Annotated in this window: 47 protein-coding genes and 1 other RNA gene (2 of these 48 running past the window's edge); 28 read left to right on the forward strand and 20 right to left on the reverse strand. The window is 43.0% G+C overall.

Annotated elements, in window-relative coordinates; all coding sequences use genetic code 11:
• From B158_RS0104810 to B158_RS0104820, 3 genes are all read left to right on the forward strand, one after another.
• Positions 1–506, forward strand: the 3' portion of a protein-coding gene (locus B158_RS0104810; protein ID WP_018624228.1) for a recombinase family protein. 49 nt of this gene lie to the left of the window's left edge; only the last 506 of its 555 coding nucleotides appear in the window; its start codon lies beyond the left edge, outside the window; its stop codon occupies positions 504–506.
• Positions 507–933: 427 nt separating this feature from the next.
• Positions 934–1,986 (forward strand): adenine-specific methyltransferase EcoRI family protein, encoded by a 1,053-nt coding sequence (locus B158_RS0104815; RefSeq protein WP_018624229.1) that lies wholly within the window; start codon positions 934–936, stop codon positions 1,984–1,986.
• The gene (locus B158_RS0104820; protein ID WP_018624230.1) at positions 1,983–3,068 is read left to right on the forward strand and encodes a GmrSD restriction endonuclease domain-containing protein; all 1,086 of its coding nucleotides are present in this window, start codon (positions 1,983–1,985) and stop codon (positions 3,066–3,068) included. The genes B158_RS0104815 and B158_RS0104820 overlap by 4 nt, the downstream gene beginning before the upstream one ends.
• Before the next feature lie 192 nt (positions 3,069–3,260).
• Here the strand turns inward: B158_RS0104820 and B158_RS0104825 are convergent, their stop codons facing one another.
• Both B158_RS0104825 and ssrA read right to left on the reverse strand, forming a co-directional pair.
• Positions 3,261–5,045, reverse strand: coding sequence for a DUF6538 domain-containing protein (locus B158_RS0104825; RefSeq protein WP_018624231.1), 1,785 nt, complete (start codon positions 5,043–5,045; stop codon positions 3,261–3,263).
• An 88-nt stretch (positions 5,046–5,133) separates the two neighbouring features.
• Positions 5,134–5,481, reverse strand: a transfer-messenger RNA (tmRNA) gene (ssrA, locus tag B158_RS13305).
• Between the two features lie 136 nt (positions 5,482–5,617).
• Here ssrA and B158_RS0104835 point away from each other — a divergent pair.
• From B158_RS0104835 to B158_RS0104845, 3 genes are read left to right on the forward strand one after another with little or no spacing between them, the layout of a single operon-like run.
• Positions 5,618–6,421 carry a PP2C family protein-serine/threonine phosphatase gene (locus B158_RS0104835; protein WP_018624233.1) on the forward strand — a complete coding sequence of 268 codons (804 nt, stop codon included), beginning with the start codon at positions 5,618–5,620 and terminating at the stop codon, positions 6,419–6,421.
• 12 nt (positions 6,422–6,433) lie between these two features.
• Positions 6,434–6,982 (forward strand): FHA domain-containing protein, encoded by a 549-nt coding sequence (locus B158_RS0104840; RefSeq protein ID WP_018624234.1) that lies wholly within the window; start codon positions 6,434–6,436, stop codon positions 6,980–6,982.
• A gap of 6 nt (positions 6,983–6,988) precedes the next feature.
• A complete protein-coding gene (locus B158_RS0104845; RefSeq protein ID WP_018624235.1) occupies positions 6,989–8,692 on the forward strand; it encodes a serine/threonine protein kinase in 1,704 nt (567 codons plus the stop codon).
• Positions 8,693–8,804: 112 nt separating this feature from the next.
• Here B158_RS0104845 and B158_RS0104850 read toward each other — a convergent pair whose 3' ends face one another.
• Both B158_RS0104850 and smpB read right to left on the reverse strand, forming a co-directional pair.
• On the reverse strand, positions 8,805–9,749 hold the full coding sequence (locus tag B158_RS0104850) for a LysM peptidoglycan-binding domain-containing protein (RefSeq protein ID WP_018624236.1): 945 nt from the start codon (positions 9,747–9,749) through the stop codon (positions 8,805–8,807).
• Between the two features lie 187 nt (positions 9,750–9,936).
• Entirely contained in the window at positions 9,937–10,410 is a 474-nt protein-coding gene (smpB, locus tag B158_RS0104855) for an SsrA-binding protein SmpB (protein ID WP_018624237.1), read from the reverse strand.
• 139 nt (positions 10,411–10,549) lie between these two features.
• Here smpB and B158_RS0104860 point away from each other — a divergent pair, with 139 nt between their 5' ends.
• The 3 genes from B158_RS0104860 to waaA are packed head-to-tail and all read left to right on the forward strand — an operon-like array spanning position 10,550 to position 12,551.
• A complete protein-coding gene (locus B158_RS0104860) occupies positions 10,550–10,984 on the forward strand; it encodes a type II toxin-antitoxin system RatA family toxin (protein WP_018624238.1) in 435 nt (144 codons plus the stop codon).
• Entirely contained in the window at positions 10,981–11,274 is a 294-nt protein-coding gene (locus tag B158_RS0104865) for an RnfH family protein (protein WP_018624239.1), read from the forward strand. Before B158_RS0104860 ends, B158_RS0104865 begins: the two co-directional genes overlap by 4 nt.
• A 29-nt stretch (positions 11,275–11,303) precedes the next feature.
• Positions 11,304–12,551 carry a lipid IV(A) 3-deoxy-D-manno-octulosonic acid transferase gene (waaA, locus tag B158_RS0104870; RefSeq protein WP_026309250.1) on the forward strand — a complete coding sequence of 416 codons (1,248 nt, stop codon included), beginning with the start codon at positions 11,304–11,306 and terminating at the stop codon, positions 12,549–12,551.
• A 37-nt stretch (positions 12,552–12,588) separates the two neighbouring features.
• Here waaA and B158_RS0104875 read toward each other — a convergent pair whose 3' ends face one another.
• Together B158_RS0104875 and B158_RS0104880 are read right to left on the reverse strand one after the other, a co-directional pair.
• Complete coding sequence (locus B158_RS0104875) at positions 12,589–13,962, reverse strand: TolC family outer membrane protein (RefSeq protein WP_018624241.1); 1,374 nt, start codon at positions 13,960–13,962, stop codon at positions 12,589–12,591.
• 55 nt (positions 13,963–14,017) lie between these two features.
• On the reverse strand, positions 14,018–14,686 hold the full coding sequence (locus tag B158_RS0104880; RefSeq protein ID WP_018624242.1) for a protein-L-isoaspartate O-methyltransferase family protein: 669 nt from the start codon (positions 14,684–14,686) through the stop codon (positions 14,018–14,020).
• Positions 14,687–14,882: 196 nt separating this feature from the next.
• Between B158_RS0104880 and B158_RS0104885 the strand changes: the two genes are divergently transcribed.
• From B158_RS0104885 to parC, 5 genes are all read left to right on the forward strand, one after another.
• A complete protein-coding gene (locus B158_RS0104885; RefSeq protein WP_018624243.1) occupies positions 14,883–15,494 on the forward strand; it encodes an NUDIX domain-containing protein in 612 nt (203 codons plus the stop codon).
• Positions 15,495–15,526: 32 nt separating this feature from the next.
• Positions 15,527–16,003 carry a DUF1249 domain-containing protein gene (locus B158_RS0104890; protein WP_018624244.1) on the forward strand — a complete coding sequence of 159 codons (477 nt, stop codon included), beginning with the start codon at positions 15,527–15,529 and terminating at the stop codon, positions 16,001–16,003.
• Positions 16,004–16,085: 82 nt separating this feature from the next.
• The gene (gene cpdA, locus B158_RS12890) at positions 16,086–16,868 is read left to right on the forward strand and encodes a 3',5'-cyclic-AMP phosphodiesterase (protein ID WP_071989664.1); all 783 of its coding nucleotides are present in this window, start codon (positions 16,086–16,088) and stop codon (positions 16,866–16,868) included.
• Positions 16,869–17,017: 149 nt separating this feature from the next.
• Positions 17,018–18,907, forward strand: a complete 1,890-nt coding sequence (gene parE, locus B158_RS0104900) for a DNA topoisomerase IV subunit B (protein ID WP_018624246.1) — start codon at positions 17,018–17,020, stop codon at positions 18,905–18,907.
• A 27-nt stretch (positions 18,908–18,934) separates the two neighbouring features.
• Positions 18,935–21,175 carry a DNA topoisomerase IV subunit A gene (parC, locus tag B158_RS0104905; protein ID WP_018624247.1) on the forward strand — a complete coding sequence of 747 codons (2,241 nt, stop codon included), beginning with the start codon at positions 18,935–18,937 and terminating at the stop codon, positions 21,173–21,175.
• A gap of 74 nt (positions 21,176–21,249) precedes the next feature.
• Here the strand turns inward: parC and B158_RS0104910 are convergent, their stop codons facing one another.
• A complete protein-coding gene (locus B158_RS0104910; RefSeq protein ID WP_018624248.1) occupies positions 21,250–22,206 on the reverse strand; it encodes a hypothetical protein in 957 nt (318 codons plus the stop codon).
• A 255-nt stretch (positions 22,207–22,461) separates the two neighbouring features.
• On the opposite strand from B158_RS0104910, the gene serB reads away from it, so the two are divergent.
• The gene (gene serB / locus B158_RS0104915) at positions 22,462–23,364 is read left to right on the forward strand and encodes a phosphoserine phosphatase SerB (protein WP_018624249.1); all 903 of its coding nucleotides are present in this window, start codon (positions 22,462–22,464) and stop codon (positions 23,362–23,364) included.
• A 6-nt stretch (positions 23,365–23,370) separates the two neighbouring features.
• Here the strand turns inward: serB and B158_RS0104920 are convergent, their stop codons facing one another.
• The 3 genes from B158_RS0104920 to epmB all read right to left on the reverse strand — a co-directional run bounded on the left by B158_RS0104920 (position 23,371) and on the right by epmB (position 28,507).
• Entirely contained in the window at positions 23,371–25,440 is a 2,070-nt protein-coding gene (locus B158_RS0104920; protein ID WP_018624250.1) for an EAL domain-containing protein, read from the reverse strand.
• 135 nt (positions 25,441–25,575) lie between these two features.
• Positions 25,576–27,348: a hypothetical protein gene (locus tag B158_RS0104925; RefSeq protein ID WP_033413843.1), complete on the reverse strand. Its 1,773-nt coding sequence runs from the start codon at positions 27,346–27,348 to the stop codon at positions 25,576–25,578.
• A gap of 127 nt (positions 27,349–27,475) precedes the next feature.
• Positions 27,476–28,507 (reverse strand): EF-P beta-lysylation protein EpmB, encoded by a 1,032-nt coding sequence (gene epmB, locus B158_RS0104930; protein ID WP_018624252.1) that lies wholly within the window; start codon positions 28,505–28,507, stop codon positions 27,476–27,478.
• 27 nt (positions 28,508–28,534) lie between these two features.
• Here epmB and efp point away from each other — a divergent pair, with 27 nt between their 5' ends.
• Both efp and epmA read left to right on the forward strand, forming a co-directional pair.
• Complete coding sequence (gene efp, locus B158_RS0104935; protein WP_018624253.1) at positions 28,535–29,098, forward strand: elongation factor P; 564 nt, start codon at positions 28,535–28,537, stop codon at positions 29,096–29,098.
• A 572-nt stretch (positions 29,099–29,670) separates the two neighbouring features.
• On the forward strand, positions 29,671–30,621 hold the full coding sequence (epmA, locus tag B158_RS0104940; protein WP_018624254.1) for an elongation factor P--(R)-beta-lysine ligase: 951 nt from the start codon (positions 29,671–29,673) through the stop codon (positions 30,619–30,621).
• A gap of 7 nt (positions 30,622–30,628) precedes the next feature.
• Here the strand turns inward: epmA and B158_RS0104945 are convergent, their stop codons facing one another.
• The 3 genes from B158_RS0104945 to B158_RS0104955 form a co-directional block, all read right to left on the reverse strand.
• Positions 30,629–30,988: a hypothetical protein gene (locus B158_RS0104945; RefSeq protein WP_018624255.1), complete on the reverse strand. Its 360-nt coding sequence runs from the start codon at positions 30,986–30,988 to the stop codon at positions 30,629–30,631.
• A gap of 210 nt (positions 30,989–31,198) precedes the next feature.
• Complete coding sequence (nudC, locus tag B158_RS0104950; RefSeq protein ID WP_018624256.1) at positions 31,199–32,101, reverse strand: NAD(+) diphosphatase; 903 nt, start codon at positions 32,099–32,101, stop codon at positions 31,199–31,201.
• 24 nt (positions 32,102–32,125) lie between these two features.
• Positions 32,126–33,082 (reverse strand): YeiH family protein, encoded by a 957-nt coding sequence (locus B158_RS0104955; protein WP_071989665.1) that lies wholly within the window; start codon positions 33,080–33,082, stop codon positions 32,126–32,128.
• 288 nt (positions 33,083–33,370) lie between these two features.
• Between B158_RS0104955 and B158_RS0104960 the strand changes: the two genes are divergently transcribed.
• The 10 genes from B158_RS0104960 to B158_RS0105005 all read left to right on the forward strand — a co-directional run bounded on the left by B158_RS0104960 (position 33,371) and on the right by B158_RS0105005 (position 48,308).
• A complete protein-coding gene (locus tag B158_RS0104960) occupies positions 33,371–33,745 on the forward strand; it encodes a GntR family transcriptional regulator (RefSeq protein ID WP_018624258.1) in 375 nt (124 codons plus the stop codon).
• A complete protein-coding gene (locus B158_RS0104965; RefSeq protein ID WP_018624259.1) occupies positions 33,738–34,595 on the forward strand; it encodes an ABC transporter ATP-binding protein in 858 nt (285 codons plus the stop codon). Before B158_RS0104960 ends, B158_RS0104965 begins: the two co-directional genes overlap by 8 nt.
• Positions 34,592–35,548: a hypothetical protein gene (locus tag B158_RS0104970; RefSeq protein WP_018624260.1), complete on the forward strand. Its 957-nt coding sequence runs from the start codon at positions 34,592–34,594 to the stop codon at positions 35,546–35,548. The genes B158_RS0104965 and B158_RS0104970 overlap by 4 nt, the downstream gene beginning before the upstream one ends.
• Before the next feature lie 30 nt (positions 35,549–35,578).
• Positions 35,579–35,758: a hypothetical protein gene (locus tag B158_RS0104975; RefSeq protein WP_018624261.1), complete on the forward strand. Its 180-nt coding sequence runs from the start codon at positions 35,579–35,581 to the stop codon at positions 35,756–35,758.
• A gap of 354 nt (positions 35,759–36,112) precedes the next feature.
• On the forward strand, positions 36,113–38,026 hold the full coding sequence (locus tag B158_RS0104980) for a DUF1302 domain-containing protein (RefSeq protein WP_018624262.1): 1,914 nt from the start codon (positions 36,113–36,115) through the stop codon (positions 38,024–38,026).
• A gap of 19 nt (positions 38,027–38,045) precedes the next feature.
• The gene (locus tag B158_RS0104985) at positions 38,046–39,428 is read left to right on the forward strand and encodes a DUF1329 domain-containing protein (protein ID WP_018624263.1); all 1,383 of its coding nucleotides are present in this window, start codon (positions 38,046–38,048) and stop codon (positions 39,426–39,428) included.
• 74 nt (positions 39,429–39,502) lie between these two features.
• Positions 39,503–40,510 carry a WD40/YVTN/BNR-like repeat-containing protein gene (locus tag B158_RS0104990; protein WP_018624264.1) on the forward strand — a complete coding sequence of 336 codons (1,008 nt, stop codon included), beginning with the start codon at positions 39,503–39,505 and terminating at the stop codon, positions 40,508–40,510.
• 32 nt (positions 40,511–40,542) lie between these two features.
• Positions 40,543–42,891, forward strand: coding sequence for an efflux RND transporter permease subunit (locus B158_RS0104995; RefSeq protein WP_018624265.1), 2,349 nt, complete (start codon positions 40,543–40,545; stop codon positions 42,889–42,891).
• A gap of 153 nt (positions 42,892–43,044) precedes the next feature.
• Entirely contained in the window at positions 43,045–47,883 is a 4,839-nt protein-coding gene (locus tag B158_RS0105000; RefSeq protein ID WP_018624266.1) for an NAD-glutamate dehydrogenase, read from the forward strand.
• A 182-nt stretch (positions 47,884–48,065) separates the two neighbouring features.
• Positions 48,066–48,308: a hypothetical protein gene (locus tag B158_RS0105005; protein WP_018624267.1), complete on the forward strand. Its 243-nt coding sequence runs from the start codon at positions 48,066–48,068 to the stop codon at positions 48,306–48,308.
• A gap of 29 nt (positions 48,309–48,337) precedes the next feature.
• Here B158_RS0105005 and B158_RS0105010 read toward each other — a convergent pair whose 3' ends face one another.
• From B158_RS0105010 to B158_RS0105040, 7 genes are all read right to left on the reverse strand, one after another.
• Positions 48,338–49,096 (reverse strand): SDR family NAD(P)-dependent oxidoreductase, encoded by a 759-nt coding sequence (locus tag B158_RS0105010; protein WP_026309252.1) that lies wholly within the window; start codon positions 49,094–49,096, stop codon positions 48,338–48,340.
• A 108-nt stretch (positions 49,097–49,204) separates the two neighbouring features.
• Positions 49,205–50,935 carry a BatD family protein gene (locus tag B158_RS0105015; RefSeq protein WP_228127064.1) on the reverse strand — a complete coding sequence of 577 codons (1,731 nt, stop codon included), beginning with the start codon at positions 50,933–50,935 and terminating at the stop codon, positions 49,205–49,207.
• Positions 50,936–50,961: 26 nt separating this feature from the next.
• Positions 50,962–52,695, reverse strand: a complete 1,734-nt coding sequence (locus B158_RS0105020; RefSeq protein ID WP_018624270.1) for a VWA domain-containing protein — start codon at positions 52,693–52,695, stop codon at positions 50,962–50,964.
• On the reverse strand, positions 52,688–53,728 hold the full coding sequence (locus tag B158_RS0105025; protein WP_018624271.1) for a vWA domain-containing protein: 1,041 nt from the start codon (positions 53,726–53,728) through the stop codon (positions 52,688–52,690). The genes B158_RS0105020 and B158_RS0105025 overlap by 8 nt, the downstream gene beginning before the upstream one ends.
• On the reverse strand, positions 53,721–54,263 hold the full coding sequence (locus B158_RS0105030) for a DUF4381 domain-containing protein (RefSeq protein WP_018624272.1): 543 nt from the start codon (positions 54,261–54,263) through the stop codon (positions 53,721–53,723). Before B158_RS0105030 ends, B158_RS0105025 begins: the two co-directional genes overlap by 8 nt.
• Before the next feature lie 2 nt (positions 54,264–54,265).
• Positions 54,266–55,258, reverse strand: a complete 993-nt coding sequence (locus B158_RS0105035) for a DUF58 domain-containing protein (protein ID WP_018624273.1) — start codon at positions 55,256–55,258, stop codon at positions 54,266–54,268.
• A gap of 14 nt (positions 55,259–55,272) precedes the next feature.
• Positions 55,273–56,232, reverse strand: coding sequence for an AAA family ATPase (locus B158_RS0105040; protein ID WP_018624274.1), 960 nt, complete (start codon positions 56,230–56,232; stop codon positions 55,273–55,275).
• Between the two features lie 248 nt (positions 56,233–56,480).
• Between B158_RS0105040 and fadI the strand changes: the two genes are divergently transcribed.
• A protein-coding gene (gene fadI / locus B158_RS0105045) for an acetyl-CoA C-acyltransferase FadI (protein ID WP_018624275.1) crosses the window boundary here: on the forward strand, positions 56,481–57,671 show its 5' portion. It continues 129 nt past the right edge of the window; the window shows 1,191 of its 1,320 coding nt (coding positions 1–1,191); it begins with the start codon at positions 56,481–56,483; its stop codon lies off the right edge, out of view.

Below are 57,671 nucleotides of genomic sequence, written 5' to 3' on the forward strand. Positions count from 1 at the left end.
CACAAATTAATAAATTAACTGATTATGGGTGTAATAAAGTCTTTAGTGAAAAAATATCTGGTAAATCAACTGAGCAAAGGAAGGAACTGCAAAAAGCACTAGAATTTGTCAGAGAAGGGGATTCCTTGGTTGTTACCCGATTAGATAGATTGGCTAGGTCAGTAGTGGATCTTGGTCAGATAGCTGAACTTTTGCAATCCAAAGGAGTGAACTTGGTGGTGACTGACCAGTCAATTGATACGACATCTGCTTCAGGTAAATTGATGTTTTATATGATCTCAGCCTTTGCAGAGTTTGAGAGAGACTTAATTAACGAGAGATGTGCCGAAGGCAGAGAAAAAGCACTTGCCAACGGGGTTAAATTTGGCCGTAAGAGCAAATTAACACCTAAACAAGTAGATACCCTTAAAAGTGAGTTCAGCTCCTGGGAAGGCTCAAAAACAGATTTGGCTGAGAAGTATGGTATTTCAAGAGCAAGCTTATATCGGTTAGTTCAGGAAGACTAGGGTATCAATATGTACCGAGTTCAATATAAAACTCATAACGCAAGTCAGGCATGGATGACAAAAGGAAATTATAGCAGTGAAAGCGAAGCACTTGGTAGTGCATCACGTATTGCAGGGAGGTACTTCATGGTTCGAGTTATAAACACTATTGGTTTTGTAATATGGAGTGGATGATAGGCTGTGAGTAAATATTTGTATTTAGATGCAAACGTTATTATTATCAGTTCATATATAAATTAATTCTGTATTAAAAGTTATCATTATAGTTAAATTCAGAATTTGACTGCTCACCCATAATTAAATGACTTGGATTAAAAGTGTTAACGTTTTAGACGATTAACAATCCAACTCATTAAGAAAACAAAATATTTTATAACTGACGGTATGTGATTTCGCAGAAATAGTTATATTAAGGGATATTGTTAAAATGGCAAAACGCGCGCAAAATAAAAAATTAGCTGAAGCAAAGAAAAATAAAAAAGATGAGTTTTATACTCAACTATCAGATATTGAACGTGAACTTAAACATTACAGAAAACACTTTAAAGGAAAAGTGGTTTATTGCAATTGTGATGACCCTAGAATAAGTAATTTTTTCCACTATTTTTCATACAACTTTGAAAAGCTAGGACTGAAAAAGCTAATAACAACCTGTTATAAAAGTCAAAACATGGATTTATTCAGCAGAAATGAGTCAGAAAAAGCGATTATGCTTGAATACAATGGTGATAAAAATAGGAATAACATACCAGATGTTGATGAGATTGGGGTTCATCAACTAAAAGGAGATGGAGACTTTAGAAGTGAGGAGTGTATAAAAATACTCAAGCAAGCAGATATTGTTGTTACAAACCCTCCTTTCTCATTATTTAGAGAATATGTATCTCAGCTTATCGAGCATGACAAAAAATTTATAATTGTTGGACATCAAAATGCAATTAAATACAAAGAAATTTTCCCACTTATAAGAGATAACAGGTTATGGCTAGGTTTTGGTTTTAAAGGTGGGGCAGCGCATTTCATTAATAAGCATTATGAAGATTACGCTACTGCAACAGACCGAAAAGAAGGAATGATAAGAGTATCTGGAGTGCACTGGTTTACTAATTTAGATATTAATAAACGGCATGAGGATTTGATTCTTTATAAGAAATACACCCCCAAAGAGTACCCCAAATATGAAAACTTTGACGCTATTAACGTAGATAAAACTAAAGAAATTCCTTATGATTATGCTGGCATGATGGGTGTTCCGATTACATTCATGGATAAGTATAACCCAGACCAATTTGAGATTATTGGAGTTGGAATTGCGAATGCTGGGTTGGAAATAGGAGTTTTGCCATATAAACCAGAGCATAAGAAGTATAGGAAGGAAGTCCAAAAGCGTGGAGCGGTTGACGGTGATTTATATATGATAGTAAACGGAGAAGTAACCGTTCCTTATACCCGAATAATTATTAAGAACAAAAAAATATGAAGATCGAGCTCAAAGAAATTACTGTCCGTGAACTAACTGAAGGATTCGAGGATAACGAAGAAGCTGGTGTTGTTGGTTACGGTGGAAAACTAGATATCCGGCCTCCATACCAACGAGAGTTCATCTATAAAGATAAACAACGCGATGCGGTAATTCATACATTAACAAGAGACTTTCCTTTAAATGTTATGTATTGGGCAGTTCGAGAGGATGGTGGGTATGAAGTTATTGATGGTCAGCAGAGAACATTATCAATATGCCAATATGTTAATGGTGATTTTGCATATATGTTCAAATATTTTCACAATCTTAAGGATGATGAAAAAGAGCAAATTCTTAATTATAAGTTAATGGTTTATATATGTAGTGGCACTGATAGTGAAAAGCTGGACTGGTTTAAAACAATTAACATTGCAGGAGAAAAACTCACAGAACAAGAACTAAGGAACGCTGTATACTCTGGAACTTGGGTAACAGATGCAAAAAGATACTTCAGTAAAAATGGGTGTCCAGCTTTTCAAATTGGAAGTGACTACTTGGTAGGGACCCCAATTAGACAGGACTATCTAGAAACAGCTATAAAATGGATATCTAAAGGTAATATTGAGGTGTATATGTCTAAACACCAGCATGACCCGAATGCTTTGGCGTTATGGCAATACTTTCAAAATGTAATAACTTGGGTTCAGGGAACCTTTACTAAAAAGCGAACAAAGTTCATGAAGGGTGTAGATTGGGGGGAGCTATACAATAAATTCAAAGATGAAGTCTACGATACAAAGAAATTAGAAAATGAAGTTGCAATGCTTATCGCCGATGATGATGTTGAGAAGAAGAAAGGTATATATCCATATGTATTAACGAGAGATGAAAAGCACTTGGGCATAAGAGCTTTTTCGGACTCAATGAAACAAAAAGTATATGAAAAGCAGAAAGGCATCTGTACCAGCTGTAAAGAACATTTCGAGATATCAGAAATGGAAGGCGATCATATAACACCTTGGCATGAAGGTGGGAAAACAATTGAAAGTAATTGCCAAATGCTTTGTAAAGATTGTAACAGGAGAAAATCGGGTAAGTAATAAATCATGAGTTTCTTTTGTATTACATATAAAATTTAATGTAGTAATGATTTTGTAGTCGCCAGAAAACTAAGGACGATTTATTCTTTGTGGTTTAATTATATCAGAACCGCCATTCCTGTAATTGGCTATGTTATAAGCAAATTACTTGAGAATAAACTATTTAAACCGTACTTCAGGTTGCTAGCTAATTTACTTTGACTTTCTTACAACAACATTTGCAGTCATTGATTTAATTATTTTTAAATCTAGTCCAAAATCAATCGCATCTAAAATTGTATTTAGCTGTTCTGGATTTATATCATTTCCATACCTATTCTCGGACTCGGTTTCTCCTCTTTGGTGTCCAACATAAGTTGTTCTAAATAGAGTTTGAACTTTTGGGTCACTCTTTAATTTATCAATAACAGAGTGTCTAAAACTATAAAGCGATTTTTTATCAGTCTTAATACATAGCTTTACTGCTAGTGAGTTATTGAACCAGTCAGCGGGGTTTCTTGAATACCCATGACCGTTGCTTTTATTTAGGTAAAAGAATAGTCTGCTGGAGTCTGAGACTTCTGGCACTTTCTTAACATTTTCTACAAAGTCAATAAATCCAACTTCTAATAAATGAGGATGAATAGGTATTACCCTCTTCGCTGAGTTATTTTTAAGAGATTTTGTAGCACTTTCTGCAAATGAAATTGTTTTTATATCTGTGCTTAAATCTATGTCATCTATAGTTAGTTGATAAATTTCCTCTGGCCTTGCTCCTGTGTACAGAAGTAATAAATATCCCCATAATTTTGCAAACTTGTATTTTTGCTTGTTGAACATACTTACAGCTAAATCTGAATTGAATAATTTGTTGATATCTTGATCAGTAAATGGAGTCTTTTCTTCTAGCGTGTTTATTTTCTTAGTTCTGTATAGCTTTCTTACGGGATTCCCGCTTATTACTTGTTTGTCTATGTAATATTGAAAAAATGAAGAAATTCGTTCTGCATGCTTTTTCTTTGTTGTCAGAGAAATAACTTCATGGCTCTTATCATTTTTTTGCTTTTTTATTATTTGCTCTAAGGTTAAGTTTTTGAATTCTTTATTTTTATTCCTATTTTTTGGTATTAGATCTAAATATTTTACAAACTTTCTTATATCTGGATTGTATGAAATTTCTTCAATGTATTTGTTTCCGATTATTTCTATAAAGAGATTAATACTTTCTTCATATTGCTTTATCGTTCTTTCTTTTAGATGCGATGAGTTGGTTATATAGTCATTTAGCGCATCTGATAATTTAAGTCCATTTGAATTGGAATTATTTTGTCTATATGTGGGTTTGATGTTTAATGAATCTGCTTTGTCCTTTTCTATAAACAAACTAAAAGGTGAAAGTGATAAACTTGAAGTTGGTGAAAAACAATCATTTTCTGCATCTAGTAGTTTAAAATGAGATATCTTTAAACTATCATTTCGACTTTCCAGATAAGCGTGAATATCTTCTTTCGCTATTTGTATGTAGCCTCCCTGTAAATCTACTTTGCCACTCCTGTCTTCATCAAGAGTGACTCTTTCAACAACTCCTCCTGTAGGTTTCTTTTCATAAGTAACAGAATAGAGCATGGCTTCAATTGGAGGTATTGAGCAATAAAATTCACCATTGTCGTCGTATATTTTTTGGAGTGCGTGTCTCAGTGTTTTGTAATCTTGCAACGATATAAGTTTGTCTATTGAGATTAGCTCAATAGCTTTTTTCTCTGATTTAATTATGAGGGTGCTGTTTTGTTTGTTCAAAAATTCATCTATATCTGATAATCCATTGATTCTTTGAAAGCTGCTCCACAGCTTAAATGCTTGTACCTTTGCTTCTTGATAACTCTTGGTTCCTAATGAAAACCTTATTTCCTTCTGTTTCCATTTATATCTTGTTGGAACAGCTATTCTAAAATAATAAACCCCAGAAGAGGTTCTGTATGTATGTGGTATTTTCCTCATTTATGTCACACCTATGTGGCAGACTATAATATTAAGGAAAAAATAAAAACCGATAAATTTAATAAAAAACAATCGGTTATCAAAAATTTGGTGGAGACGGCGGGAATTGAACCCGCGTCCGCGAATCCTCTGCTCGAGGGTCTACATGCTTAGGTCCATCTTTAATTTAATCTTTGACGTGCCGATGGGCAGGCATTCAAAGACGGTCTCGAGGAAAGTTTAACAGTTGGCTGCCGAGCACAGTTACCTGCGAGTCCCTGTATTGACTGTCTAGCTCCTACCAAGGACGCTCAGAGTAGACAGTTAGCCTTAAGCGGCTAAAGCGTAGTTGTCTTCGTTTGCAACTATTAAGTTTCAGCTTTGATTTTACGAGATTCGCTGACATCTCGGCATGCACCTGGAGGTTCGTAATCCACGTCGAATCCAAATCGTCCCCAGATTCTTTTCCATTATAGTGCAATATTGGGCCAAGTACATTAATATCAAGGGTATAGCTCAAGATATTTTGTGGCTTGGTTAACATTCATTTTTTGAGCAAACAGCTACACTCCATTGGAATAACAGGAGGGGCAATGAGTAGTTTACAAACGTCCAAGATACAGTTTGCCATGCTGTCGCATAAGGGGATGTCGCGGCAGAATAACGATGACAAGGTTTTTGCATCATCTGATTTGGGGTTATGGGTTTTGTCAGATGGTGTCGGTGGTCTGAAGCAAGGCGAACAGGCAAGTCAATACGCAATCGACGAGATTTCAAAGTCGATTTCAAAAGGTTTTAACCTTCACAATGCAGTACATTCTGCGCACTCTGTAATCAAGGCTCATAATCGCCATGAACAGGAAGATCGCGGAGCGACTGTGGTTGCTGTTCATTCCAATGGTGCCGATTATGAGATTGCCTGGGTGGGCGATAGTCGTGCGTATTTATGGAATCAGGAAACGGGTGAGTTGACTCAGCTGACTGAAGACCATACTTTGGTTCAGAAGTTGGTCAACGCTGGCTTACTTGAGCAGACTGAGGTAAAAAACCATCCAAAACGTCATGTTATCACCCAGTGCTTGGGGATTGAGAATGAAACTCCCTTGAGCATTGGCTCGCTGAAAAGAGAATGGGACTACGGTGAATCCCTGCTACTGGCCAGCGACGGACTATACGAAGAGCTTTCCAGGCAAGAAATCATTGCAGCTTTGAAGCTTCCTCGTGATAATCAGGCAAAGGTTGAGTATCTGGTCGAATTGGCATGTAAGAATGGGGGTAGCGATAATATTTCTTTAATGCTCATTTCTTCACCAGTAACTGAGCCTAAACCGCAGAAACAAGAAACTCCGGTTGAGAAGTTTATAAAAAAAATCAAAACAATCCTTAAACTAGGTTAATGTGAGGTAGGTATGTCTTCTGAGAAAGTTCCTTCACAGCAAAAGTCAGAATATCGTGAAGATAAAGCGGGACCACAAGGAACACTGGTCTTCGATTCGAGTCAAGTTGAAAGGATGATCAAAGAGGAAATTCAAAAGTTGGAAGATGATGGAAGTAAAGTTCCAGCCCTGCTTGCAACGACTAAGCCACATGCTGGGCAGGCATTTTTACTGGAGTATGGTAAAAATGTCATCGGACGGGGTAAAGGTAACAGCGTGACTCTTTATGACCCTGCGGCATCTTCAACGCATGCCCAAATCACCTTCTCTGAAGGGCAGTGGCGTATCTTAAATTTGTTGTCTTCTAACGGCACTATTGTCAATGGTGAGAAAGTTTCTGAGCGTATTTTATCATTTGGTGACAGAATTCAAATTGGTCATACTGAGTTTTTATTCACCTTGGTCGACAGTAGTGAAGCTCAGCCACAGGAAGAAAAAGAAGAAATGAACTGGATGTTAATTGGTTCATTAGGTGTGGCGGCATTAATTCTGTTGGGAGTTCTTGCCTGGTTATTTCTCTAATTCTCAATGTCACAGGATAACGAACTGCGCATTGGGCGCTATAAACTTGTCAAAGAAATTGGCCGTGGAGCTATGTCTGTTGTGTATCAGGCAGAAGATCCGGAGATTGGTCGATCGCTCGCGATAAAACTTTTAAAACACGAACTGGTTGAAAAAGAGGAATATCGCGAGCTTTTCTTGCGTGAAGCCAAAGCAGCAGGGCGTCTAGGTCATCCAGGTATTGTCACTATTTATGATGTAGGTATTTGGCAAGAGCGGCCATTTATTGCCATGGAGTTGTTAGAAGGGGAAAATCTTGATGATTACCTTCAAAAAAATGGCACCCTGAGCCTGGAGCAGGCCGCGGATCTTGCTAAACAGCTAACTCTAGCACTTGATTATGCCCATCAAAATGGAGTCATTCACCGCGATTTAAAACCGGATAACATTTTGGTTCTTGATGGTGGTCGTCGTTTTAAAATTACTGACTTCGGTATTGCTCACGTTGAGCATCTCTTTCTTGAAGATGAAGGCGGTAAAACCAATGAAAAAATCATGGGCACACCAGCCTACATGTCGCCTGAACAGATTACAGGCCACGGCGTTGATTTCAAAACTGACCTATATTCGCTTGGAGTAATTCTTTATCAGGTGACTAAAGGCGAATTACCCTTTCAGGCCCCCAATTACGCGGCAATGATGCAGGCTGTCCTGCACATGAATCCTCAGCCCATTAATATCGTTTCTGAACAGGGGTTCATGTGGCAGAGTATTATTTTCCGGCTACTACAGAAAAACCCTGATCACCGCTATGACTCCAGCGATGAGCTTCTTACAGAAATTGAAACCTTGGCAAAAGAGCTGGCACAGAACAAGGAAGGGTTGGCTGGGATACGTTTCGTTTCCATGCGTGCAAGATGGGCAATTAGTTTATCTGCCGTGGTTTTGGTGGTAATGATTCTGGGGATGGTCTGGGTTTATAACAAACAGAATAAGCTAATGAACCAACTGGTTTTCGACTACGGGAATTCAATGGTGCAGATTATTTCTTCTGAAACCGCAGAATTACTATTGCTTGATGAAGATGTTGCGCTACAGGCGATTACCGTTGATATTGCCGATAACTCACAGATTCAGCATTTATCGATAAGAAATAGTCAGGGTATTGTTCAGAGTAGCAGTCAGCCGGAACAGATAAATAAGCCATTTGTATTACCGCAGGCAAGTGAGTTACAGCAGTATAATAACAATGCGAATATTTATTCGAATTTAACCGATTATAATCAGGAAGTTGTGTTATTTGATTCTCCAATAACTTATCAGGACAAGCAGATTGGTCATGCATTTATCGCGATCAGTCGTAGTAATCTAAAAAGTGCTACTCAATCATCCCTGTTAGCAATGATTATCTGGATGTTCTTGATAATGCTAGCAGTATTTTCCGGGGTTTACTGGCTGGCAAACCGATTTATTCAGAGAGTTAACCAAACGCGACATGTAATACGTGAACTGAGAAATCATGGTCAGGCTGATATCCTTAAGGTAGATACACACGATGAAGTCGGGCGTTTACAACAGGAAGTGAATGACCTTTCTCAGAAGTTGGCTGGTTTGACGCAAACTCAGTATATAAGTACAAACCCAGATCCTAGTTTAATGGAGACCATTACAGATATGGATAAAACGCTTATTATTTCTCAGGATGAGACAGAGAGTCGCGAGGAAAAGTAATTCAGGAGCCACACTGATAATATTCATGTTCTTACAAACAAAAAGGCTATCTTACGATATTAAGATAGCCTTTTTCTGATTAGGGCTGCTAGAAATTTTAGTAAACAACACTCTAGAATGATTCGAGTTTTTCCTTAAGCGCTTTTACTCGATCTTTATAAACCAGAGCCAGGTCATCGGAAGGATTAATGGCTAGAATGCGATCCCAGTAAACTAGAGCATCATCTAGCTTTTGGTTGCGGTAAAGCCTAAGTGCCTGTTGGTGATAATGTTCGCTAACTTTATTGCGCGCCCCTGTAAATAGTGCGTTGGACTCAAGTTCGGTTCCTGAAACCTGCCAGGCGCTTAATAAGATATTGTAAGACTTATCAAATTCCTGGTCATCGGCCAACTGTTTAGCTTCAACCAAATCCTGCTCTACATTCAACGCTGCCAGATTGGATTGTAGGATTTGCTGACTCGATTCTGATAGGCGCTCATCATCGATTAACAACTGTAGTAATTCCTCAGCTTCTCCTACAGAACCCTGCTGGCGGAACTGCCTTACTTGATTTTGCGCTGCAATGATCAGTTTTTCCTGCAATTGATTATTATCTGCTAGGTCTTCTTGCACTCGGGCATACTCTATTGCCTCGTAATAGCGTTGCTCAGAGAGCAGGGTGTCCATTTCTGAAGTGGACTCAGTTGACTGTTCAATCGATTGCTGTTTTTGGGTCTGCGCTTGCTGAGAGCTTCTGGGTTTTACCAGAATTAACCCCTTGCTAGGGAGTTGGAGTTGTTGACCAACATAGATTGGGGCTTGTGGCTCAATGTTATTTAATTCAGCTATTTCCAGATATCTCTGTGCGTTGCCCAACATATTTTTTGCAATAGAGCCCAGGGTATCTCCTGAACGGACAGTATACTGAATCGTGTCTGATTGGACTGTTTTGCCTGAAATATAGGAGCGAGTGCCATCGCTGACATCAATAATTTCGACGGGTTCTTCGCTTCGGTCTTCGACAAATGAGCAACCGGATAGCGCTAACGCTAGAAATAGTGTGCTGTAAGCTTTCAAGAGATAATACCTTTTCCTTAAATTGGCAGTGCTAATATTGATATTATAAAGCCTTATAAATCAAGACCCTACAGAAAAAATTGAATTATAACAATCGCTTTATCATGACAGTGTGGTTTATACCACACTTGGCAAGAACATCACTTTACACTGTTTCGAACTGAGTATGTACAGCAAATATTTAGGCTTAATGACGTTTCATGATACGTTCTTTGGCCTTATTCCACTCCCGTTCTTTCTCTGTTGCCCGTTTGTCATGCATTTTTTTACCTTTAGCCAGACCGATTTCCAGTTTTACTCGGTGTTGTTTCCAGTACATGGCCAAGGCGACTACTGTGTAACCCTGTTGCTCAACACCGCGGAAGAGCTGAGCTATCTCGCGATTATGTAAAAGTAGCTTTCGAGTGCGGGTCGGATCGGCTACTACGTGGGTCGAAGCAGAAATAAGTGGGGTGATGTGGCAGCCAAAAAGAAAGGCTTCACCATCTTTGAGCAACACGTAACTCTCGGCTAGGTTTACCTTACCTGCACGTATGCTTTTCACTTCCCAGCCTTGTAATACGAGACCTGCTTCGAAAGTTTCTTCTATAAAGTAGTCATGACGTGCGCGCTTGTTGAGCGCAATGGTATTGCCTGACGGCTTACCTTTTTTCTTAGCCAAGGTATTTCCTGTGTGGAATTATTTCAAAGTTAGACCGCAATTATAGGTGCCTGAGTGCTATTGCTCAATAGTTGGTATTTAAGGCGCCTGCAGTGTTACAATTGCGGCACTTTAAAATCTGAATAACTAGCTTTTTGCAATGAAAATCATTCGGCGACAAGCGCTTTTACCCTTTTCGGCAAAACAGATGTTCGACTTAGTGGATGATATTGAGAAATACCCTGAGTTTTTGCCAAGCTGCAACGATGCCAGAATTCTTGAAAGAACGGATAAAACCGTAACTGCGACCTTATCTGTGGCAAAAGGTGGTTTTGCTAAAGAGTTTACGACGCGGAACACCAATCAGCCTTATGAAAAAATTGCTATGGAGCTGGTCATGGGACCTTTTAAACATTTAACGGGTCAATGGACGTTTGATGCATTGAGTGAATCAGCCTGCAAGATAGAGTTAGTTGTAAAGTTTGAGTTTTCCAATCCACTGACAAACCTTGCTTTTGGGGCTGTTTTTAACCAGATGGCAGAGTCATTTGTCGACGCTTTCTCAAAAAGAGCTAGACAGGTGTATGCCTCATGAGCAGTCAGCACAAAATTCAGGTGGAAGTCTGTTATGCTTTACCGGAAAAGCAGACATTGCTTTCACTTGAGGTAGAGCCTTCTCTAACCATTGAGAGCATCATTAAACAATCAGGTATTTTGGAGCTATACCCCGAAATCGATCTTGCAGAGAATAGGGTGGGTATCTTTAGTAAACTTGCTAAACTGAGCGATACTTTGCATGATGGCGATAGAATTGAGATTTATCGCCCTCTGATAGCCGATCCAAAAGAAGTTCGAAAACAGAGAGCTCAAAAAAATAAAACATAAAAACCCCGGTCAACGAGGAAGACTAAAAATTGTTACGTTATCTTTACACACTCTTATATATATTGGCTGCACCTTTGTTATGTGTGCGATGGGTTTATAAAAGCTTTAAACCACCGCAATACCGGGAACCTCTTAGGGAGCGTTTTGGGATCGTCAGTAAAGAATCAAGTGAAAGCATCTGGTTCCATGCTGTCTCAATGGGGGAGTCTAATGCAGCTATCGCTATTATTAAGAGTTTGTTAGACAAGTTCCCGGATTTAAATATTATTGTCACCACCACGACACCAACCGGTGCTAGACAAATCCATAATGGGCTAGGTGACAAAGTTAAACATCATTATTCGCCCTGTGATTTACCCGGCACTATAAAACGCTTTATCCGTCGTGCGCGACCAAAGTTACTGGTAATCATGGAAACTGAGCTTTGGCCAAATTGGCTGCATCATTTAAAATCCAGCCAAATACCAGTTATCTTGGCCAATGGTCGCCTTTCAGAGCGTTCTGCACAGAAATATGAAAAGATTTGTTCGCTTTCCAAAGAAATGATGGATGCATTCGTCAAGGTGTTAGCCGTTAACAATCAAGATGCTGAAAGGTTCCAGAGGATCGGTCTAACAAGTGATAAGGCGATTGTAACTGGTAATATTAAATTTGATATCAATATTCCGCAATTTAGCGATCATGAATATTATCCTGTCTGGAAGGGAAGAACAGTCTGGATCGCAGCCAGTACGCATAAGGGAGAAGATGAGTTGGTTCTTAAAGCACACCAGCTTATTTGCGAACAAGTGCCTGAAGCATGTTTGATTCTGGTTCCGCGTCATCCTGAGCGCTTTGAATCTGTAGCGCGATTAATTTCAGACTCAGGACTTAGCATGGCCCGCCGTTCACAGCCTGATAGTTGGGATGAAGGCGCTCAAGTGTTACTGGGTGATACCATGGGTGAAATGATGAAAGCATTTAATATTTCGGATATTACCTGGGTTGGCGGAAGCTTTGCCGAAATCGGAGGACATAACCCCATTGAGCCAGCTGTTCTTGCAAAGCCAGTGTTGACCGGCCCTTATATTTTCAACTTCAATGAAATCTTTGGTGAACTAATTGCTGCCGGTGGAGCTCAGATGGTTCAAAATGAGTCTGAGCTTGCAGATAAGATTGTAGAACTCATGAAAACACCAGAGCTAGCTCACGGCATGGGACAAAAAGCTTTACAGGTGATTGAGAGAAATCGTGGGGCTTTAGATAAAACTGTCAGTGTCATTGAGCAATATCTTTAAGCTCGAAATCTCAATAACACTGACTGTAAAGTTCTAGTTAAAACTGCTCCAGAAGATTATTAACTGCTTCAATGTCCTTTTCAGTTAGGGTTCCGGCAGCGGCTTTTAACTGTAGACTGCTAATCAGGTAATCATATTTAGCTCTAATCATGTTGCGTTGTGCAGAATATGCGCTACGAGTTGCAATCAATACATCTACAATATTACGCGTACCTGCCTGGTATCCTTCCTGAGTAGACTCTAAAGAGTTGATGCTCGATTCATAAGCTCTTTTATTTGCTTCAAAGGACTTGATGGAAGTCTGTAGATTGGTATAGGCCATACGAGCATTTTTTTGTACTAACCTATCACTCTGATCCAGCTCGTGAGTGGTTCGTAAATAATTTTGCTTGGATTGCTCTGTTTCGGCAGATGTTCTAAACCCTGAAAACAATGGAATAGTGACAGTGATGCCTGCCTGATAACCATCCTGCATATTCAAGGTGTTCTGATCGATATTCTGAATGGGGAAGAATCGGTCTGTTTCAGTTTCCTGATCAGAGTAGGTAACGTTTAGATCTGCAGTGGGGTAATGTCCACTTTTATTGCGCTTCACCTCTTCGCGAGCAACTCTCACATCAAATTGTTTAGCTTTGAGGCTTAGGTTGGCTTCCCGCGCAGCACGCATCCAATCATCAATATTTGCTGGAGTTGGTGGTGTCAAAGTAACTTCGTTTCCTGCAGCTTCAAGTTCGGAATAATATTGACCTGTAATTTCTCGAAGCGCCTCTACAGCATTAGTGTATTCATTTTCAGCAACCAATTCGCTTACCTGTGCTTGGTCAAAATTGGCCTGTGCATCAAGGAAGTCTGTAGCAGATGAAAGCCCTGACTCGAATTGTTCACGTGTTAAATCAAGTTGCTGTTGTAGGGCTTCTTTCTCCGAACGTGTGGCTTCCAATACTTCCTTACGACTGAGTGTCTGGAAATAAGCTTGAGCAGTTCGAGTCATCAAGTCCTGCAAGCTTGCAGCATGGCTCAACTCTGCAGCCCGAACCCTTAATTCAGCCTGTTCCAGAGCCACCCAGCGACTCCAGTCAAAAAGTGATTGACTTAATTGAACCCGATAAGTTGTTGAGTCAACTTCATTACTAAACGGATCTGAAGGGCTGCCATCCAGGCCTTGGCCCGAATAGTCATAGTCGCTCATGCCTTTTGTTGCAGAAGCGCTGACTTGAGGTAATAAACTGGAGCGGCTTATGCGAACACCTTGCTCAGTTGCTCTCAAATTAGCCTCACTAATTTTATACTGTGGATCATTTTTTAATGCATCTTGGTAGACCTCTAAAAGGTCCGTGTTTGCCTGAGAGGAAAATCCACTCAAAGAAAGAACTGCAAGTGTGACTAGTTTAATCGTTGTTGTTGGTTTCATACCATATTCCAATGTGGTTATTTCTAAGCGTGTATTTTACAGTGGCTATAAAGCTCTAAAATTCAAATTGTTCAGCACGTTTTGCGTTGATTAAGTAAGGCAAAACGGTTTCATATAAAACTTCTTCATGCCATTCATCATCACCTGTTCGAGTAATTAGCTTGGCTTTCATTGCTGGCTCCTGACCAACAATACAGAACAGGCGACCACCAATTGGCAAATGACGCTTGTAAGCTTTAGGAAGTTTATAAAAGCTACCTGTGATTGCGATGACATCGTAAGGTTTGTAGTGAGGCCAGCCAGATGCCGCATCACCTTCTTCAAACTCAATGTTATCGAGACCTAATTGCTGAGTTCGCTCTTTGGCCTGCTCAATAAATTCGCCGATAATATCGACGCTATATACTTTGTATGCCAGCTGAGCCAGCAATGCTGTGCAGTATCCGGTTCCAGTCCCAATTTCCAGCACAACATCGCTCGGCTGGATACGAAGAGCCTGCAGCATACGGGCTTCTTCGCGTGGAGGCATCATGCACTGGCTATGACCAATAGGAATCTGTGTGTCTGCATAAGCCAGTGATCGGTATTCATCTGGTACAAATCTGTCGCGGGGCAATCCCGAAATCAGATCCAGTAATTGATTATCCAGCACATTCCATGGGCGGATTTGCTGTTCAACCATGTTATGACGAGCCTGTTCCAAATCAAGCAATTGCTGTTCCATGGATACCTCTCTTGGTTGGCTAAAGCATAGTAATTATTGGTATTTCAAACAATACAGTAAGTGTAACAGATTATGAAGTGTTAACATCCTGTGAGGCCTATGGCAGGATAGTCTTTATTATCTGTTAGAGCTTAACTTTATAACCGCTACTAGAGGCTATAGTTAAGCAAGTGTAACGTGAATAAAAGGTGACTCTTTGAAGAAGCAATTTGGCACTGATGATGTGGAAATTATCAGTCATGAAGCCTTGTATGAAGGTTTCTTTAGAATGGAGAAATACCGCTACAGGCATAAGCAATATCAAGGTGGCTGGAGCCCTGTTGTAGAGCGTGAAATCTTCGAGAGAGGCAATGCTGTTGGCGTTTTACTTTATGACCCCAAACTTGATCGCTTTGTGATGATAGAGCAATGTCGACCGGGTGCGCTCAAAGATAAGCACTCACCATGGCTACTGGAAATTGTCGCAGGAATGGTGGAAGAGGGCGAAGACCCTCATGAGGTTGCATATCGTGAAGCACTAGAGGAGTCACATTGCAAAATTTATAAGCTTATAGAAATGCTTGGTTATTGGGTTAGTCCAGGCGGCACCACTGAATACATCGATCTGTTTCTCGGTTTGGTTGATAGCTCAAACTTGGTAGAATATGCCGGTTTGGATGATGAGCATGAAGATATCAAGGTGTTAGCGCTCTCGAGTCAGGAAATGTTGCAACTTTTGGCTAATGGCGGTATTAGTAATGCTATGGCATTAATTGCCTTCCAATGGTTTTTATTGAATGAGCAGCAACTGGAGCTTGCTAGAAGCTAGTAGCAGGGATAGTTTTTTACAGATGGGTACTTATGCCTACAGCAAGAAAGTATATTCCAGATTTGAAAGAGTTTATGGCTCTGTGCGCCAGCAATTATCTGAAGTTGAATAAACTGATAGGTAGTGCAGGTAAAACACTGAGCCATGAATCTGATGCCATTTTGTTAAGTGTTGATAAACAGCCTGATGTGGTTATAACCATTGAACAGCTGAGTCGATATACCATCACCTATCGTCTAAGGCAGTACTGTGACAGCAAGGCTCCCTACGCATCAGCCGTCAATCGTGAGTTTCTGGTTCGTATGTATCATGACGCACAGATGGCGGAAGTTCTCTCGGGTCTTAATGAGGGGATGCTGCCACCAGTTTATCAATATCCCAATTCTGAAATGAAACAGCCGGACGAAAAGCTTCAACTGAACCGGTTTCTCGGTGAATGGCTTAACTTTTGTCTACAATTTGGTCAATCTCACACTGCGAATACGACCCACTTAGCGTTTTTGCAATAGCAGATAAGCGATAATAACACTATCAGAATAGGAGATTGATTTGACTTACGACTGCAAACGCCTATTTATTGGGCGACCTGAAATGACTGTTTTGCACCTTTCAGACCCGCATTTGTTCGCTGATGAAAAGGGTAGTTTGTTGGGTGTTAATACGCAGGAAAGCTTTTGTGCCGTATTGGATGATGTGCGTGCAAAAGGCGTTGATCCTGATGTTATTATTGTCACAGGGGATATTTCGCAGGACTATTCAGAAGCCTCCTATCAATTCTTTGCTGAGCAGATGGCTCAATTCGGTAAACCCGTTTTTACTCTTGCCGGTAACCATGACGAAGTGGAGCATTTGAGCCGCTGTCTATCGACAGCTCCTTTATTTAATCATAAGCAGATACTGACTGAACATTGGCAGATATTAATGCTCAACAGTCATATTGAAGGTGAAGTCCATGGCCGGATCAGTGAATCGGAACTTAACTGGTTAGAAGGCTGCCTTCAAGACAACTCAGACTTACCGACTATGCTCTATATGCATCATCACCCAGTACCAGTTGGCTGTGATTGGCTGGATGAAATAGGTATCAGCAATAAAGATGATTTGCTTGAACTAGTCACCCAGCATCCACAGGTCAAACTATGTGGCTTTGGACATGTGCATCAGTTTTCTGAGCATAAAATTGATAATGCCACTTATTGCTCAGTGCCATCGACCTGCGTTCAGTTTAAGCGCCATTCTGCAGATTTTGCTGCCAGTTCAGAAACCCCTGGGTATGCAGTTTACCAATGCAGGGCAGATGGCTCGATAGATAAACAGAATTATCGAGTTGATCATTATTTGCCCAAGGTCAATTTTGCTATTTCTGGCTATTAATTCTGCGCCTTAATTTGAGCAGTAATAAACTACTCAAGCCCATTCAATAATTTTACTTGCACTTGCTGATCGGCCTTTATAGGATAAGAGCCGAATAACAAGATATTGAGTCATTTTGGCTCTCCTAACACAAAATCAATAATTTACTTATGGCGAATAACCAATATACAGCTGAATCCATTGAGGTTCTCAGCGGTCTTGATCCAGTTAAAAAACGTCCCGGTATGTATACCGATACCAGTCGTCCGAATCACCTTGGGCAAGAGGTCATCGATAACAGTGTGGACGAGGCATTAGCCGGGCACGCAAAAACAATTAAAGTAATATTACACAAAGATGGAGCCCTCGAAGTAGAAGACGATGGTCGTGGTATGCCTGTGGATATCCACCCAGAAGAAGGTATACCAGGTGTCGAGCTTATCATGAGTAAGTTGCATGCTGGCGGTAAATTCTCCAATAAAAACTATCAGTTTTCAGGTGGCTTACACGGTGTTGGTATTTCAGTGGTTAACGCCTTATCCAAGCGTGTTGAAGTCACCGTAAAGCGTGACGGTAACCAATACTTCATGGCTTTTGAAGACGGTTTCAAGGTTAAAGATCTGGAAGTCGTTGGTGAGGTTGGTAAGCGTAATACCGGAACCAGTGTTAAGTTTTGGCCCGATAGCAAATATTTCGATAGTGAAAAGTTTTCTGTCTCGCGTCTCAAACACCTGCTCAAAGCAAAAGCAATTTTGTGTCCTGGTCTTAAAGTGGTTTTTGACAATAAGGCTGGGGGAGAGCAGGACGAATGGCTGTATGAAGATGGCCTGACCGCTTACCTTCTTGAGCAGGCTGGTGGCTTTGAGAAGTTACCAGATGAGCCATTTACCGGCTCTTTGCAGGGAGAGGCCGAAGCAGTTGATTGGGCGTTCATGTGGCTTCCTGAAGGTGGTGAGTGTTTAGCTGAAAGCTATGTAAACCTGATTCCTACGCCACAAGGTGGTACTCACGTTAACGGTTTGCGCAATGGCCTATTGGAAGCAATGCGCGAGTTTTGCGAGTTCAGAAATTTATTGCCGCGCGGCGTCAAGCTCAGCGCGGAAGATGTGTGGGATAGAATCAGCTACGTCCTCTCGGTAAAGCTTGATGACCCTCAATTCTCAGGCCAGACAAAAGAGCGTCTGTCATCACGGCAGTGTGCGACCTTTGTAGCTGGTGTAGTAAAAGATGCCTTCAGTCTTTGGCTCAATCAGAACCCAGTAATTGGTGATGCGCTTGCAGAACGCGCTATCAGTAATGCCCATAAGCGTATGCGTGCCAGCAAGAAAGTAGTACGCAAAAAAGTGACGCAGGGCCCTGCCTTGCCCGGTAAATTAGCTGACTGTGCCGGTACAGATTCTGCTAGCAGTGAACTGTTTCTGGTTGAGGGTGATTCTGCGGGTGGTTCAGCCAAGCAGGCTCGCGATAAAGAATATCAGGCCATCATGCCGTTGCGAGGAAAAATCCTTAACACCTGGGAGGTTGACTCCAACCAGATTTTGGCCTCACAGGAAGTGCATGACATTTCAGTCGCTATTGGCCTTGACCCAAATTCGGATGACTTAAGCAAACTGCGTTACGGCAAAATCTGTATTTTGGCAGATGCGGATTCGGATGGTTTGCACATCGCAACCCTTTTGTGCGCTTTGTTCGTTCGTCACTTCAGACCGCTGGTCCGTGCCGGCCATGTATTTGTAGCAATGCCTCCTCTATATCGTATTGATGTGGGTAAAGAAGTGTTTTACGCACTCGATGAAGACGAAAAGCAGGGGTTGTTGGATCGCATTAAGGCTGAGAACAAGCGTGGCAAAATTCAGGTACAGCGCTTTAAAGGTCTGGGTGAAATGAATCCCAAACAATTGCGTGAAACCACTATGGCTCGTGAAACTCGCCGACTGGTTCAGCTAACCTTGGGTGGTGACGGCGAGGCTGAGCAAATAATGGATATGTTGTTGTCGAAAAAACGTGCTTCTGACCGTAAAGAATGGTTAGAGCTAAAAGGCAATAAAGCAGAAATATAAAACGAGAAGTGAACTGTCGTGGAAGAAATGAATTACGAAGGTATTGAGAAAAAGTCGCTGGCGGAATTTACCGAACAGGCTTATTTGAACTACTCCATGTATGTGATCATGGATCGTGCATTGCCGCATATTGGTGATGGCCTGAAGCCGGTACAACGCCGAATTGTCTATGCAATGAGTGAGCTAGGCCTGAAAGCTACTGCAAAGTATAAGAAATCAGCACGTACCGTTGGTGACGTATTGGGTAAGTTTCACCCACATGGCGACTCAGCCTGTTATGAAGCCATGGTGTTGATGGCACAGCCGTTTTCCTATCGCTATCCACTGGTAGACGGGCAAGGTAACTGGGGGGCGCCAGATGATCCTAAGTCATTTGCTGCCATGCGTTATACCGAATCTCGTCTTGCAGCCTATTCGGAAGTTCTATTAAGTGAATTAGGCCAGGGCACAGTAAACTGGATTCCAAACTTTGATGGCACTATGGATGAGCCTGAAGTTCTGCCTGCGCGTATTCCTAACTTATTACTTAATGGTACCACTGGTATTGCCGTTGGTATGGCAACTGATATACCGCCACACAATCTCTCTGAAGTTGGCAAAGCCTGTATTCATCTGCTGGAAAATCCCAAGTCCGACGTTGAGGATTTGTTGGAGTTTATTCAAGGGCCCGATTTCCCGACAGATGCCGAAATCATCACTCCTAGAAGTGAAATTCTTGAGGTTTATGAAAAAGGTCGTGGTTCGATCCGTATGCGCGCTCGCTTCGAAAAAGAGGAGGGTGATATTGTTATCACGGCACTGCCGCATCAGGTTTCAGGTGCTAAGGTGCTTGAACAGATTGCAGCTCAGATGCAGGCTAAGAAATTACCTATGGTCAGTGATTTAAGGGATGAGTCCGATCATGAAAACCCTACACGACTGGTTATTGAGCCGCGTTCAAACCGAGTTGATGTTGAAGAGTTAATGCGACACTTGTTCGCTACAACTGATTTAGAGCGGACCTATCGCGTCAACATGAATATGATTGGCATAGATGGTCGTCCACAGGTTAAAAATTTACGAGTCATGCTCAAGGAATGGCTCGAATTCAGGCATGAAACTGTACGTCGCCGCCTACAGCATCGTCTGGATAAGGTGATGGACCGTCTGCATATCTTGGATGGCTTGTTGATTGCTTATTTAAATATTGACGAGGTGATCCATATCATCCGTACTGAAGATAAGCCAAAGCTGAAATTAATGGAGCGTTTTGATTTATCGGATCGCCAGGCAGAAGCGATTCTTGAGTTAAAGTTACGCCACTTGGCTAAGCTCGAAGAAATGAAGATTAAGGGCGAGCAGGCGGAACTGGAAGATGAAGCTGACTGGTTGCAGTTAACGCTCGGCTCTAAGCAACGCATGAAGACCTTGATCAAGAAAGAAATTGAGGAAGTGGTTGAGCAGTTTGGTGATGAACGTCGCTCACCCATTGTTGAACGTAAAGAAGCTAAAGCTTTATCGGAAACGGAATTATTACCAACAGAGCCAGTGACCGTAATTTTGTCCGAGAAAGGCTGGGTGCGCTGCGCTAAAGGCCATGATGTCGATGCCGTTGGCATGAATTATCGGTCAGGAGATAAGTATCTGGATTCGGCAAGGGGGAAAAGTAATCAATATGCCGTTTTCCTCGACTCTACAGGACGAACCTTCTCATTACTGGCCAATACCTTACCTTCAGCGCGAGGACTCGGTGAACCGGTAACCGGTCGCGTTAATCCAATAGCTGGCGCTGAATTTATGGCCACCCTGATGGGTGAGGATGATGATAAGTTCCTGTTTGCAACTGATGCCGGTTATGGCTTTGTTGCTAAGTTCAGTGACTTGGTGACCAAGACCCGAAATGGTAAAGCTTTCCTAAGCCTTCCTTCAGGCTCTAAAGTGGTTAAGCCGTCTTCTGTTCAGGATCCCGAGAAGCAATTCTGCGTGGCGGTATCCAATGAAGGACGCATGTTGGTATTCCCATTGGCTGATTTGCCTGAGCTGGCAAAGGGTAAGGGTAATAAAATCATCAGTATCCCGACGGCCAGACTGAAGCTTCGAGAAGAGTTTATGGTTGCGGTTACTGCTATTAATGAAGATGACAGTCTGGTAATCCATTCTGGGAAACGCCATCTAACATTAAAAGCAAAGGATCTGGAACACTATCGAGGTGAGCGTGGTCGACGAGGTCATAAGTTACCAAGAGGATTCCAGCGAGTTGATAGAATTGAAGTCGAGACTAAGGATTAAGGTTTCTGGACAAGACTGTCGATTATCTTCAGCAAGTAAAAAAAGGCCATCTTCGGATGGCCTTTTGTTTGGAACTACTCTCCTACCAGGAAGCGAGCCTGGCGCTCAATACCGCTACGCTGGGAGGCTTCGATCTCTGGTAATTGGGTGAGTTTAACCTCTCCAACTGATTCTATTTCAAGCGCAATTTTATTATCACTCTCAACCAGTACGGCTTGTTGCATGTCCGACTCTAGCCAGATTCCAGGTTCAATGATCTCAAAAAATGTCTGATAGACCTCACGCTCAAACTCCAGGTTATGTACCAGAATCGTTGGCTCAAGTTTTAATTGTTGCATGGCATTGACCAACACCTGTAGCTGAGTTATTAAATTGGGTTCAATGGAATCTGAATCTTTACCAAGAATCAGCAATGACTGTTTAAAACTTAAAAAGTAGATACCATTCTTGGGTAACCACCTATTAAATACTTTGAGTAATTGATGGACATTATGCTCATTAAGGCGTTGCCAATTCGCTTTAATGACCAGTAAGTTCACTCTTGAGTCAGAATTGTGTTTCTTGCCATTACTGTGTTTCAGTAATTGGCGAAGTAATTGATTCTGGCTTGGAGAATCTTTGCCATTACTAGAACTTTCATCCTTTGCTGGGCGCATCTTCCATCTGGAGCGGATTTGTTTAAACGATATGACAAATAATAACAGTCCCCAGCTGAAACCGCTTATAACCCATATCATTACAGGCTCAGCTAGCATCTGTGACATCAGGGAGGCTTGTGCATTTGGGCTGAAGTAGAGAGTTAAATACCCGTTTTTCTTTCCTTGAAAATAGATATCTGCAACCATTGAGCGCAGGTCTGCAGGTAGCTCATCAGCTTCCAGCCTGGTCATTTCAGTGCCGTCACGCTGATAAATGACTACCTTAAATACGCTGTCATTTTCATAGAGGCCTTTAGCTACAGCTTCTATTGAGTCATTATCCTGCGCATAGATAAAACTTCCAAGCTGGCTTGCTGAGGCGGTTGTCAGCATCTGAGTATAGCTATCAATATAGCTTCGCTGCTGCTCCTGCTGCTGTTTGGTCAGCCACAGCTGTAGCAGACTGCTAGCGAATGCAAGAACAAGAGCAGAGTAAATGAGCGCTTTTGTGTTAGCGCTTTTGATGAATGACGATTTAATACTGATATCCCTTTTCTATAAATTAAAATGGGCTTTTATTTGGGCTTAATATACCATAGTTTGTTCTTATGAATAGAATCGCACAATAGCGCAGCTAACTTAATAACCATGGTCGATTACTTTTTATATCTATTTAATCAACAGAACACTGAATCTAAACTTAACCTTTCACTTCTGCCACCCTTGACTGACTTTTATCAGAAAGAGTCTAAGCCAGGTTCAGATATCGAGCTTTTCTCTTTCAAATCCGACAATGTACAACCTTTGAAATCAGCTCTTTATGAGCAAAGTCTTGTGCAGGGGTTTGATTACTGCCTACTTCCAACACAAACGACATATGGACCATTCAAATTGGTGGTATTCGATATGGATTCAACCCTGATTCCTATTGAAGTAATAGATCAATTAGCAGTTGAGGCTGGTGCTGGACAAGAGGTAGCAAAAATTACTGAAGCTGCCATGCGAGGTGAGCTCGACTTTAATCAAAGTCTTGAGCGAAGAGTAAAACAGCTGAAAGGCTTGTCTATGGACTCCATTCAAGTGGTTAAAGAGCAGTTGATATTCAATACCGGGGTTGAAGTTTTTTGCCAGTTTATTGTGCAACAAGGTGGAGAGATTGCAATTGCATCTGGTGGGTTTATGCCTTTTGCAGAAGAGTTAGCAACGAGACTTCCTTTTACCCGGGTTAGAGCCAATTGCTTACTGGACGATGGGAAGCTTTTGACTGGGGAAGTGCAGCATCCGATTGTTAATGCAGAGGTTAAAGCAGCCAGTTTAAAAAAATGGGCTATTGATGCAGGGCTGTCCGAGCAACAGTGTATTGCTGTTGGAGATGGCGCTAATGATTTGAAAATGTTGCAGCAGGCTGGTATTGGTGTTGCATTTAAAGCAAAGCCGACTTTGGGAAAGTCGGCTGATTGTGTTCTAAACTTCGGTTATCTGGATTCCCTGCTCGAACTACTACCACTGATTGAGCAGTGTCACAGCTCGAGCCGGGTCAAGCAGAATTAGGCGACTTTAGAAGTCGTTATCCGCAAAGTCATAATTTAGCTTAGACATAGGTTTCGATATGTAGTTACCCGTTACAAAATCGACACCCAGTGGCCAAATTTGAGCTAATGACGAGGCTTCTTCCAGGTTAGTGATAATAGCCTTGGCTTCCACACTATGCGCGGCTTGGATTAAAGGTACGATCTTGTCGGTTCCCTGCTGCTTAAGAACTTCAATCATTTGGCCATCAAAGGCTACATAGTTAGGGCGAATTGATTGAATCAATTCAAGTTCATCTGCCTGTACACCTGATAAACAGAACCTAATACCATCTTTGTTGAAAATATCTCGTAATTCGATGGCTTTTTTTAGGTAAGTAGCTGCAAAGTGACTTTTCAGAGTCAATATTAGACTGTTGCTGTCTATACCAGCCTTTGCGATGCTTTGGCGAACCCAGCGACTGGCATCTTCGCGCAGCAGTGTATTAGGGTGAAGAGTCAGGAATAGCTTGGTTTGCTTACCTTCAGCCTTTTCTTTAGCAAGCATTTTTAAGCTGTGAGTAAAGGTGATTTTGTCGATATCGGCATCGATACCAACCTTTTCAAAAATCGGGAATATATTTTTCCCTAAGCCCCATTTCCCATCCTGCATTTTGTAGCGGAAGTAGCAGATGTACTGTTGATCCGGACTGCCCTGTAAGCTCATCATGGGCTGGTAGAAGAGGGTCATATGACCTTCATCTCTAGCCTGAACAAACTCATCGTAAAGTACTTTTTCTTCTTCAGTTAATAAACTATCAATCGATGGGTTGAATAGCTCAAAACCATTACCACCAGCATCCTGAACCTTGTGGCTTACTGCTGTCGCATGCAATACCAACTTATCAGGATCAAGATCATTATCGTGACAGGTAACACCGCCGATACTAAAGCTGATGTGTAGGGTTTGCTCTGACACTTCAAACAGGTGCGAGCCAATTTCCGCGAGAAGCTTTTTAGGTAATTCGCTTGGAGTAAGGCCTTTTTCTGACAGTATGACACCAAAGCTACTATCGCTAATTCTTGCTACAACAGAGCTATTGCTGATATGTGACTTCATCCAGTCGGCAATATCTTTCAGCAGGTCATCGCAGGCAGCAATCCCGTATTCAGAGCGGTATTTCGAGAACTTATCGATTTCGACCAGGTAGAGAACTGTGTTTGTTTTTGTGTCCCGTGACTTTTCGGTAATAGTTTTCAGCCTGCTCATGAAGGCTGGACGATTGAAAATACCGGTAACCTGATCAATCTCGCTGACTTCTTTAAGTTTTTTCAGTAATTCAGTTTGGTCGCTGACTTCACGCACGACTAGCTGAACACAATGCTCGTCATCGTAAATTGCGGAAGAGACAATAAATTCGGCTTCGAAGATCTCTCCATTCGCATTCTTGCCTTTAAGAACTTGCTTAACTTCTTCGCCACTCTTAGCCTGATCTTTTAGAAGAGATTTGATTTTGTCGGTATCATCAGAGTCAATCAAATCCATGATGGTCATAACAATAATGTCATCTTCTTCATAACCGAAGCGATCAAGGTATGTTGGGTTGGTATAAATATGCATCCCATCATGGATATAGGCAATTGCATCTTTTGAGCTTTCAAGCAGTAACTGATTCCGTTTAGAGGTCTCTGAAACCATCTTAGTTGACTCAGCAACTTTTACTTCGGCATTGACTAATAATTGCTCACGTTTTATCAACAATGTCAGCAAATCTTTGGCACTACTTGGGATGCAGTCTTTAACGCCTTTTGCAATTGCGTCAAAACGCTGCTCTTCAGAGTAATTACTGCTCAGGAGAATTGCTGGCACTGATTGCTTCTGGGTTTTCAACAAAGTAAGAGCTTGCTGAATGGGCAGGTTATCAAGCTCGTCAATGAATATAGCTTGTTGCCACTGTTTGTCGTCAATGGCAGCCTTGAGCTGCTCACTGTTGGCAACAACCTGGTGGCGAATAGGAAGCCCCTGATTTTTCAAATGGCTTGCAAGCTGCTCACTCTCATTGGCTGAGCTAGAGAAAATCAGGGTGTTTATTGGTGAATTATTGCTCTGTTTTTTCATCACAAATCGAGTTACCTTGAGGATCCCTTATGGTATCCGCTTTTTTTAGAAAATGATTTAACTGCCCCACAAATTTAACATTAACCTGGATTGTTTCCCAAGTCCCATGGAAATCTATTTTGGGATGTTTGTTAGCTAAAGTTTTTGTCGATAATGAAACTGAATAAAATTATCTGTTTCAATTACTTTGCGTGTTAGTTCTACCTTATACTCTTCTTCAGGAGTCATAATAGCGACTGTCTGGCCTGAGCGATAGCCAAGAGGTGGCAATATCAGGCTTGAATCAATACCTGCGTTAGGCATTTCAGGTAGCAGTAATCCGTTATGATGGTATGCCGGTTTTGCGTAATCCCAGTCAAGGGTTGCTCGAACAGGCATTGCTTCCGGAGAAATCAGCTCTACTCCAATCAGGAACACATCATGGCCCTGCCAGCGATTCCAGCGGATAAGGCCAAGGTTATACATTTCCTTGCCGTTTTTGAAATTCTTTACCGTCACCAGCTCATTAGTTTCTGCATATTGTGATGGTGCTTTTTCAAATGCCACACAGAATCCTGCCGGACTGACATCTTTGACGACACCGTTGATCCACTCAAATTTGGCTCGTGTCTTTAATTCTTTATATGGGTGATCTTCTTTTTCTAGCTTGCGCTGATCAAATGTACGAGGCTTATAAATTGAGGCGAAGGCATCTTCAGTAGTGCGTTTGTCTTGAATATCCATGCCCCTTGGACGAGATTGTTTCCAGACGAAACCGTGCTGGCTTTCTTCCTGCTGAAGTTGCAGAGACTCAACCTGAAAGGCCTTGGTTTTTTTCGTTGTTCCATAGAAACGGTCGTGCAGTGCCTTGCCGTCTTTTTCAACTAGAAAATGATGAGAGCCCGCTAAACCAACTGCGACCTGCGTGCTTTCGTTTGAATTGATACGAATGAAATTCCGTGTTTTTACCGTATTCCAACTTTCTAGAACCTGTGCTTTTAAGTCTTCGTCCAGCGATATTTCTGCGGTTTTTTTGAATCTGGACAGGAAGCCGCTTCTTTTTTCCATCATGCTGTTTTCAAGCATGGCAATGGCCTGAGTTAAATCAATGCCAAATTTTTGCTGTGATTCATTCTCGATGGCGTTTGCTGGCTGTGGAGGGATTTCCGTTTCCGGTAAATAGGCAAACAGTGTATTGCTGTTGGTACCTGGTACAAGTTCAATGTAGTTTGCCAAAACCTTTAATGACTCATAAACCGCACTGGCTTCGCCATGTTTCATCTGATATGGATTACAGATAGAGAGCGTCAAGTTGATAAGCAGTTGTTTCTTGACGCTTACGAGTGGCATTGATGATTTTTTAAGTCTATGCTCCAGAAAATCATTAGCCGAGGCCAACTTGAAAATGATATTTTGTTGACGCCAAATTTTGCCACCGACGGATTTATATAATTGATAGCGTTGTAGTTGTATTTCACCCAGATAGTGCAATGCATTCGCGCATGCCGCCGGAAGTATGGTCTTGTTATACTTTTCCAGTAGTTGTGGGTTTAAGTTAATGTCTTCAATGACTGCGTTAAAGCCAAACACAAGTTCAGACGCCAAAGCATGTACCAGCTCAGAGGCAGATTGTAGTTTCTGTGAATATTTCAGCGGACTGTGAACATAGATCTCTGACAGGGAGTCAATTAAGGTTTCACAGGTTGGAACAACCGCTTCAAGAATTTGTAGGCGTTCTTTAGGAGCTAAAGGTGATTGGTTGAGGTCATACAGATAATGGAAAATTTTGGAAGCTGTTTCACCCATGTCAGCAATTGGCAGATTTTCCAACCAATGTTCTGCAGCTTTCACGCTGGCAGGAATATCCGCCACCATGGAATCGTTTCTGACTCGTACTGTGAGCCCCAATTGTCCTTGAGTTAAGGCCACTCCATTCTCCTTAGCCTGATACTAGGCAAACTAGTATTATTATCTTTAGAAGTTATTGCTTTTATATTAGCGAATAGGTGCAATAAGCGCCAGTTTTATTTGTTACTAAGTCTTTGATTATTTAAAGCTAAAAACCTAGATCCAAAGGGCTTTTGCTGGCCTTTCCGGCTTCCTCGCGAACCAGTGTTGGAACCAGAAAACCGGCAACCTTTTGATGGAGTTCCTGCATAATGATTTTTGCCTGCCGATCCGATACCAGAAAATGATGTGCGCCACTGACTTTATCCAGCTGATGCAGATAATAGGGCAATATATGGCTAGCAAACAGTTTTTCGCTAAGTTCGGCTAAGATCTGGCTGTTGTCGTTAATTTCTTTCAAAAGTACACTTTGATTTAGGAGGCTGACTCCAGCTTTGTGGATTCTGGACATCGACCGGGAAAAAAGTTCATCAATTTCATTCGGGTGATTGATGTGTAAGACCAAAACAGTTTGCAGGCGGCTTTGAGTTACGGCGTCAATGAAGCCCTGCGTCACTCGCTGTGGAATGACCACCGGAAGCCGAGTATGGATTCTCAATCTGATAACAGAAGATATTGAGCTTAGCTGCTGGATAAAATCATTGAGATAGGCATCACTGACGGCTAGAGGGTCGCCACCACTAAGAATGACTTCATTGATTTCAGGATGATCTCGCAGATAATCAAAAATTGCAGGCCATCCATCGCGCCCAGTCTGATGTTCCTCATAGGGAAACTCGCGGCGGAAGCAGTAGCGACAATTAATAGCACAGGCCGTCGACAGCATGACCAGAACGCGTGATCGATATTTGTGAAGCAGGCCTGGAATATTAGATTTCTGCTCCTGTAAAGGATCAGAAACAAAACCCTCCGCCGAATTGTTTTCCTCGTTCAAAGCCAGCACCTGACGTAACAGAGGATCGTTGGGGTTTCCAATTTCCATTCTATTTATGAATGGTGAAGGTACTTTTTGAATAAAGCGGTGTTCATCAAGAATTGAATAGGGAAGTTGCTCAGGTGACAGCTCCAGCCGTGACAAGAGCTCAAAAGGAGAAGAAATCGCTCCTGCGAGCAACTTTTTCCACTCTCGCTCCTGCCAATATGAGTCATTTCGCGGTAGAATCTGCAAGTTTTGAATCATAAACCTAATTGAAATCCAGAGGAACACATGGGAACAATTACCACTAACGACTTACGTAATGGTACAAAAATTATGCTAGACGGCGAGCCATGTACGGTTGTCGACAACCAGTTTGTCCGTCCAGGTAAAGGTCAAGCCTTCAGTAAAACTAAAGTATTATACTTGCTAACGGGCCGCACCGTCGAAAAAACTTTTAAATCAGGTGAAAGCATCGAAACTGCCGATGTCATGGACACGGATATGGAATACCTCTACAACGATGGTGAATTCTGGTATTTCATGGATCCAAACACATTCGAACAGGTATCCGCCGATAAAAATGCCGTAGGCGACAAAGCCGTCTACTTGATCGAGCAAGACAAATGCCTGATCACCTTATGGAACGGTAACCCAATTGATGTTACTCCTCCAAACTTCGTAGTACTAGAAGTTACCGACACAGATCCAGGTCTTCGTGGTGATACATCAAGCGGTGGTTCAAAGCCAGCAACCATGCATACTGGCGCTGTGGTAAAAGTACCTTTGTTTGTCAATATTGGCGATAAACTGAAAATTGATACCAGGACTGGCGATTACGTTTCACGCGCCTAGCTTGTTAAATCCTCGCTATACTGCGTTACGCTGATTTTTAAAGAAGGTCGTTTAGTCGATCTAAACTCCCCCCATTTAAAAATCTGCAAGCCTTGTCTAGCAAGAATTTCCCTGCGCTAGGTAGAAATGATTAGGTTAGAGAGTTTGTTGCCTAAATTTAGTTCCAAAGCTTAAATTTAGCACCAATAATCCCCTTATATTGAGCTAAGACACGTACAAAATATAGCAATCAAAATCTGTGACCGAAGGAAATCCCTTTAGGGAGATGATTTTGATAAGAATTTTCAGCAAAGTGACCGCAGGAAATCCCTTTAGGGAGATGTGATGTAAATTCTGGTGCGTCAATTATTTTGGGAGTGGCGCAGGGAGTCACGCGAAGCGTGGCCTCAATATCGGGGTGTCGTTTCTTTTGGCTCCTTTTCTTTGGACAAGCGACCGTAGGAAGTGCCTGTGGTGCAAAGAAAAGGATCTCGCCGAGGGGCGAAACACAAACAGAAGGCAAGTTCAAAAAGTAAATGAATGTCCCTTTTACCAAGAATGATTAGACCAAAAACATACCATCATATAACCCTATGACCCACTGGAAACCCTCAGCATCACTACAAAACCTTAAGGCTCGCGCTGAATTGCTGGCGACAGTCAGAGCATTCTTTGCTGAGCGAAAGGTGCTAGAGGTCGATACTCCTTCCTTGTCGCATCATGGAGTTACTGATCGCTATATGCGTTCAATAACCGCTGAGGTTAGCTCCAATCAGCGCGGATTTCTGCAAACTTCCCCTGAATACGCCATGAAACGCATACTTGCAGCAGGTTCCGGTTCAATCTATCAAATATGCAAAGCATTTCGCCAGGATGAGATGGGCGCCAAGCACAATCCCGAGTTCAGCATGCTTGAGTGGTATCGCGTTGGCTTTAATCATGTGCAGTTGATGGATGAGGTGTATGAACTTATAGAGTTCGTGCTGGGGAAAAGGCAGCAAGAAAGGCTTTCCTATCAGCAGGTCTTTATTAAATTCCTTGGTATTGACCCCTTATCCATTAATGATGAGGAGCTTGAGCAGTTTGCCCGTACAAATCTTGGTTTGCTTCCTGATGAGTTGGAACGGGATGATTATTTGAGCTTACTGTTTGAAGATAAGATTGAACCCAAGCTAGGGTTGAATGACAGCGCCTGTTTTATCTACGACTATCCAGAGAGCCAGGCGGCTTTGGCTCGTATCTCAGAGACAGATTTGAGAGTTGCGCATCGTTTTGAGCTATACATCGAGGGGATAGAGCTGGCAAATGGCTTTTATGAACTGGCAGACAGTCAGCAACAGTTAAAGCGATTTGAGGCTGATAATCGATGGCGGGTAGAAAATAACTTGCCAGAAATAGCCATCGACCAACACTTTATTGAAGCGTTGGAACACGGGTTACCGGAGTGTTCCGGGGTGGCTTTAGGGCTCGATCGCCTGTTGATGATTAAGCTTGCAACCAACAATATTTGTGATGTTATCGCTTTTCCCTGGGATCGAGCCTAAGAGACTTTTAAGCCGCTGAAGGAGCTTTGGTTAAAGCCTCACTTTTATTGCCTTCAATACGTCTTGCCTGAATCATTTTGTCGAAAGTTCGTCTGTCAGTAAGCCCGACAAAACGTCTTTTATCCCTCAGGCGCGCCATAAATAGAACATGATCCTGAGTCAAGTCTTCCAACATTCGCTCAGTTCGTTCGCCTACCCCAAGCATGGTAACCATCTGTTTATTAACCCGATTGAATGACTCAAGTTGATTAATATTAACGGTTTCGCAGAGATAGTGATTGCTGTCGCCGGGGAGGGTGAAATTACGAAATGAAAAGTGACCATTGCCGCTCGGGAAGTCACCAGCGAGGATCGTGATCTTAGACATAAGAACTCCTTGTTTCCTAAATCTTGCTGACTCTTGGGCTTTACCTAAAAAGTCAGCGGTTTCCTAAACATCCTGTATCTCCTGAGTACAACTGTTTGATAAGCGACAGTTATAAGGATTGCTATTATTTCTACTTGAGAAAGGGTGAGTCGTCAACAATTGTTTAAAAAATACACAGAAAAGTGTGTTCCTTTTTACATTTTCAATGACTTACTGCTGACGCCAGTTTTCTACTAAAGCTCTGGAAATGGAGTAGCGATAGGGAAGTATAAGCTCGTCATTGGCTATCAAATCGATAAGCTGTTGTCGCGAAAACCAGTCCGCGTGCTCCAGTTCCTGGTCTTTTAAGCGGATATTAGAGTGGGTGGCGTCTGCGGTGAATCCAGTCATTAATGATTGAGGAAAGGGCCAGGGTTGAGAGCCGAAATATTGGATATTGGTAACTTCCAGTCCAACTTCTTCATCAGCCTCTCGCGCTACTGCTTGCTCAAGGCTTTCACCAGGTTCTACAAATCCTGCGATAACTGAGTAACGGTTCTCTGGCCAGCTGGCTTGCCGTCCCAGCAGAATTTTATCTTGAAAAGTGATAGCGCAAATTACCGCGGCATCAGTGCGAGGAAAATGTTCTTTAGCACAGTTGGGGTTACTGCACTGACGGACAAAACCGGCCAGCTTGGAATACGTTGTGTGGCCGCAATAGCCACAATATTGGTGAGTGTTATGCCAGTGCTCTATGCCAATCGCTACATTGGCCAAATAAGACTCAGTTTCATCCAGAATTGGAAACAGATCACGCAAGCCTCTAAGCTCGGTACCTGGAAACTGTTGGATGAACTGTTCTGGTTGAGCCAATCGATAACTGTAGAAATGATGAGGACTTGCATCTATGGTCACTTTTCCCAGGTAGATCAGATGCTTATCATGGATTTCATTAACCTGACTATGCAGTTCATGCCACTTGAGCCAAAGTAAACCCTTATCTCCAGTGAGAAGTTTCTGGTGGTAAACAGGGAGAATGAAGCTATTGTCCTGGTTCGCCAGCGCCCGGAGTTCAGAGGGGTTAGCCCGTAATTCAGCCTGTCGATCGAGCTGGTCAAATTGAAGTGCAAACATTCTATTTTTTCACCTAAGATTGGGTCATGAGTACCACTGCATCACAACGTACAATGAGCTGATGGAGACCGCAAGCCAAAGGATTACCCCTAACAGCATCGAACGAAAGGGGATCGACTTAATGGCGGTACGATTAAGACTGGTTCCCATCCATAACAGGCTGAGTGCGAACAGGTTTTTGGACGCAGGCTTGATGTAAGTGCCTACTTGCGCCATAAGCTCCGAACTTAGGAGGAAGCTGCTAATAGCACTGGCCAGCAGGAAGAACACAATAAATAAGGGTAGGCTGAATTTTATCTTGCCCGAGTGCTGTGAGATTGAGGCAACAATTGCCAAAGGAATAATCCATAAGGCGCGTGATAATTTAGTCGTGGTCGCTACTTCTAAGGCTTCCTCGCCATAAACTGCTGCAGCACCAACCACGCTGCTTGTGTCATGTATTCCCAGTGCCGCCCACAGGCCAAATTGACTCTGCGACAACTCGAGCCAATGACCTACCGCAGGAAATACAAACAGAGCCACCGCATTCAAGATAAAAACGATGGCAAGGGAAATGACCATATTCTGGCTATTGGCTTTTATTGAAGAACCGACAGCCGCAATAGCGCTTCCACCACAAATCGCTGTCCCAGAACTGATAAGCCAACCCTGTTGATTATTAAGTTTGAGTAACTTGGCGATGAGTAGTCCAAGTAATAGTGCGCCAGCAATCACGCTAACCGTCAAAACAAAGCTATCTCTTGCCGTTCCCCAAAGCTCTCCCAGGGGCAGGCTAAATCCCAGCAGAACGATTGCTATCTTGAGTAGCAGACTGGCCCAGCTGGATAGTGGTAAAGCCTGCTGATCGGCAAAGAACCAACCCCATATCAGGCCCGCTGCCAAGGCATAACTGGCAGGCAATAAACTGAATACACAAGCCAGACTAAGCACAAGCAACACTATGTTGGCTGGTGTGAAAGGGAATAACTTTGAGTTTTGCACGTTGATAATTAACTGAAAAACATAAGGCAAGAGTTTACAGGCCTTTGTAAGTCACTTCATTAGCTTTCTTTAATATGGTTGGCTTCGCAGAGCCTAATACACACTTTGTTACAGCCTTTTGATAAAAAATTTGCAAAAAGTGTTTTACAGATTCGGTGTTATATCTTAGTATAACACCATGTCAGCGAGACACTGAACGTAAAAAACTTGTCTTGCTTAGCTAAGATGTTGATTTTGATGTTTTTTAACTCAAAACAGCAAAGGGTAACTGCCAACAGGTAGCTAAATATGCAAATACATTGGGATGACACACAGCCAATTTACCTGCAGCTCCGCGATAAGGTCCTTAATATGATCCTTGATGGAAGCTTGCAGGAAGGTGATGCCTTGCCCTCGGTTCGGAACATTTCAGCGGAATATCAGCTGAACCCGATTACCGTATCCAAGGCCTATCAATTATTGGTTGAAAGTGAATTAGCAGAAAAACGAAGGGGATTAGGCATGTTCGTAACAGAAGGTGCGAAAGAGAAGTTATTAAAGCAGGAACGCGAACAGTTCTTGACTGTAGAGTGGCCGGCGCTGTTAAAGAAAATCGAACGCTTGCAGATTTCATTGGATGATCTCTTCAATCGTACTAAAGCTGAGGAGAGCGATCATGAGTAATATCATTGAAGCCAAAGGATTGAATAAACAATATGGCAATTTCAAAGCTCTTGATAACGTTAGCTTTGAGTTAGAGTCAGGACGTATTTTGGGTCTTATTGGCCCAAATGGTGCGGGAAAAACAACATTACTAAAATCACTGTTAGGTTTAACACCTTTCGAAGGCGAGCTTAATATTTTCGGTCTGGATCCGCATAAGCAACGTGATGAATTGATGAAACGCGTCTGTTTTATTGCTGATGTGGCCGTGTTACCTCGCTGGATAAAAGTAAGTCAGGCAATCGACTTTGTAGAGGGGGTACATCCTCGTTTCAGTCGTGAGCTGTGTGAGAAGTACTTGGAACAAACAAAAATAAAAAGGAATAGCCGGGTTAAGTCTTTATCCAAAGGAATGGTGGTGCAGCTGCACCTGGCCTTAATCATGGCAATTGATGCGGATTTGTTGATTCTGGACGAGCCAACGTTAGGACTGGATATCCTGTTCCGCAAATCATTCTACGAGCAACTGCTAAACGATTATTTTGATGATAATAGAACCATAATAATAACCACGCATCAGGTTGAGGAAATTGAGCACATATTAAGTGACTTGATATTTATCCAGGACGGAAAAATCGTGCTCGATGACTCAATGGATGCTATTGCAGACTCGTATTTTGAAGTAATGGTTGAGAAGGAGTTTGAGGAAGCTGCCTTAGCGATGAAGCCACTGAATGTCAGGGAAGTCTTTGGACAGAAGGTTTGTCTGTTCAGTGGTATCGCTAAGGAGCAACTTCAAGAATTAGGTAAGGTTCGCAAACCGAGCGTAGCCGATCTGTTTGTTGCCAAAATGAAAGGAGAGGCCGCATGAAAACGTTTCTGACCTTATTAAAAAGAGAGTACTGGGAAAATAAGACCGGTCTACAGTGGGTACCCTTGATTATTGGTGGTATCGCAGTATTTGGTGTCTTCCTTGGAGTCTTTGTATTCAGCACCAGTAATGTACAAATCAATGGTGTGGGTAGTCATGATTTGACTAGCTTATTCAAGTTATACGATGTCAGTGTAGACCCGAGAGCAAAAGCAATCGGTGTTCAAATGGGCATGTATAGCGGCATATTTAGCTTTGGCTTTGTGTTGGCAATCGTTGGCTTCTTCTATTGTTTAGGTGCGCTATACGATGACCGTAAGGACCGTAGCATTCTGTTTTGGAAATCAATGCCGATCTCGGACACGATGACGGTGGTTTCTAAAGTAGTCACCGTAATATTACTGGCACCGCTATTTTTCTGGGTCATATTACAGGTTACGACTTTGGCAATAATGATATTAGCCACTATTTTTGCCTGGGTATCGGATGCCAGCGCCTGGAGCAATATTTGGCAGCCATCTAACTTATTTGTGATTGCTTTCTATCAGTTACAGGCCTTTTATGTTGCGACCCTGTGGGCTGCCCCAATAGTTGGTTACCTGTTGTTGGTATCGAGCTGGACTAAAAAAGTGCCATTCCTGGTTGCAACAGTACCGGTAGTACTTGTGATTATCGCGGAAAGTATCGTCACTAACACAGCTCACGTTGCTTCATACATTGGCGAGCGCTTTGTGATGATTTGGGCAGCTTATATTACTCCAGTGGCCAATATCGCAGGTGACTTTAGCGATGTGATTGAAAGTGATGCTGCTGACTTCATCGAAGAGGACTGGATTCCTTTAAGCTTTAGTAAGCATCTTATGGACATGGATTTATGGTTAGGGATTGTTGTCGGTGCAGCATTTGTGGTCGGCGCGATTATGATTAGACGTTACCGTGATGAGGCTCTTTAAGAGCCCATCACGCAGCAAAGGAGATAGATTATGGTTTACAACAAAAAAAGCACTCAATGGTTGAGTAGAGCCTGCCTTTACATAGGCATGGGAGCACTGATAACGATTGTAGCCATTCAATGGAATCAGTCGGTACCAGAGATAGAAGTTCTCAACTCGCTTGAGACAGTGAATAAAATCCACTTGAGTATCAAGAATTTCTTCAAGTAAGTGATATAAACGGACTTTATAGAGCCAACAGAATTAATATACAGGAAGGACTATCTTGCTATCCTTCCTGACATTGGCCAGTAATCAAAATACACACCTGCTCAAAAGTTGTACAATATGGACGAGCTATATCCCGCTTATTTCTCTAAATAGCCTGTTTATTGTGCAAAATCCTGCCCAGCTACCAAGTTACACCTGCAAAATTTGTTGACAAATTACCATCGTTATATTGCTTGCTTATAAGTAGAAATTATTGATAGTATGCGATTTATAAGTGGTATGACGTCTTACCGTCTTCCGTTTACTTTTGTTTACAGCGAACAGTTAATTCCTATCGATGGGGGAAGGAATTGTATGAAAAATACAGGGTTAAACCATAAAAGCTCTCCAATGACGCGCTTATCTCAAATTGCAGCAGGTGTTGCATTAGCTGTGTCAGCTGCCAGCAGTCAGGCGGTCAATTGGGACACAGAAAATTACGATGTTAACTTTGATACTACTTTATCGGTAGGTGTCGGTGTACGAGTTGAAGAGCGAGACCGTAACTTGGTCGGTAAATCAAATCTCTATCAAATTGAGAATGGACAGCCAATTTCAAATGCTTATCTTTCAGGCGATGTCCCTCCGGGAGCCTGGTCTAACAACTCCGACGATGGCAATCTAAATTTTGATAAAGGTGACTTCTTTTCACAAGTAATCAAAGGCGTTCATGAACTAGACATTCGTCATAAGGATGGCGACCAGGGCTTATTCGCGCGAGGCCTTTGGTACTATGACCGTATTTTGATGGACACTGAGCTTCCTTTCCGTAATCTCGATAGCTATGGCGGACAAGATGGCAGAAATACTGCAAGAGAAGAGCAGGGTTACGATGCTCGTATGCTTGATATGTATGTCTGGAAAACATTTGAGTTCGACAGTGGCAACGTAATGCAGGTTCGTTTAGGTGAGCAGGTTGTTAGCTGGGGTGAAAGTACCTTTATCCAGCACAGTTTATCTGAAGCTAATCCAGTAGATTTGAGAACCTTAAGAAATCCAGGTGCTGAGCTAAAAGAAGCTTTTATTCCGACCAGTATGATCTGGACATCATTCGACTTGAGTGAAAGCTGGAATATGGAAGCTTTCTATCAATTTGAATTTGAAGAAGTTAAGTTTGATGAGCCAGGAACCTATTTCTCTACTCGTGACTTCTTAGGCCTGAAAGGTGAAGAAGTTCACTTAGGTTTTGCACAATACCCAGAAGGTCAACCAGGTACTGTTGCATTACGTGATGAAACACGTTTTGCTGATGACCAAGGCCAGTTCGGTGTCAAAGTCGGATATTTCACTGAATATGGTACCGAGTTTGGTTTCTACTACATGAATTACCACAACCGCCGCCCAATTATTTCTGCAAATGCAGCTAATGCTGAGGGCGTAGTTACTGGTTTCCTTGAATATCCTGAAGACATTCAAATGTATGGCTTGAGTTTCAATACTGCGACTGATAGTGGTTTATCTGTAGCGGGTGAGATTTCTTACCGTGTAGATGAGCCTTTGCAGGTTGATGATGTTGAATTATTATTCGCAACTCTTGAGCCAATTGGTCAAATACCAAGCGGAACTAGTCAGGTTGCTAATGGCGTAGGCTTAGGCGAAGAAATTTCAGGTTACCGTTTGCTTGACACCGTACAGGCACAGATGACAGTAACTTCATTACTGGGCCCGGTTTTTGGTTCTGACCAGACGGCATTCTTAGTTGAAGTGGGTGCTAACCAGATTTTAGATATGCCAAGTCAAGACGAGCTACGATTTGAGTCTGAGGGTACTTTCCGTTCCGGCAACCCAGATCGTGCCATTGACTACAATGGTAACGGAACAATTGATGGCTTATTTGGTTTTGACCCAACAGGCACTTCGCCTTGCGGTTTTACAAATCCAACAACCGGTCAACGTATCAGAACTGAATGTGAAGGCATGACTGAGAACGGTTTTGCTGATGAGTTTTCATGGGGCTACCGTATGGCAATGCGCTGGGATTACAACAACGTATTCAGTGGTTGGAATATGTCTCCACGTATCGTATTCCAGCATGACGTGAGCGGTAACACACCTGCACCTATTTCGAACTTCCTGGAAGGTCGTAAGTCATTATCAGCAGGGGTAAGTTTAAGTACCTTAAGTGCCTGGAAGTGGGACTTTGCGTATAACAGCTACTTCGGTGGTGGTTCTGCAAACCTGATTTCTGACCGAGATCACGTCTCGCTAGCATTAAGTTATTCGTTTTAATAAAAGGGTTGTATAAGATATGACTAAAGTGATGAATAAATGGTTATTGGCAGGTGCAGTCGTTTCGGCTATGTGTACGAGCGTTGCATCCGCTAAAGTATCAGAAGAAAAGGCTGCGCAATTAGGCGGAGAAATCTATACACCCATGGGTTCTATTCGCGCAGGTAATGAAGATGGCACTATTCCAGCCTGGACTGGTGGTATCACCGAAGACATGATACCTGAAGGTTACCAGGAGGGTGATCACCATCCTGATCCTTTTGCAGGTGATGAAAAACTCTTCACGATTGATGCATCTAATTATCAGCAATACGCAGAACATCTAACGGTAGGTCAGATTGCTTTATTCAAGGCTTATCCAGATCGTTTCAAAATGCACATCTATCCAACGCGTCGTAGTGCATCTTATCCTCAACATGTTCTGGATGCAGTTAAAGCAAATGCTACTCGTGCCGAACTAATCCAGGAAGGTAATGGTATTAAGGGCGCAGCAATTGGGATTCCTTTTCCATTCCCGGAGAATGGTCTGCAGCTAATTTGGAACTCAATAACCCGTTATCGTGGTGTTTCTGTTGAGCGTGAAGTGGGCCAGGCTGCTCCATTACCAGATGGTGATTATGTGTTGGTAAAGCTGAAAGATGAGCTACACCACATATACAATCAACCAGATATGACTCCAGAAAAATTGGAAGAAGGTAACGTACTGTTCTTGTTCCGCCAAAACGTAACTGCTCCAGCACGCTTGGCAGGTACTGCATTATTGGTTCACGAAACTATGGACCAAGTTAAAGAGCCTCGTAAAGCATGGACTTATAACACTGGTCAGCGTCGTGTGCGTCGTGCTCCAAACGTAGCTTATGATGCCCCGGGTACTGCTTCTGATGGTCTAAGAACCACTGACGATTTCGATATGTTCAATGGTGCTCCTGATCGTTATAACTGGACTATTACAGGCAAGAAAGAAATCTATATTCCATACAACACTTATAAGCTACATTCAGACGAAGTAACTTATGATGAAATCATTCAGCCTGGCGTGATTAATTCTGACCTGGTTCGTTATGAAAAGCATCGTGTATGGGTATTAGAAGCAAACTTAAAAGAAGATACGCGTCATCAATATAAGAAGCGTGTGTTCTATATTGATGAAGACAGCTGGCAGATTGCTGCTGAAGAAATGTATGACGAGCGTGGTGAGTTGTGGCGTGTAGCTATGGCTTATCTAGTCAATTACTATGACGTACCAACTTTGTGGTCAACGCTTGAAGCATATTACGATCTTCCATCAGGTCGTTACTTGGTCATCGGTTTGGATAACCAGGAAAATATGTATAACTTCAAAGTTGAGTTTAGTGATTCTCACTTCACTCCTTCAGCATTACGTCGCGCAGGCATACGCTAGTTAGACAATGCAAGCGGCCGTTTCTTCGGCCGCTTTTTTTACACTTTAATAATAACCAGAGAATACTGTTCTGTATGAAAGCAATCATTAAGTATGCATTCCCTTTGGTGCTGTTGTTCACCGGAATACAGGTTTCCTCAAGTGCAGAAACCGAACCTGCCTTAATCGCTGATAAAGCTGTAAAATCCCTATTGTTAGATGTCGAAATGTTAGAGTCAGGCCGATTGGTCACAGTGGGTGAGCGTGGGCATATATTGCTATCTGATGATCAGGGCATTGAGTGGCGTCAGGTTCCCGTTCCAACCCGTGAACAATTAACGGCAGTTGATTTTCTGGATGACAAACGCGGTATCGCAGTTGGTTTCAGCCAGACTATTCTGATGACAAATGATGGTGGGGAAAGTTGGCAGTTGACTCATCATGAAGAGTCATTTGAGCAACCAGCGTTATTCGATGTTCAATTTATAAATGGCGACAAGATTGTTGCGGTTGGCTCTTACGGCTTATACCTTGAATCAAGTGATGGTGGTGAGACCTGGGAAGCCCAGGAAGTGGAAGGGCTTGCTGACTATTACGGCTTTTTCAGTCACTTTTATTCAATCCAAAAAGTCACAGATGACTACTGGGTAATGGCTGGTGAGAAGTTTATCGATGGTGTTGATGAAGATGGTTTTGAAACCAGCTCTGCATTAGCAGCTGAAACACGAGATGGTGGTGAAACCTGGCAAAAATTACCTACTCCATACGATGGTTCATTTTTTGGCATTGAGGTAGATGATAAAGGTTATCTATACGTCTATGGCTTAAGAGGTAACTTATACATCTCCAAGGATGCAGGGCAATCGTGGCAGGGACAATTTCTTAGTACCGCATCTGGTTTTCATGATATGGCTATACTGGATGAGAATCGTTGGGTATTAGTTGGTACGGGTGGTGTTCTTGTTTACAAAACACTAACTTCAACCGATATCAAAAAACGCAAAGACTTAAAAGGCCGTGCAGCAGTTGTGGCGGTAGATGAAGATACATTAGTTGTAGTGGGTGATGGCGGCGTTGAACGCTTGAGCCTTTCACAACAATAACTCGCCAAAGTATTCTTTAAAGGTTATATAGAATGACAAAGAATAAATTAGAATCAATCGTCTCAAAGGTCTTTTTTTCGAAAAGAGCACTATGGATAAGCCTGTTTGCAGTATTTACTGCCGTAATGGTTTATTTTGTTACCCAGTTGCGTGTGGATGCGAGTTTTGAGAAAAATATTCCACTTAAGCATGAATACATGCAGACCTATATTGAGTATCAGGATCAGTTCGGTGGCGCCAACAGAGTGTTGGTTGCTCTTGAAGATACCAGTGGTAATATTTTTAACGCGAGTTTCTTCGAAGCATTAAAAGAAACAACCAATCGCGTGGCGGGTATTGCAGGAGTTAATCAGCCACAGGTTGAATCTTTATTTACACCTAACACCCGTTATATTGAGGCCAGCGAGCAAGGTTTAGAAGGTGGTCCCGTTATTCCTGCACGCTTCGATGGCTCGGAAAGAGCATTAAAGCAGGTTGAAGAGAATATTCTTAAGGCTGGAATTGTTGGGCGTCTGGTCTCAAATGAATTTGAGTCAGCAATGGTTTCTGCTCAATTACTTTCAGAATATAACCCGACGGATGTTGAAGTAACCGGTGAAAATGGCGAGCAGATGGTGCAAACCGACTTTGTCCGTGTCGCCCATGATCTTGAAAAGATAAGAACTGATATAGAAGCAAAGTACCCCAATGTGGAAGTACACATTATTGGGTTCTCTAAAATGATCGGTGACGTCAGTGATGCAGCAGGTGGAGTAATTGTCTTCTTCTTGATTGCATTGGCCATCACTGCACTGCTTGTATATTGGTACTCTCGTTCTATTAAGCTTACTGCACTGCCAATATTAACCTCCATTATTGCTGTTGTCTGGCAGCTGGGATTATTGACTGCCCTTGGTTATGGCATTGACCCAATGTCAATCCTGGTGCCATTCTTGATTTTCGCCATCGGCGTCAGTCATGGAGTGCAGATGATCAATGGAGTTCAGCATAACGTAGCCCATGGCATGAAAACCTATAATGCAGCTATCGCAGCCTGTGCAGCTCTGATTGTACCGGGTGGTATCGCATTGCTGAGTGATACAGTAGGTTTCCTGACTTTACAATTGATTGAAATTGATATCATTCGTGAATTGGCGGTTACTGCCAGTATCGGTGTTGCTGTTCTGATTCTGACTAACTTATTGCTACTACCGCTATTACTTTCTTATACCCATTTCTCCGATAAGTTCGTTCAGAGTGTTCGCGATCGTGAACATGCCCGTGAGAAGTGGTGGAAGAAAATTGCTGGCTTTGCCCGTAAGCCTGCATCAACCATTATAATAATTGTGAGTCTTTTATTGGGTATTATTGGTTACTGGCAATCGCTTAATATGAAAGTCGGTGATCTCCAGTCTGGTGCACCTGCATTAAGACAGGATTCCACTTATAACCTTGATAACAAATATATTACCGATACCTACGCGATTGGTACTGATGTGATATATGTGTTGGCTAAAACCAAGACTGATGGCTGTACCTACTATGACATCATGAATAACATTGATCAGTTCCAGTGGGAAATGAACAATGTAAAAGGTGTTCAATCGACTATCAGCCTCCCCCAAGTAGCCAAAGTTGTTAATGGCATGCTAAGCGAGGGCAATCTCAAGTGGAAGATGTTACCTAAGGATGAAGCTGTTCTTGTTCAGTCCATTAGCCGTGTTGAAACCAGCACAGGTCTTCTGAACTCTGATTGTAGCGTCATGCCGGTAATGATTTTCCTTGATGATCATAAAGCAGAAACCATCGAGCGACTGGTTTCAGCAGTAAAAGACTTCCGTGCCAATAAAGCACATGAGGAAGTGGAGTATTTGCTGGCAACTGGCCCAGTCGGCGTTATGGCTGCTACTAATGAGGCAGTTTCAGCGGCGCAAATACCAATGATGATCTGGGTATATCTGGCAGTGACTTTATTGTGCTTAATTAGCTTCCGTTCGGTGCGTGGCACTATCTGCGTTATATTGCCATTGGTAGTAGTGTCATTCCTGGCACAGGCGCTGATGACCTGGCTGCAGATAGGTTTGACCGTTGCAACATTACCAGTGATTGCACTTGGCGTAGGTATTGGTGTTGACTATGGCATTTACATATTTTCAAGAATGGTTGGCTTTATCCGTTCCGGTATGAGTGTAGCTGATGCCTATTTTGAAACACTCAAGTTAACCGGTAATGCGGTACTATTTACTGGCTTGACTCTTGCTATCGGCGTTAGCACCTGGTTGATGTCCGCACTGCAATTCCAGGCAGATATGGGAATTATGCTGACCTTTATGTTCCTGGTGAACATGTTAGGTGCAATCATACTACTACCTGCGTTGGCGGCACTGCTATATCGTCGCTGATTAAAAATTAGTATTCGCGCCAACAGCGCGTACCAGTTAGAAATAATGGCATCTAAAGTGAAATTTAGGTGCCATTTTGCTTTCAAATGGCCTAGAATTGACACAATTTATTTTTGATTTTCTTCACCCAATTAAGCGGTTTTGGAAAGGACAATGGTCGGTTCAAACACTTCTTCCAAGTTGCTAAATGATGTTAAGCAACTAATCGAACAAAAAGCATCAAAACGTCAATCTGAGCTCGTTAAACAATTCGCTGAAATCATCTACAGCAGTGTCGCTGAAGATGAATTTATCGAGCGTACTCCTGAGCAAATCTTTAATTCAATATACAGCCTGTGGCAATTTATTCAGGACTTTGATGGGACTTGCAAGTTGCGTGTGCATAACCCAACAAGTGATAAAAATGGTTGGAGAAATAAACATACCATTATTGAGTTAAATCATGCGGATATGCCATTCCTGGTTGATTCAATTCGCATGGAGCTAAACCGTCATGGAATTGATGTGCATTTACACATCCATGTTCCCATACAGGTGGCCCGTGATAAAAACGGCAAAGTTAAATCGGTCAATTTATGTGTCGATGATGAGTGCGAAAAGAACAAGAACATTGAAACGCCAATGTATATTGAAATTGATAAGCAACTCGACGAAGACACCATAAAGCAGATAGAAGCTGACTTGTTACGTATTTTAGGCGACGTTAGAGCAACAGTACGTGACTGGCATCCGATGCGCGATAAGCTTGCCAGTATCATTAATGAGCTTGAGTCGACGCCACCTCCTTTGCGTAAAGATAGAATTGAAGAGGCGCTTGATTTCCTTCGCTGGGTCAAAGCTAATCACTTCGTATTCATGGGCTCGCTCACTTATGATTTGAAAAAATCAAAAGATGATTTGTTATTAAAGCCGGTAAAAGGCAGTGGGCTTGGTACTTTGGCCGAGCCTGCCAAGCAAAAAGCCTACAGCTTGTCGGAGTCACCAAAAGGTGCTCAGAAGCTGGCTCTATCTAATGAACATATATTAGTCCTTACTAAAACCAGTACGGTCTCTTCAGTACATCGTCCGAGCCATATTGACTACATCGGTGTTAAGCGATTTAACAAGGACGGAGAAGTTATCGGTGAATACCGCTTCTTCGGTCTCTTTACTTCTGCAGCCTACAACATGGATCCGCAGTTTATTCCGGTTCTGCGTAAGAAGATTCATAACGTTCTAGCTGAGTCAGGACTCAAGCAGGGCGGTCATGACTATAAAGCCTTGAAGAATATTCTGGAAACCTATCCAAGAGATGAGTTATTCCAGATCCCTACCTTAAAGTTGTTGAATGTTGCGATGGGTATTCTGCACATTCAGGAACGCCGCCAGGTTAGAGCCTTTGTTCGTCGCGATCCATTTGGTCGTTATTTCTCCGTGCTGTGCTTTGTTCCTAGAGACACCTACAACACCAAGGTTCGTTTGCGTATGACAGAGATTCTGTCAGAAACTTTTGGCAGTAAGGGTGAAATTGAATTTAATACTCACTTCTCTGAATCAAATCTAGTTCGTACTCATTTCCGTGTACCAGTTGAAAACGCTGAAGCGATTGACTATGACCTGACAAAGCTACAGGCTGATTTACAGGAAGCGGCATTGAGCTGGGAGGATGTGTTGGTTGATACCATTGCACATCTCTATGAGCCGACAGAAGCAACCAAGTTACAGAAGAAATACGCCAACGCCTTCTCGCCCGGCTATCAGAATCAACAGAGCGTGCTGTCAGCCATCGCGGATATTAAGCATATTGAGCGTCTAAGCGAAGAGCGTCCATTTGATATGCTGCTGTATAAAAAGCAGATTGAGGGTGGTTTATTACGTTTTAAGTTATTTAACCGTGAGCAACCCATTCCTCTATCCGAAGTATTGCCCTTGCTAGAGAATATGGGGCTGATCGTAATTGATGAAACGCCTTATAAAATATCCTCCGAAGCGCTGGGAACCATGTGGATCATGGATTTCAGTGTGCGTTATGACAATGATATTGATGTTGACTCAATTCGCGATAAGTTCCAGGAAGCATTTGCTAAGGCTTGGACAAATCAGGCGGAAAAAGATGGCTTCAATCGCTTAATCATTGCAACAGGTCTGGACTGGCGTCAGGTTGCCATGCTTCGTGCGTACGCTAAGTATATGTGGCAGATTGGCTTCACCTTTAGCCAGACTTATATCGAACAGACATTGTCGCAATATTCTGAAATTGCTCATGGTCTGGTTGAGCTCTTTGAGCATCGATTTAACCCTCAACAAGAGTTTAATGAGCGCAAGTACAATACTCTAAAACGTGATCTGAAGAAGAAATTCGAGCAGGTAAGTAATCTTGATCAGGACAAAATCGTCAATAAATATCTGGAAGTCATTGACGCGACATTGCGTACTAATTTCTACCAGCAAGCTGAAGATGGCAAAGATAAGAGCTACATTTCCTTCAAATTAAAGCCATCAATGATTACCGGAATTCCAAAACCGGTTCCAATGTTCGAGATATTTGTGTATTCGCCACGTGTTGAGGGTGTTCACTTGCGTGGCGGTAAAGTAGCTCGTGGTGGTTTACGCTGGTCGGATCGTCGTGAAGACTTCCGTACTGAAGTTTTGGGTCTGGTTAAGGCTCAGCAGGTTAAAAACTCTGTCATTGTTCCAGTTGGTGCTAAAGGTGGTTTTGTCTGCAAGCAATTGCCAACTACGGGTGGTCGTGATGCATTCTTTGCTGAAGGTGTAGAATGTTATAAAACCTTTATTCGCGCATTGTTGGATATTACAGATAACTATGTTGCCGATAAGCTGGTTCATCCTAAAGATGTTGTAATTCATGATGAACCCGATCCGTATCTGGTTGTTGCAGCAGATAAAGGGACTGCGACTTTCTCGGATATCGCCAACGGTATTTCGCTTGAATATGGCCATTGGTTAGGTGATGCCTTTGCTTCTGGCGGTAGTAATGGCTATGACCATAAGGCTATGGGTATTACTGCGAAAGGTGCCTGGGAGTCAGTTAAACGCCACTTCCGCGAAATGGGCATCAATTGTCAGAGCGAAGACTTTACGGTCGTGGGCTGTGGTGACATGTCTGGTGACGTATTTGGTAACGGTATGCTGCTTTCAAAGCACATTCGTCTGCAGGTCGCCTTTAACCACATGCACGTTTTCGTCGACCCTAATCCGGATTCCGCAGCTTCTTATAAAGAACGTGAGCGTTTATTTAAGTTGCCACGTTCGGGTTGGAATGATTACAACGCATCATTAATTTCTAAAGGCGGTGGCGTATTTGAACGTAGTGCCAAGTCGATTACCTTAACCCCTGAAATTCAGGAAATGCTGGGTGTTAAGGCTAAGGCATTATCACCGAATGAGTTTATCAATGCTGCCTTGAAAATGAAGGTCGACTTGTTCTGGAACGGTGGTATCGGTACTTACGTTAAATCCTCAAAAGAAACTCATGCTGACGTGGGTGACCGCGCGAATGATAGTGTTCGTGTTAATGGTAATGAGGTAAAAGCTCGCGTTATAGGTGAGGGCGGTAACTTGGGTTGTACCCAGCTCGGTAGAATTGAGTATATGCTCAATGGGGGGCGTGCTAATACTGACTTTATTGATAACGCCGGCGGTGTCAATTGTTCGGACAATGAGGTCAACATTAAGATCCTACTTAATGGCATCATGGCTGAGCACAATATGACCGAGAAGCAGCGTAATACGCTGTTGGCTAAAATGACTGATGAAGTATCGCATATTGTAATCGAAGATAACTATCGTCAAATTCAGTCTATCAGTATCACTGAGTCGCGTGCCCCTAGCATGGTTAAAGAACATATGCGCTTCATCCATGGTCTGGAAAAAGATGTTCAGCTTGACCGAGAGCTTGAATATTTACCAACCGATGAAGAAATGCTGGAGCGTGAATCTAAAGGTCAGGGCTTAACCCGTGCTGAACTGTCTGTGTTGTTAGCCTATGGCAAAATGCAGCTTAAGGATTCATTACGCATTCCAGAGGTGACTGACGAAAAGTATTTTGAACGTTATCTGGTTGAGTATTTTCCTAAACCGCTACGTGCCAAATATGCTGAAGTGATGGCCAAGCACCCGCTACGTGATGAAATTATTGCGATGAGCGTAGCTAATGAAATGGTCAACCTGATGGGAACTAACTTTGCATTCCGAGTGATTGATGAGGTTGGTGCCAATATTGGTGAAGTGGCGCAATGTTATGCCATGGCCAAAGAAACCTTTGGTATGCAAGGACTCTGGGACAGTATCGAAGAGCTGGATAATAAAGTACCGGCTAATGTACAGATTCAGATGATGTTCCAGGCGCGTCGTATTGTACGTCGTGCAACTCGCTGGTTCGTGCGTAACCGTCGCAAAGATCAGTCCATTGCTGAAGTCGTCAGTTACTTCCGTGATGGCGTGGTTGAATTACAGCGCAATGTGCATAAAACATTGGAAGCCAAAGAAGCTCAGGGCATCGAGAAAGATGCACAACAATTGATTGCGCAAGGTGTACCGGAGAAGCTTGCTCGTCAGGTTTCATTACTGAGCACCATGTTCTCGGCAATGGATATTATTGAGCTGGCGAAGCAGTATGATTTGCCTATTCTGTTGGTGGCGGAGGTTTACTACAAACTGGGCGCGGAAATCAATCTGCACTGGTTCCTGACTCAAATCATCGCGCAACCTGTTCTCAATCATTGGCAGGCCTTCGCTCGTGCCGCATTCCGCGAAGAGCTGGATTACCAGCAGCGTAACTTGATTGAAGCGGTACTGCCTTTGACCAATAAGTACAAATCTGCGGATACGCGTATCAAGCACTTCCTGGCTGATCATGATGATTTACTGTCACGTTGGCGTGAAATGGTGGCTGACTTCAGGCAAACCAGCACCCATGAGTTCTCCAAGTTCTCAGTGGCGCTTCGCGAGTTGCAGATTCTGGTGCAACGTAGCCATCGCCTGATCAAGTGATGATAATAATTTAAACTTCTAAATACCCAGCCTGGCTGGGTATTTTTTTAACTGCAGAAAGGGTAAAAGTCTATTTCAATAACTTAAGAGAGTCATTGCCATAATTCGCCATAATTGGATCATATGGCTTTCAGAATTGGGTGGTGTAATGGAATCGTCAAATAAACAAAGAGGAAAAAGCCATGTGTACATTAGTATTATCAGAAGAGCTTAAAGAACCAGCCCGTTTTGCCAAGGAATTTGAGGCCTTTTGGAATTATCAGTCAAAAGATAAAGAAACCTATACTAAACAAGAGCCAATTGATCAGCAGCAAATCAATGATGTGCTCAAAGAGGAAGCCCAGCTTGACGATAGTTTAGTGATTGCCGAAAGACGTCAGGACAGAAGTTTTCTTGATATGGTGAAGTATCAGCACCAGCCATAGATGACTATTTTTGCTGGTGCTGATCGGCATTACTGTAGTCGGGCCGCTGCGTCCAGGCGAATAGTTGAGCCATTAAGGTATTGATTCTCAACTACTTGCTGCACTGTTAAAGCAAACTCTGAAGGTTTGCCAAAACGCGAAGGGTTAGGGATTCCGGCTGCAATCTGTTCGCAGATTTCAGGAGTGATTTTTTCCATCATTGGAGTTTCAAAAACGCCTGGGGCGATTGCCATAACACGCACGTTGATGCGGGCAAACTCTCGAGCTAATGGTAACACCATACCCACGATTGCAGATTTAGTTGCAGAATAAGCCGTTTGACCGATCTGCCCCTCATAGGCTGCGATTGAAGCTGTATGGATAATGACACCACGTTCGCCATCCACCGGCTCATTATTCTGCATGTGGCGTGATGCCGCACGGGTCAGAAGAAATGTGCCAATCAGGTTGATGTTGACGACGTTCTGGAAGTATTCAGCTGGCATTGGCCCCTTTTTACTGTGAATAAGACCTGCGCCTAAAACGCCTGCACAACCTACTGCAAGATTGATACCACCCATAAATTCAGCAGCTTTGTCGGCTGCTGACTCTACATCATTTTCATTGCTGATGTCTGTCTTGATGAATAGAGCGTTTTGACCAAGGTCGCTTGCTGCTTTCTGACCTTGTTCTTCATTGATGTCGAGCAAGACGACTTTTCCGCCCTGTTCAATAATATTTTTAGCTGTAGCAAAGCCCAGACCAGAAGCTCCACCACTAATAATGGCTTTCGATTGATTGAGTTGCATAAATGTTATCTCATGACCAAAAGAGGGCATTGTATCAACAGTCGACCGGAGTGCCAATGATGGCACAGAGCCGGTCGGTTAATTAGAGAATTATGCGGTGATTAACTGCTACGAATACAGTTTAGGTAATCCTTGCTGACCCTTATCAGAGGAGGGCTTTGGCAAATGCTGAAGTGCATTGGCCAGCTCTTGACCTTGCCAGGGCCGTTCTCGACTCGGTGAATAAAGCGAAGCCTGTAAGTGCTCCAGTTGTTGTGCCAGTTCTGTATTTTTAACCATTTGTTTAAGCTGGTTTAGGTTCTGGATGTGCTTTAAGTGTGGTTGACTGCGACACCATTGAAGCAGCAGTTGATGTGCAGTTTTTGCATCATTCGTTTTACAGGCACGTTCAATGTCGGCAAGGCTTGCTTTGAAGTTCTGATCCAGCTGGTTCGAAGAAGATGTCATGGTCTTGTAGTCAACGCCATAGTGTTTGGGTTTAGTAAACCTCCAAAGAATCAGTGTAAGCAACCAAAGAGCAGCCAGTATGATGCTGATAATTTGCCAGATATTTAAAGTTTCTTCAGTTGACTGAATACCCCCAGGCTGAGCAGTTCCATTTTCGCTGACGTTCTGCTCATTGTTAGATTTATTGGATATTACCGGTTGAGTTGATGCCGATTGAGTAGTTTGAGCTTGAGGTTTTACCTCAATGGTCATTGCCGGTAATACCGCATAGTCCTGTTTGTCTGTTACTGTGTTCCACCAGGGTATACGAACTTCAGGTATGGTCACTTGGCCAGATTGACTGGGTACTATTGCTAATTTTTCAATATGGTGACTGGTAACGCCAAGGCGGTTAATCAGCTGTTGGAATTCGGGAGTATCACGATAAATTTTGACGCCATCAACTTCAGGGAATGTAACATTCGGTAGTTGAGTTTGCAGCAGACCAGTGCCTTTAATCTTGAACTCTAATGTGGCAGGAGTGCCGACTTCAAAAGTTGGATTGCCCGGTAGCCAATTAGCTTCCAGCTTTACGTTGGTTGCTGGTAGCCAGGGCTCTTCGGCTGAGACAGGCTTCGGTTTTACAGTAACTTTGTATTGTGGTGTGCTTAGCGAGATAGGCTTGGTACGACTAAGCCCCCATGGGTTCGATGACTGATTTTCATCCAGAATGGTTGCCGTGTAAGTCATCGGCTCAATCAGTAGCTCGCCACTTTGCTGAGGGAATATGGCAAACTGACGTTCAACTACTCGATAACTGGTATTGCCCTGAACCATTTCAAAGGTTCTATCATCACCAAGTTGCTCAAGTACTGCTCCAGTTGCTTTAGGCAACGTCAAACTTTCGTGGCGGGTAACCACAGAACGATAAATTCTTACCGTCAGGATAAGCTGTTGCTGGACATAAACTTCTTCAAGATTAAGAGCCGCACGAAGTTTTACTTTAGCAGGGCTGTTGTCCTCTTTGAGCTCATCAATTGCGGGTAAAATTCGAATGGTAAAAGAATCAGCAGTTTCACTACCAAATTTTGTAGTGGGTACTGTATAGGTTCCAGCCTGTCTTGCGAGAAGTTTAACTTCCCAGCCCATTTCGCTATGAAACTTACCATCGATCATGGTGCTGTTGTTAAACTGTTGCAGGCTGAGTCGCTCCAGTTCTTCCGGAAGAAAATCAAGTGTCAGAGCATTGGCCAGGGTTGATGGGTTTTGTACAACTATCTTGAGTCGAAACGTTTCATTCTCGCGAACCTCTCCACGGTCCAGAAAATACTGAACCTTGGCTTCCAACACCTGAGTGAATAACAGGCCAATGACCAGTAGGCCATACATAGATATTTGTCTAAGCATTTGCATCGTACATAAACCCGTTCAGATTGTGATTACCATGTCTCATCAACATGTTGTTTATGACCACGTTCGCGATATTCCTGATACATTTTTCGACGTAGTAAACCGCCTGGATCATCTGGCAGGCGTTTCAACCATTGTTCCAGTTCCTGATCCTTTTCCTCTTCTTTAAACTGTTGCTGCAACTCTTCTTCAGTCAACTCAGGCTTTTGTTGCTGTTGCTCGCTTGGTTGTTGCTGCTGTTCGCTTGATTCATCACTTTGTGAGTTCTGATCCTGCTGCTGTTGTTCCTGCTGCTGATCATTCTGTTCCTGTTCAGATTGGGACTTATCTTGTTGTTGGCTTTGTTGTTGCTCCTGTTGCTTCTGTTTTAACAGGTCTTCAACGATTTTTTTATTGTATAGGGCATCCAGGTGATTTGGGTTGAGTTGTAAAGCTTCTTTATAGCTCGATACTGCTCCCTCAAGTTCACCGGCCAGAGCCTGCGCATTGGCTTTATTATATAACTTGTCAGCGGGGGAGAGCTGCTGACCATTATTAAAATTATTCTCTGCTGCTTGATAGTCGCCATTGCGATAAGCAGCTACAGCCTTCCATTCAGGATCTTCAAATCTTTTGTAGGCTTCCTCGTATTGTTGCTCGTTTAGCAGTTTTTTGGCCTGCTGATCTTTGTTGAGGAAAAGACTTTCTAGCGGGTTGGCTTGAGCCTGAGTACTTGTAAAGCTACCAAAACTGATCACAAGCACTATCGCAAACATAGAGCGGTGCTTGAAACCAAGCAGTAAAATCGGTAGTGCTAAAAATAATAGCCAGAAGCCAGCATCTTCCCAGCTATCTGCCATAATGTCCTGTTTTTCTAACCTTTCATCGACCGTTAGTTGCGGGCGTTGCAGTAAAAGTTCGATGTCCTGATTACCGGCAGTCATTGGGGTCAGGGTTGCTCCGATATCATCTGCAAAATTTGCCAGTTCATTGTAATTCAGTTTAGGAATGACAATGTTCCCTTTGTTGTCTTTGACGAAGCCAGAGCCATTCGACATCGGAATGGGTGCTCCTTCGGCGGTACCGATGGCAAGAATATTGAGGTCATAGGAAGTCTTGCTCAGCAGGCTTTTTATTTGAGATAGCTCTTTTTCATCTCCTCCATCCGTAATCCAGATGATATCACCCTCACCTGCGGCACCGTTGTCCAGCAGCTCTATCGCTTTTTCTATGCCTTTGTCGGGCTTGCTGCCTACTAACGGCATCAAGTTGGTTGATAGGACTTCAACCATGTTATCGATGGTATCGGTGTCACTGGTTAAGGGGCTGAGGATGAAACCATCACCGGCATAAACCACAAAACCAGTTTGGCCATCTTTAATAGCTTTTAGGATGTCAGTTAATTTGAATTTGGCTCGGGCCAGGCGGCTCGGTTTGACATCTTGCGCATCCATTGATGAAGACAAGTCCAGGACAATCACTCGTGATGCCAAATTAGAAAATACAGGTTGTGGTAGCTTCTTCCAGCTGGGTCCTGATAGGGCAATGACTAGAAGAATCCACATGGTAAGCAATAAGTTTTTTTGCCACTTAATACTTTTACCTAATTGCGAGTTTGGCATCATCCAGCCCAGCAGGTGCTGATCAATCAGTTTGGCCCAGCCACTGGCTTGCTGGCCTTTGGTTCTGTATAGCCACCATAATAGGATGACAGGAATCAGCAATAACCATGCCCAGGGACGGATAAAATGGAGTTGTGTTAGTTCAGGAAGAAAATCAAACATGAGTTTCCTCCACTTTTGATGATGCCTGGTGAATACTGGTTGTCCTGTTGACGCGCCAGCTTACTAAGGTACGGATCAATATGGATATTAATGAAATCAATAATGCCAGTGCCAGAGGAATATAAAATAATGCCTTAATTGGGCGGTAGCTCTGATAGTCATCCTCCACAGGCTCCAACTCATCAATAATTTTGTAGATTTGCTCCATCTCTTTAGTATCGCGTGCCCGAAAATAACGGCCGCCAGTTTTTTCGGCTACCGCAATCAAAGTTTCCTCATCAAGTTCCAACGAGGGATTGATACGACGATTACCAAAAAAACGATTCTTAACGATCATTTCATCAGCACCCACACCAATGGTGTAGATGGTGATTCCGGCATGTTCAGCAAGCTCTGCTGCCTGAAGGGGATTCAAAACCCCTGTGTTATTCTGTCCATCCGTCAATAAGATGAGAACACGATTATTCGCATCGCGTTCCCGCAAACGTTTTACAGCAAGGCCTATACCATCGCCTATTGCGGTTCGTGAAGAACCGGCCAGTCCAATGGTGGTTTCATCCAGCATGATTTGTACTGTTTCCAGATCAAATGTCAGAGGGGTTTGAAGGTAGGCCTGCTCACCGAAAAGGATCAAACCAATGCGGTCACCTTTGCGACGAGCAATAAAGTCCGTCAGTAATGCTTTAACGGCTACCAGCCGATCCACTTCCTTATTATCGATGACCATATCCGGCATTTCCATTGAGCCAGAAATATCAATACTGAGCATCAGATCACGACCTGTTGCGGGTAATTCCATCGCTTCACCCACCCATTGAGGGCGTGATAGGGCGCTGATTATTAATGTCCATAGCAGAAAAGTCAGCCAGGGGAATCGCTTGCCAGATTTTCCTTCCTGTTCCTGAATACTTCGCCAATACAAAAAGAGCGGTGCTCTTAATGCCTGCTGCTTACGCTTGCGCTCACTCAGCCACCAGATAATTAAAGGTATCGGTAATAGCAGCCAGATCCAGGGCCAGACAAATTCAAACATTTGCTGCTCCTTCCTGTCCGGTATTTGATGGCGATTCAGTAAAAGCAGGCAGTTGTTTGATGTTCGGCAATTGTTCTAGCCACAAAGCTGCTTCATTTAGAAATTGTTGTTGATGTGATGAGTCAATGCTGTCCGGATTACGGTAGATGCCTTCTTCAAGCAGCTGCAAACTTTGTTGACTCCAGATGTTACTGCCGGTCTGATAAAGCAGAATAACCCAATGTTTGTTGTCCATTACCGCAACTTGAGATTTTGGGAAGTAACAGAGGCTGGCGCGGCGCATAATGTGATGCGTTTGCATCAGCCAGTCTTTATCAGCATTGCGTTTAACTTGATCCAGTTCAATCAAGGCGTAGCGAGCAAAGCGTTGGCGTCTTTTGCTGACAATTGCTTTTGCGATGAGTAACACAATAACAGTTATAATAATTGCAATGACGATCCACCAACCAATTGCCAGTGGCCACCAGCTGACTCCTTCGGGAAGATGGATGTCGCGTAACTGTTCGAGTAATTGTGCTTGTTGTGGATTGGCCATGACTATCTCGACAGAGTTTTCTTGACGGGAGTTGAGCGGTTGCGATAAGGATTAATCGCGAAATCGCTCAGCTCCTGTGCCGTGCTGTATTCAACAAAACTACACTGAGCTTCCTGAAAGAACTGTTGCGTTTTAACCAGTTTTTCATGGAACATTTCTTGGTAACGATTTTTAAAGCCGGGCCTTGCTGAATTCAAAGCTATAGTTTTATCACCATCCGTAACCATAAATTCACCCGCTACCGGAATCGACTGTTCCAGTGGATCGGTCATCATGATCGCATGGATATCGTTATGCTGAGCAAGGTGTATTAAATCCTGCTTACAGGCGTCTGATAAATTACTAAAGTCGCTGAAAATATAAATGAGACTTCCGCCTTTTACTAAATGTCGCAAACGAGATAAGGCATCACGGAGTGAGCTGCTGTTTATGGTAAACGGATCCTGTTCTCTATATACAGACTGGAGACGATTGTTATGCAGCTCCAGCATGTGCTGAAGTAGGCGTAAACCGTTCTGACGGCGATTGGACGGCTTTAATTCCACGTGTTCGGTTGCAGTGCTCAACAGTGCGCCGACTCGGTTACCTGAATTATGAGCCGTCCAGAAAACTCTGGCAGCCTGCAAACAGGCGAGGGTAGACTTAAATCGCTTTGTCGAGCCAAAGAACATGGAGTCCTGCAAATCCAGCAATAAGAAGACGGGTCTTTCACGTTCTTCCTGAAAAATTTTGGTATGCACGTCACCGGTACGAGCGGTCACTTTCCAGTCGATAGTGCGGATATCATCGCCGGGCTGATATTGTCTTACCTCTGAAAATTCCATGCCGCGACCCTTGTATGGCGACAGATGTCCGCCAACCAGGTGAGCTTTTGATTTTTTGTTGGGCAATGGAATGCTGTCGCGTGCCCAGTATTGACAGGCGATCAGCTGCTCTAGACTCAACTCAATAGAGTTTGAGCCTGCGTGCTGTGAGGTAATGGTTTTTTGTGTCATTAATGATTCAGCAATTATGGTGTTGGAACTTGCTTAATTAACTCATCAATAATGGCATCCGCAGTTACGCCTTCAGCTTCTGCCTGATAGCTTAAGATGATGCGGTGGCGCAAGATGTCGAATAGTACCGTTTGCACATCACCTGGCGTAACGTAATCACGGTTGTTCAGCCATGCGTTGGCGCGAGCACAACGATCCAGAGCAATGGTGGCACGGGGGCTGGCACCATATTCAATATAACTGGATACAGAGCCACCAAGCTTTTCTGGCTGACGGGTGCTGATAATCAACTGTACAAGATACTGCTCAATTTCAGGAGCCATGTAGGTCGACAACACTTCTTTTCGTGCATTGAACAAATCCTGCTGACTTAATGGATTGGCGGGTGTGGACTCACCGGTTAAGGCTTCCTGGCGATTAAGTGCCAAAATGTCGGCTTCGGCCTCAGCTTCCGGGTAATCAACGATAACCTGCATCAGGAAACGATCCAGCTGGGCCTCAGGAAGCGGGTAGGTTCCTTCCTGTTCAATCGGGTTTTGAGTCGCCATTACCAGGAACAGCTGAGGCAATGGGAAACTGTGACTGCCAACTGTGATTTGGCGCTCTGCCATTGCTTCTAATAAAGCTGACTGGACTTTAGCTGGTGCTCGATTAATCTCATCCGCAAGAACCATGTTATGGAACAGCGGGCCCTTTTGAAAGTGGAAGCTGCCATCTTGCGGGCGGTAGATTTCGGTTCCCGTTAGATCCGCCGGTAGTAAGTCCGGGGTAAACTGGATACGGTGAAAATTGCCTTCAACGGCAGTGGACAGTTCTTTAATGGCGCGAGTTTTTGCAAGACCTGGCGCCCCTTCAACTAGCAAATGACCATCTGCCAGCAGGGCAATCAGCATTTTGTGTACTAAATCATGCTGACCAATTATTCGTGACTTAAGGAATTGTTCTAATTCAATAAATTGTTGTTTGATACTCATATAATGGGGTATCCAATTGTGGTAATGCTTTGTAAGCCGAACTGATGAATAGTTCAATGTATTAAAAAAGCTCCCTGAGTTGTATCAAAAATCACTTTAAAAATGCAACTAATTGTTTCTTAGGGACAAACTACCAGGATGAAACAGAAGAGTAACTCATGCCATTCAAACGTTCGTTTGAAAACTTGAGTCGTTCAGGTACAATCGAAGGAATAATCATATAAAAGACTCTTGATCAGGAGAACGGCATGAGTGAAACAGCAGCAGGAAAACGGGCGCGGGCAAAACAGGACCGTGTAGCTATCGTTTCTGGCTTGAGAACCCCGTTTGCTAAACAGGCTACCCATTTCAGAGGCATCAATGCTATTGAACTGGGTAAGATGGTGGTTAATGAGCTGATGGTTCGCAGCGAGCTTGACCCTAAATTGATAGAACGCGTTATTTTTGGCCAGGTAGTCATTCTGCCCGAGGCGCCCAATATTGCTCGTGAGATCGTTTTGGGAACACCTATGAATGTTCACACTGATGCCTATTCAGTATCAAGGGCATGCGCTACCAGTTTTCAGACCGTTGCTAGCCTTGCAGACTCAATCAGCTTAGGTGATGTTTCGATTGGTATCGCCGGTGGTGCTGACTCTTCATCAGTTGTTCCGATAGGTGTGAGCCGCAAATTGCAGCTGGCATTGGTAGATTTGCAAAAAGCCAAAACCGTGGGTCAAAAACTTTCCATCATCAAAGGCCTGCGTTTCAAAGATCTGTTGCCGGTTCCTCCTGCCATTAAAGAATATTCTACCGGTATGACGATGGGCGAGAACGCCGAGCAAATGGCACGTGATCGTGGTATCACCAGAGAAGAGCAGGACGCATTGGCTCATCGCTCACATACCCTGGCAGCACAAGCCTGGGAAGAAGGCAAACTGGATGATGAAGTGATGACCGCTTATGCTGAACCTTATACAAAGGAGCCGTTACATCGCGATAACATTGTTCGGTTTGATTCCACCCTGGAAGGTTATGCCAAGTTACGCCCTGCCTTTGATCGAAAATATGGCACATTAACTGCAGCTAACTCTACTCCTTTGAGTGATGGTGCTTCGGCAGTGCTGATGATGAAAGAATCACAAGCAAAAGCACTAGGCTATGAACCGCAGGGCTACATCAAGAGTTATGCTTTTGCAGCGATAGAGGCGACCCATGACATGCTAATGGGTCCGTCCTATGCAACACCGATGGCACTTAAAAAAGCCAAAATGCAGCTTAAGGATTTAGACTTGATTGATATGCACGAAGCCTTTGCCGCGCAGACTATTTCCAATATTCAGGCTTTTGGTTCCACAGAGTTCGCAAAAGAAAAGCTCGGTCAGCGCACCAAGATTGGTGATATTGATATGGATAAGTTCAATGTGCTGGGCGGCTCGCTGGCTTATGGCCATCCGTTT

The organism is Kangiella aquimarina DSM 16071, assembly GCF_000374105.1.
Taxonomy (GTDB): domain Bacteria; phylum Pseudomonadota; class Gammaproteobacteria; order Enterobacterales; family Kangiellaceae; genus Kangiella; species Kangiella aquimarina.

Bases quoted from the DNA above. Each gene is read 5' to 3' on its own strand.
- B158_RS0104815 (WP_018624229.1), top strand. From the start codon at position 934: ATGGCAAAACGCGCGCAAAATAAAAAATTAGCTGAAGCAAAGAAAAAT.
- B158_RS0104820 (WP_018624230.1), top strand. From the start codon at position 1,983: ATGAAGATCGAGCTCAAAGAAATTACTGTCCGTGAACTAACTGAAGGA.
- B158_RS0104825 (WP_018624231.1), bottom strand. From the start codon at position 5,045: ATGAGGAAAATACCACATACATACAGAACCTCTTCTGGGGTTTATTAT.
- B158_RS0104835 (WP_018624233.1), top strand. From the start codon at position 5,618: ATGAGTAGTTTACAAACGTCCAAGATACAGTTTGCCATGCTGTCGCAT.
- B158_RS0104840 (WP_018624234.1), top strand. From the start codon at position 6,434: ATGTCTTCTGAGAAAGTTCCTTCACAGCAAAAGTCAGAATATCGTGAA.
- B158_RS0104845 (WP_018624235.1), top strand. From the start codon at position 6,989: ATGTCACAGGATAACGAACTGCGCATTGGGCGCTATAAACTTGTCAAA.
- B158_RS0104860 (WP_018624238.1), top strand. From the start codon at position 10,550: ATGAAAATCATTCGGCGACAAGCGCTTTTACCCTTTTCGGCAAAACAG.
- B158_RS0104865 (WP_018624239.1), top strand. From the start codon at position 10,981: ATGAGCAGTCAGCACAAAATTCAGGTGGAAGTCTGTTATGCTTTACCG.
- B158_RS0104875 (WP_018624241.1), bottom strand. From the start codon at position 13,962: ATGAAACCAACAACAACGATTAAACTAGTCACACTTGCAGTTCTTTCT.
- B158_RS0104880 (WP_018624242.1), bottom strand. From the start codon at position 14,686: ATGGAACAGCAATTGCTTGATTTGGAACAGGCTCGTCATAACATGGTT.
- B158_RS0104890 (WP_018624244.1), top strand. From the start codon at position 15,527: ATGCCTACAGCAAGAAAGTATATTCCAGATTTGAAAGAGTTTATGGCT.
- cpdA (WP_071989664.1), top strand. From the start codon at position 16,086: ATGACTGTTTTGCACCTTTCAGACCCGCATTTGTTCGCTGATGAAAAG.
- parE (WP_018624246.1), top strand. From the start codon at position 17,018: ATGGCGAATAACCAATATACAGCTGAATCCATTGAGGTTCTCAGCGGT.
- parC (WP_018624247.1), top strand. From the start codon at position 18,935: ATGAATTACGAAGGTATTGAGAAAAAGTCGCTGGCGGAATTTACCGAA.
- B158_RS0104910 (WP_018624248.1), bottom strand. From the start codon at position 22,206: ATGCTGACAACCGCCTCAGCAAGCCAGCTTGGAAGTTTTATCTATGCG.
- serB (WP_018624249.1), top strand. From the start codon at position 22,462: ATGGTCGATTACTTTTTATATCTATTTAATCAACAGAACACTGAATCT.
- B158_RS0104920 (WP_018624250.1), bottom strand. From the start codon at position 25,440: ATGAAAAAACAGAGCAATAATTCACCAATAAACACCCTGATTTTCTCT.
- epmB (WP_018624252.1), bottom strand. From the start codon at position 28,507: ATGATTCAAAACTTGCAGATTCTACCGCGAAATGACTCATATTGGCAG.
- efp (WP_018624253.1), top strand. From the start codon at position 28,535: ATGGGAACAATTACCACTAACGACTTACGTAATGGTACAAAAATTATG.
- epmA (WP_018624254.1), top strand. From the start codon at position 29,671: ATGACCCACTGGAAACCCTCAGCATCACTACAAAACCTTAAGGCTCGC.
- B158_RS0104945 (WP_018624255.1), bottom strand. From the start codon at position 30,988: ATGTCTAAGATCACGATCCTCGCTGGTGACTTCCCGAGCGGCAATGGT.
- nudC (WP_018624256.1), bottom strand. From the start codon at position 32,101: ATGTTTGCACTTCAATTTGACCAGCTCGATCGACAGGCTGAATTACGG.
- B158_RS0104960 (WP_018624258.1), top strand. From the start codon at position 33,371: ATGCAAATACATTGGGATGACACACAGCCAATTTACCTGCAGCTCCGC.
- B158_RS0104965 (WP_018624259.1), top strand. From the start codon at position 33,738: ATGAGTAATATCATTGAAGCCAAAGGATTGAATAAACAATATGGCAAT.
- B158_RS0104970 (WP_018624260.1), top strand. From the start codon at position 34,592: ATGAAAACGTTTCTGACCTTATTAAAAAGAGAGTACTGGGAAAATAAG.
- B158_RS0104975 (WP_018624261.1), top strand. From the start codon at position 35,579: ATGGTTTACAACAAAAAAAGCACTCAATGGTTGAGTAGAGCCTGCCTT.
- B158_RS0104980 (WP_018624262.1), top strand. From the start codon at position 36,113: ATGAAAAATACAGGGTTAAACCATAAAAGCTCTCCAATGACGCGCTTA.
- B158_RS0104985 (WP_018624263.1), top strand. From the start codon at position 38,046: ATGACTAAAGTGATGAATAAATGGTTATTGGCAGGTGCAGTCGTTTCG.
- B158_RS0104990 (WP_018624264.1), top strand. From the start codon at position 39,503: ATGAAAGCAATCATTAAGTATGCATTCCCTTTGGTGCTGTTGTTCACC.
- B158_RS0104995 (WP_018624265.1), top strand. From the start codon at position 40,543: ATGACAAAGAATAAATTAGAATCAATCGTCTCAAAGGTCTTTTTTTCG.
- B158_RS0105000 (WP_018624266.1), top strand. From the start codon at position 43,045: ATGGTCGGTTCAAACACTTCTTCCAAGTTGCTAAATGATGTTAAGCAA.
- B158_RS0105005 (WP_018624267.1), top strand. From the start codon at position 48,066: ATGTGTACATTAGTATTATCAGAAGAGCTTAAAGAACCAGCCCGTTTT.
- B158_RS0105010 (WP_026309252.1), bottom strand. From the start codon at position 49,096: ATGCAACTCAATCAATCGAAAGCCATTATTAGTGGTGGAGCTTCTGGT.
- B158_RS0105015 (WP_228127064.1), bottom strand. From the start codon at position 50,935: ATGCAAATGCTTAGACAAATATCTATGTATGGCCTACTGGTCATTGGC.
- B158_RS0105020 (WP_018624270.1), bottom strand. From the start codon at position 52,695: ATGTTTGATTTTCTTCCTGAACTAACACAACTCCATTTTATCCGTCCC.
- B158_RS0105025 (WP_018624271.1), bottom strand. From the start codon at position 53,728: ATGTTTGAATTTGTCTGGCCCTGGATCTGGCTGCTATTACCGATACCT.
- B158_RS0105030 (WP_018624272.1), bottom strand. From the start codon at position 54,263: ATGGCCAATCCACAACAAGCACAATTACTCGAACAGTTACGCGACATC.
- B158_RS0105035 (WP_018624273.1), bottom strand. From the start codon at position 55,258: ATGACACAAAAAACCATTACCTCACAGCACGCAGGCTCAAACTCTATT.
- B158_RS0105040 (WP_018624274.1), bottom strand. From the start codon at position 56,232: ATGAGTATCAAACAACAATTTATTGAATTAGAACAATTCCTTAAGTCA.